52 protein-coding genes and 1 tRNA gene (1 of these 53 only partly in view) are annotated in these 57,321 nt (G+C 70.2%); 14 read left to right on the forward strand and 39 right to left on the reverse strand.

Annotated features, from left to right (window positions below):
• Positions 1–441 (reverse strand): DUF2510 domain-containing protein (locus G3I54_RS33215; RefSeq protein WP_164620243.1); only part of this gene is annotated, 441 nt, incomplete at its 3' end.
• 247 nt (positions 442–688) lie between these two features.
• On the opposite strand from G3I54_RS33215, the gene G3I54_RS33220 reads away from it, so the two are divergent.
• A complete protein-coding gene (locus tag G3I54_RS33220) occupies positions 689–1,171 on the forward strand; it encodes an SsgA family sporulation/cell division regulator (protein WP_164620245.1) in 483 nt (160 codons plus the stop codon).
• 22 nt (positions 1,172–1,193) lie between these two features.
• On the opposite strand, the gene G3I54_RS33225 is transcribed toward G3I54_RS33220, so the two are convergent.
• Positions 1,194–2,561, reverse strand: coding sequence for an FAD-linked oxidase C-terminal domain-containing protein (locus G3I54_RS33225; RefSeq protein ID WP_164620247.1), 1,368 nt, complete (start codon positions 2,559–2,561; stop codon positions 1,194–1,196).
• A 97-nt stretch (positions 2,562–2,658) separates the two neighbouring features.
• Between G3I54_RS33225 and G3I54_RS33230 the strand changes: the two genes are divergently transcribed.
• Positions 2,659–4,338 carry a tetratricopeptide repeat protein gene (locus G3I54_RS33230; protein ID WP_164620250.1) on the forward strand — a complete coding sequence of 560 codons (1,680 nt, stop codon included), beginning with the start codon at positions 2,659–2,661 and terminating at the stop codon, positions 4,336–4,338.
• 83 nt (positions 4,339–4,421) lie between these two features.
• On the opposite strand, the gene hppD is transcribed toward G3I54_RS33230, so the two are convergent.
• Positions 4,422–5,567, reverse strand: a complete 1,146-nt coding sequence (gene hppD, locus G3I54_RS33235; RefSeq protein ID WP_164620252.1) for a 4-hydroxyphenylpyruvate dioxygenase — start codon at positions 5,565–5,567, stop codon at positions 4,422–4,424.
• A gap of 122 nt (positions 5,568–5,689) precedes the next feature.
• Between hppD and G3I54_RS33240 the strand changes: the two genes are divergently transcribed.
• The 8 genes from G3I54_RS33240 to G3I54_RS33275 all read left to right on the forward strand — a co-directional run bounded on the left by G3I54_RS33240 (position 5,690) and on the right by G3I54_RS33275 (position 12,273).
• On the forward strand, positions 5,690–6,163 hold the full coding sequence (locus G3I54_RS33240) for an Lrp/AsnC family transcriptional regulator (RefSeq protein WP_164620254.1): 474 nt from the start codon (positions 5,690–5,692) through the stop codon (positions 6,161–6,163).
• Between the two features lie 40 nt (positions 6,164–6,203).
• Positions 6,204–6,851: an ABC transporter permease gene (locus G3I54_RS33245; protein ID WP_030087600.1), complete on the forward strand. Its 648-nt coding sequence runs from the start codon at positions 6,204–6,206 to the stop codon at positions 6,849–6,851.
• Positions 6,844–8,112, forward strand: coding sequence for a betaine/proline/choline family ABC transporter ATP-binding protein (locus G3I54_RS33250; protein WP_164620256.1), 1,269 nt, complete (start codon positions 6,844–6,846; stop codon positions 8,110–8,112). Before G3I54_RS33245 ends, G3I54_RS33250 begins: the two co-directional genes overlap by 8 nt.
• Positions 8,109–8,978 carry an ABC transporter permease gene (locus G3I54_RS33255; protein ID WP_164620258.1) on the forward strand — a complete coding sequence of 290 codons (870 nt, stop codon included), beginning with the start codon at positions 8,109–8,111 and terminating at the stop codon, positions 8,976–8,978. The genes G3I54_RS33250 and G3I54_RS33255 overlap by 4 nt, the downstream gene beginning before the upstream one ends.
• Complete coding sequence (locus G3I54_RS33260) at positions 8,975–9,955, forward strand: glycine betaine ABC transporter substrate-binding protein (RefSeq protein WP_164620260.1); 981 nt, start codon at positions 8,975–8,977, stop codon at positions 9,953–9,955. The genes G3I54_RS33255 and G3I54_RS33260 overlap by 4 nt, the downstream gene beginning before the upstream one ends.
• A gap of 76 nt (positions 9,956–10,031) precedes the next feature.
• Positions 10,032–10,667 (forward strand): winged helix-turn-helix domain-containing protein, encoded by a 636-nt coding sequence (locus G3I54_RS33265; RefSeq protein ID WP_164620262.1) that lies wholly within the window; start codon positions 10,032–10,034, stop codon positions 10,665–10,667.
• 64 nt (positions 10,668–10,731) lie between these two features.
• A complete protein-coding gene (locus tag G3I54_RS33270; protein WP_164620264.1) occupies positions 10,732–10,938 on the forward strand; it encodes a hypothetical protein in 207 nt (68 codons plus the stop codon).
• A 24-nt stretch (positions 10,939–10,962) separates the two neighbouring features.
• The gene (locus G3I54_RS33275) at positions 10,963–12,273 is read left to right on the forward strand and encodes an MFS transporter (RefSeq protein WP_164620266.1); all 1,311 of its coding nucleotides are present in this window, start codon (positions 10,963–10,965) and stop codon (positions 12,271–12,273) included.
• Here G3I54_RS33275 and G3I54_RS33280 read toward each other — a convergent pair.
• From G3I54_RS33280 to G3I54_RS33305, 6 genes are all read right to left on the reverse strand, one after another.
• On the reverse strand, positions 12,233–13,021 hold the full coding sequence (locus tag G3I54_RS33280) for a S16 family serine protease (RefSeq protein ID WP_164620268.1): 789 nt from the start codon (positions 13,019–13,021) through the stop codon (positions 12,233–12,235). The two genes, G3I54_RS33275 and G3I54_RS33280, sit on opposite strands and share 41 nt — an antisense overlap.
• A 155-nt stretch (positions 13,022–13,176) precedes the next feature.
• Positions 13,177–13,821 carry a helix-turn-helix domain-containing protein gene (locus G3I54_RS33285; RefSeq protein WP_164620270.1) on the reverse strand — a complete coding sequence of 215 codons (645 nt, stop codon included), beginning with the start codon at positions 13,819–13,821 and terminating at the stop codon, positions 13,177–13,179.
• Positions 13,822–14,320: 499 nt separating this feature from the next.
• Positions 14,321–16,105 (reverse strand): DEAD/DEAH box helicase, encoded by a 1,785-nt coding sequence (locus tag G3I54_RS33290; RefSeq protein ID WP_164620273.1) that lies wholly within the window; start codon positions 16,103–16,105, stop codon positions 14,321–14,323.
• Between the two features lie 156 nt (positions 16,106–16,261).
• Positions 16,262–16,651 carry a type II toxin-antitoxin system death-on-curing family toxin gene (locus tag G3I54_RS33295; RefSeq protein WP_164620275.1) on the reverse strand — a complete coding sequence of 130 codons (390 nt, stop codon included), beginning with the start codon at positions 16,649–16,651 and terminating at the stop codon, positions 16,262–16,264.
• Positions 16,648–16,848 carry a ribbon-helix-helix protein, CopG family gene (locus tag G3I54_RS33300; RefSeq protein ID WP_073738190.1) on the reverse strand — a complete coding sequence of 67 codons (201 nt, stop codon included), beginning with the start codon at positions 16,846–16,848 and terminating at the stop codon, positions 16,648–16,650. Before G3I54_RS33300 ends, G3I54_RS33295 begins: the two co-directional genes overlap by 4 nt.
• A gap of 39 nt (positions 16,849–16,887) precedes the next feature.
• Entirely contained in the window at positions 16,888–18,387 is a 1,500-nt protein-coding gene (locus tag G3I54_RS33305) for an MFS transporter (RefSeq protein ID WP_164620277.1), read from the reverse strand.
• A 201-nt stretch (positions 18,388–18,588) separates the two neighbouring features.
• On the opposite strand from G3I54_RS33305, the gene G3I54_RS33310 reads away from it, so the two are divergent.
• A tRNA-Cys gene (locus tag G3I54_RS33310) sits at positions 18,589–18,663 on the forward strand.
• An 84-nt stretch (positions 18,664–18,747) separates the two neighbouring features.
• On the opposite strand, the gene G3I54_RS33315 is transcribed toward G3I54_RS33310, so the two are convergent.
• The 18 genes from G3I54_RS33315 to G3I54_RS33400 all read right to left on the reverse strand — a co-directional run bounded on the left by G3I54_RS33315 (position 18,748) and on the right by G3I54_RS33400 (position 41,207).
• Entirely contained in the window at positions 18,748–19,488 is a 741-nt protein-coding gene (locus tag G3I54_RS33315) for a hypothetical protein (RefSeq protein WP_164620279.1), read from the reverse strand.
• 738 nt (positions 19,489–20,226) lie between these two features.
• Positions 20,227–20,736: a hypothetical protein gene (locus G3I54_RS33320; RefSeq protein ID WP_164620281.1), complete on the reverse strand. Its 510-nt coding sequence runs from the start codon at positions 20,734–20,736 to the stop codon at positions 20,227–20,229.
• A gap of 142 nt (positions 20,737–20,878) precedes the next feature.
• On the reverse strand, positions 20,879–21,562 hold the full coding sequence (locus tag G3I54_RS33325) for a hypothetical protein (protein ID WP_164620283.1): 684 nt from the start codon (positions 21,560–21,562) through the stop codon (positions 20,879–20,881).
• A gap of 32 nt (positions 21,563–21,594) precedes the next feature.
• Positions 21,595–23,973, reverse strand: a complete 2,379-nt coding sequence (locus tag G3I54_RS33330) for a DUF6571 family protein (RefSeq protein ID WP_164620285.1) — start codon at positions 23,971–23,973, stop codon at positions 21,595–21,597.
• Positions 23,974–23,990: 17 nt separating this feature from the next.
• On the reverse strand, positions 23,991–24,425 hold the full coding sequence (locus tag G3I54_RS33335; RefSeq protein ID WP_164620286.1) for a hypothetical protein: 435 nt from the start codon (positions 24,423–24,425) through the stop codon (positions 23,991–23,993).
• A gap of 227 nt (positions 24,426–24,652) precedes the next feature.
• Positions 24,653–25,861 carry a type VII secretion-associated serine protease mycosin gene (gene mycP, locus G3I54_RS33340; protein ID WP_239144697.1) on the reverse strand — a complete coding sequence of 403 codons (1,209 nt, stop codon included), beginning with the start codon at positions 25,859–25,861 and terminating at the stop codon, positions 24,653–24,655.
• Positions 25,862–26,194: 333 nt separating this feature from the next.
• Positions 26,195–27,577, reverse strand: coding sequence for a type VII secretion-associated serine protease mycosin (gene mycP, locus G3I54_RS33345; RefSeq protein ID WP_164620303.1), 1,383 nt, complete (start codon positions 27,575–27,577; stop codon positions 26,195–26,197).
• A 23-nt stretch (positions 27,578–27,600) separates the two neighbouring features.
• The gene (locus G3I54_RS33350) at positions 27,601–29,031 is read right to left on the reverse strand and encodes a hypothetical protein (RefSeq protein ID WP_164620306.1); all 1,431 of its coding nucleotides are present in this window, start codon (positions 29,029–29,031) and stop codon (positions 27,601–27,603) included.
• A gap of 60 nt (positions 29,032–29,091) precedes the next feature.
• On the reverse strand, positions 29,092–29,640 hold the full coding sequence (locus G3I54_RS33355) for a hypothetical protein (RefSeq protein ID WP_343240492.1): 549 nt from the start codon (positions 29,638–29,640) through the stop codon (positions 29,092–29,094).
• A gap of 127 nt (positions 29,641–29,767) precedes the next feature.
• Positions 29,768–32,128, reverse strand: coding sequence for a molybdopterin cofactor-binding domain-containing protein (locus G3I54_RS33360; RefSeq protein ID WP_164620308.1), 2,361 nt, complete (start codon positions 32,126–32,128; stop codon positions 29,768–29,770).
• Between the two features lie 67 nt (positions 32,129–32,195).
• Entirely contained in the window at positions 32,196–33,923 is a 1,728-nt protein-coding gene (locus G3I54_RS33365) for a (2Fe-2S)-binding protein (RefSeq protein WP_164620310.1), read from the reverse strand.
• Positions 33,920–34,816: an FAD binding domain-containing protein gene (locus tag G3I54_RS33370; RefSeq protein ID WP_030087564.1), complete on the reverse strand. Its 897-nt coding sequence runs from the start codon at positions 34,814–34,816 to the stop codon at positions 33,920–33,922. Before G3I54_RS33370 ends, G3I54_RS33365 begins: the two co-directional genes overlap by 4 nt.
• A gap of 339 nt (positions 34,817–35,155) precedes the next feature.
• A complete protein-coding gene (locus tag G3I54_RS33375) occupies positions 35,156–36,871 on the reverse strand; it encodes a beta-N-acetylhexosaminidase (RefSeq protein ID WP_164620312.1) in 1,716 nt (571 codons plus the stop codon).
• Between the two features lie 4 nt (positions 36,872–36,875).
• The gene (locus tag G3I54_RS33380; protein WP_343240493.1) at positions 36,876–37,778 is read right to left on the reverse strand and encodes a carbohydrate ABC transporter permease; all 903 of its coding nucleotides are present in this window, start codon (positions 37,776–37,778) and stop codon (positions 36,876–36,878) included.
• A complete protein-coding gene (locus tag G3I54_RS33385; RefSeq protein ID WP_164620314.1) occupies positions 37,775–38,761 on the reverse strand; it encodes a sugar ABC transporter permease in 987 nt (328 codons plus the stop codon). Before G3I54_RS33385 ends, G3I54_RS33380 begins: the two co-directional genes overlap by 4 nt.
• Positions 38,762–38,763: 2 nt before the next feature.
• Positions 38,764–40,068 (reverse strand): extracellular solute-binding protein, encoded by a 1,305-nt coding sequence (locus G3I54_RS33390; protein WP_164620316.1) that lies wholly within the window; start codon positions 40,066–40,068, stop codon positions 38,764–38,766.
• Positions 40,069–40,309: 241 nt separating this feature from the next.
• Entirely contained in the window at positions 40,310–40,606 is a 297-nt protein-coding gene (locus tag G3I54_RS33395; RefSeq protein WP_006124925.1) for a DUF3039 domain-containing protein, read from the reverse strand.
• Between the two features lie 40 nt (positions 40,607–40,646).
• The gene (locus G3I54_RS33400; RefSeq protein ID WP_030087559.1) at positions 40,647–41,207 is read right to left on the reverse strand and encodes a YqgE/AlgH family protein; all 561 of its coding nucleotides are present in this window, start codon (positions 41,205–41,207) and stop codon (positions 40,647–40,649) included.
• Positions 41,208–41,494: 287 nt separating this feature from the next.
• On the opposite strand from G3I54_RS33400, the gene murA reads away from it, so the two are divergent.
• On the forward strand, positions 41,495–42,835 hold the full coding sequence (gene murA / locus G3I54_RS33405) for a UDP-N-acetylglucosamine 1-carboxyvinyltransferase (protein ID WP_007450559.1): 1,341 nt from the start codon (positions 41,495–41,497) through the stop codon (positions 42,833–42,835).
• Between the two features lie 78 nt (positions 42,836–42,913).
• Here murA and G3I54_RS33410 read toward each other — a convergent pair whose 3' ends face one another.
• Complete coding sequence (locus G3I54_RS33410) at positions 42,914–43,735, reverse strand: AraC family transcriptional regulator (RefSeq protein ID WP_164620318.1); 822 nt, start codon at positions 43,733–43,735, stop codon at positions 42,914–42,916.
• Between the two features lie 49 nt (positions 43,736–43,784).
• On the opposite strand from G3I54_RS33410, the gene G3I54_RS33415 reads away from it, so the two are divergent.
• Complete coding sequence (locus G3I54_RS33415; protein ID WP_164620320.1) at positions 43,785–44,240, forward strand: DUF2000 domain-containing protein; 456 nt, start codon at positions 43,785–43,787, stop codon at positions 44,238–44,240.
• 114 nt (positions 44,241–44,354) lie between these two features.
• Here the strand turns inward: G3I54_RS33415 and G3I54_RS33420 are convergent, their stop codons facing one another.
• From G3I54_RS33420 to G3I54_RS33445, 6 genes are all read right to left on the reverse strand, one after another.
• Positions 44,355–44,636, reverse strand: a complete 282-nt coding sequence (locus tag G3I54_RS33420; protein WP_003968811.1) for an HU family DNA-binding protein — start codon at positions 44,634–44,636, stop codon at positions 44,355–44,357.
• A gap of 376 nt (positions 44,637–45,012) precedes the next feature.
• Positions 45,013–46,449: an NAD-dependent malic enzyme gene (locus G3I54_RS33425; protein WP_164620323.1), complete on the reverse strand. Its 1,437-nt coding sequence runs from the start codon at positions 46,447–46,449 to the stop codon at positions 45,013–45,015.
• A gap of 425 nt (positions 46,450–46,874) precedes the next feature.
• Positions 46,875–49,256: a UvrD-helicase domain-containing protein gene (locus tag G3I54_RS33430; RefSeq protein ID WP_164620325.1), complete on the reverse strand. Its 2,382-nt coding sequence runs from the start codon at positions 49,254–49,256 to the stop codon at positions 46,875–46,877.
• Between the two features lie 130 nt (positions 49,257–49,386).
• Positions 49,387–50,307 (reverse strand): zf-HC2 domain-containing protein, encoded by a 921-nt coding sequence (locus tag G3I54_RS33435; protein ID WP_164620327.1) that lies wholly within the window; start codon positions 50,305–50,307, stop codon positions 49,387–49,389.
• Positions 50,304–50,891, reverse strand: a complete 588-nt coding sequence (locus tag G3I54_RS33440) for a sigma-70 family RNA polymerase sigma factor (protein ID WP_164620329.1) — start codon at positions 50,889–50,891, stop codon at positions 50,304–50,306. The genes G3I54_RS33435 and G3I54_RS33440 overlap by 4 nt, the downstream gene beginning before the upstream one ends.
• A gap of 66 nt (positions 50,892–50,957) precedes the next feature.
• Positions 50,958–51,596 (reverse strand): CGNR zinc finger domain-containing protein, encoded by a 639-nt coding sequence (locus tag G3I54_RS33445; RefSeq protein ID WP_164620331.1) that lies wholly within the window; start codon positions 51,594–51,596, stop codon positions 50,958–50,960.
• 130 nt (positions 51,597–51,726) lie between these two features.
• On the opposite strand from G3I54_RS33445, the gene G3I54_RS33450 reads away from it, so the two are divergent.
• Positions 51,727–52,350 (forward strand): GNAT family N-acetyltransferase, encoded by a 624-nt coding sequence (locus G3I54_RS33450; protein WP_164620333.1) that lies wholly within the window; start codon positions 51,727–51,729, stop codon positions 52,348–52,350.
• On the opposite strand, the gene G3I54_RS33455 is transcribed toward G3I54_RS33450, so the two are convergent.
• From G3I54_RS33455 to G3I54_RS33475, 5 genes are all read right to left on the reverse strand, one after another.
• Complete coding sequence (locus tag G3I54_RS33455; protein ID WP_164620335.1) at positions 52,283–52,846, reverse strand: GNAT family protein; 564 nt, start codon at positions 52,844–52,846, stop codon at positions 52,283–52,285. The genes G3I54_RS33450 and G3I54_RS33455 overlap by 68 nt on opposite strands.
• A gap of 58 nt (positions 52,847–52,904) precedes the next feature.
• A complete protein-coding gene (locus G3I54_RS33460; RefSeq protein WP_164620337.1) occupies positions 52,905–54,047 on the reverse strand; it encodes a uroporphyrinogen-III synthase in 1,143 nt (380 codons plus the stop codon).
• A 143-nt stretch (positions 54,048–54,190) separates the two neighbouring features.
• On the reverse strand, positions 54,191–55,522 hold the full coding sequence (locus tag G3I54_RS33465) for a nitrate/nitrite transporter (protein ID WP_164620339.1): 1,332 nt from the start codon (positions 55,520–55,522) through the stop codon (positions 54,191–54,193).
• Positions 55,523–55,674: 152 nt separating this feature from the next.
• Positions 55,675–56,871 carry an acyltransferase gene (locus tag G3I54_RS33470; RefSeq protein WP_164620341.1) on the reverse strand — a complete coding sequence of 399 codons (1,197 nt, stop codon included), beginning with the start codon at positions 56,869–56,871 and terminating at the stop codon, positions 55,675–55,677.
• A protein-coding gene (locus G3I54_RS33475; protein WP_164620342.1) for a glycosyltransferase crosses the window boundary here: on the reverse strand, positions 56,868–57,321 show its 3' portion. 1,700 nt of this gene lie beyond the right edge of the window; the window shows 454 of its 2,154 coding nt (coding positions 1,701–2,154); its start codon lies beyond the right edge, outside the window; it ends in the stop codon at positions 56,868–56,870. Before G3I54_RS33475 ends, G3I54_RS33470 begins: the two co-directional genes overlap by 4 nt.

The following is a 57,321-nucleotide window of genomic DNA, read 5'->3' on the forward strand; positions in this document are numbered from 1 at the left end:
GTCGGCGGGCGCCGACGGGCCTCCGGGGCCGGGGCCCGCGGGCTCCTGCGCCGGTCCGCCCCACTCGACCCGGCGGTCCCGTTCGCCGCCGAAGCCGTTCTGGCGTGCGGTGTCCGCCTGCCAGACGGACGCGGCGTCGCCCTGGTCCGCACGGTCCGTGACGGGTTCGCCGGGGCCGGCCGGTGCGCCCTGGCCGGACCGGAGGCCGTCCTCCTCGTCGAAGAAGATCGGCCCGGTCTCCTCCACCGGCGCGGTCTGCGCACCGGCGGCGGGCGCCGGGCCCTGGGCGGCCGCCGGGCCCGACTGCCGGGGCGCGGGGCGGCTCGTACCGGGGACCCAGGACGCGCCGTTCCAGTACCGGACGTAGCCGGGGATGGAGGGGTCGGGGTAGTAGCCCTCGCGGGGGCTTTCGTCACCGGGTGCCGGAGTTGGCGCGCTCATCAGCGGGTCCCGTATCTCTTCGAGGCCTCAGGCCGTCCCCGCCGGGCGGGCGGACGGTCTCAATACAAGGGTCCACATCTATCAGACAGCCGCCCGCCCCCGGGCCGGTCCACCTGTTTGGGACCACTTTCGGGACGGCCCGAAGTTTTTTTGAGAAGTCGCGTAATAGGTGGCGGGGAGGGCGCTCTCTCCTTGTGCGGGACGGTCACGGGACCGGCCCATGAGCACCGGAAGGTTGTGCATTCTGATGATGAGCATCGTGGAACGTGAGCTGGAGCTGCGTCTCGTCCTGTCCCCCGAGCGGTCCATCCCGGTACCCGCCCGGCTGACGTATCGCACCGACGACCCGTACGCCGTGCACATCGCCTTCCACATCGGCTCCGAGTCGCCCGTGCACTGGACGTTCGCCCGGGAGCTGCTGGTGGAGGGTGTGTTCCGGCCGTGCGGGCACGGGGACGTACGGATCTGGCCGACGAAGGTCGCGGGCCGCAGCGTGATCTGCGTGGCCCTCACCTCCCCCGACGGCAACGCCCTGCTGGAGGTGCCCTCGGCCGCCGTGGCCGCCTGGGTGGAGCGGACCCTGCGGGTGGTGCCGCCGGGCACCGAGGGCGACCGGCTCGGCATCGACGAGGCTCTGGCGGAGCTGCTGGCCCCGCTGCCGGCCGACGACCTGTGGCTGAGCGACCCGTGGTCGGCGGACGAGTCGCCGTCCCAGGACGGTGAGGTGTGAGAGCCGCCGAACAGGAGGGCGGTCAGAAGAGCTTGCCGGGGTTGAGGAGACCGAGCGGATCGAAGGCGGCCTTGATGGAGCGTTGCAGTTCGACGCCGGTCTCGCCCAGTTCGCGGGCGAGCCACTCCTTCTTGAGGACTCCGACGCCGTGTTCGCCGGTGATGGTTCCGCCGAGCTCCAGACCGAGCGCCATGATGGCGTCGAAGGACGCGCGGGCCCGGCGGGACTCGTCGGGGTCGTGGTGGTCGAAGCAGACGACGGGGTGGGTGTTGCCGTCGCCCGCGTGGGCGCAGACGCCGATGGTGAGGTCGTACTCCTCGGCGATGGCGGCCGTGCCCGCGAGCATCGCGCCGAGCCGCGAGCGCGGTACGCAGACGTCGTCGATCATCGTGGCGGACTTGACGGTCTCCAGCGCGGTGAGCGACATCCGGCGGGCCTGGAGGAGCAGTTCGGACTCGGCCGGGTTATCGGCGGGGACCACTTCGGTGGCCCCGGCGGCGGTGCACAGCTCGCCGACGGCGGCGAGGTCGGCCGACGGGTCGGGGGTGTCGAAGGCGCAGAGGAGCAGGGCCTCGGTGGTCTCGGGCAGGCCCATGGAGGCCAGCGCGTTGACGGCACGCACGGTCGTACGGTCCATCAGTTCGAGGAGTGACGGGGTGTGACCGCGCTCCATGATCCGGCACACAGCGTCACAGGCGGCGGCCGCGGAGGGGAACTCGGCGGCGAGGACGAGCTGCCGGGGCGGCTGCGGTTTGAGCGCGAGGACGGCCTTGACGACGATTCCGAGGCTGCCCTCGGAGCCGACGAAGAGCCGGGTCAGGTCGTATCCGGCGACGCCCTTGGCGGTGCGGCGGCCGGTGGTCAGGAGCCGCCCGTCGGCGAGGACGACCTCCAGCCCCAGGACGTACTCGGCGGTGACCCCGTACTTCACGCAGCACAGGCCGCCGGACGCGGTGCCGATGTTGCCGCCGATGGTGCACGTCTCCCAGCTGGAAGGGTCCGGCGGGTAGTACAGACCGTGTTCGTTCACAGCGCGTGAGAGCACCGCGTTGACGACGCCCGGTTCGACGACGGCGATCCGGTCGACCGGGCTGATCTCCAGGATCCGGTCCATCCTCACCAGGGAGAGCACGATGCAGCCGTCCGAGGCGTTGGCCGCGCCGGACAGGCCGGTACGGGCGCCCTGCGGGACGACCGGGACGCGCAGCGCGGTGGCGGTGCGCATGACGTGCTGGACCTGCTCGACCGTGCGCGGGAGCACGACGACGGCCGGGGTGCCGGCCTCGCAGAAGCTCGCCATGTCGTGGGCGTAGGACGCGGTGACGTCCGGATCGGTGATCAGCGCCTCGGGAGGCAGTCCCGCGCGCAGCCGTTCGAGGAGATCGCTCATGATCCAAGCGTGACACCCGGGGCCAAAGGTGTGAACCCGTGGGCGGCAACGATCCCAAGGCGCGGTGTGCTCGTATGACTGACGCACAGTGATGGCCATGGATGTCATGCCCCAGCAGGATCCCGAGTCCCGCCGGCCGCCCGAGCCGTCCCCGCAGGACCCCTACGCGCTGCCCGCCGAAGGCGCCACCGCCGTACCCCCGCCGCCTCCGACCCTGCGGACGACGTTGCGCCGGGCCGCGGTCGGCGCGGTGGCGGCCGGGGTGCTGCTGGCCGGGGCGCTGGTAGCGGTGGACGACGGGGAGGGCGACGGGCCGAAGGAGCCGGGTCCGGTCGAGCGGGCCGAGGCGGCGACGACCGCGGGCTCCCCCGCCTCGCTCTCGGACCTCACCGCGCTGATCGGGGACCGGCAGAAGTGGGTGGAGTCCCACCCGAAGGACGCCCCGTCCCTGGCGACGCTCGGCACGGCGTACGTGGAGTGGGCGCGGCGTTCGGCGGACACGGCGTACTACGCCCGCGCGGAACAGGCCCTGAAGCGTTCGCTGGAGGCACAACCGGGCGAGCGCGGCAACGGGGAGGCGTGGGTGGGTCTGGCGGCCCTGGCCAACGCCCGGCACGACTTCCTCGCGGCGAAGCGGTGGGGCGAGACGGTGCGGAAGCAGCAGCCGACGACCTGGAGCGTGTATCCGGTCCTCATCGACGCGTACACCGGGCTCGGCGACCAGAAGGCGGCGACCGCGGCGACGGAGAAGTTCGGCGAGTTGCGCAAGGGCGTTCCGGCGCTGGCCCGCACCGCCGATCTGTACCGGGGCCAGGGCTGGCGCGAGGACGCGCTGGCCACCGCCCGGGAGGCGGCCGACCGGGCGACGCAGCCCGCCGAGAAGGCCGAGGCGCTGCACCGGCTCGGCGAGCTGGCCTGGGAGCGGGGCGAACCGGAGGAGGCGGTGGCGCAGTTCGACGCGGCGCTGCGCACGGACGCCGGTCACCACCCCGCGCTGGCGGGCCGGGCCCGGGCCCTGGTGGCGCTGGACCGCACCGACGAGGCGCTGGCCGCGTACCAGAGCGCGCTGGAACAGCTTCCGCGCCCGGAGTACGCCCTGGAGCTGGGCGAGCTGTACGAGTCGCTAGGGCTGGACGGGGACGCCCGCACCCAGTACACGAAGCTGCGGGAGATGGTGGCGGAGGCGAAGAAGGCCGGGGCCGACGAGTCCCTGGTGCTGGCCCGCTTCGAGGCCGACCACGGGGACCCGGACACGGCGGTGGAGCTGCTGCGCGGCCAGTGGGCGAAGCAGCACCGCAGTGCGGCGGTGGCGGACGCGCTGGGCTGGGCGCTGCACCGGGCGGGCAGGTCGCAGGAGGGCCTGGAGTACGCGGAGCGGGCCGTCGACACGGGCGTACGGAACGCCTCGTACGCGTACCACCTGGGCGTGATCCAGCGGGAGCTGGCGGACTACGGTCCGGCGCGCCGGAATCTGGAGCAGGCCGTACGCACCAACCCGGCCTTCTCGCCGCTCGCCGCGCCGCTGGCCCAGGAGGCACTGGACGCGCTGGGCGAGCCGCCGCCGGGCGGGCCGGGCGACCTGCAGCCGCCTCCACCCCCGCCGGCGCCCGAGCCGAAGCCGGAGCCGAAGCGGGAGACGAAGCCGGAGGCTCCGGCCCCCTCGAAGTCGGCCGCCGCCCCCGCGAAGTCCCCGGACACGGCTGCGTCCGCGCCTCCGTCCAAGGCCGCGGCGAGCAGCCCGGCCCCGGCGGAGGGCGACGCGTCGAAGAGTCCGTGACGCGGAAGCCGTGAACCATGAACGCCGCCGCGGTCCGGGGTACTGCCCCGGGCCGCGGCGGCGTTCCGCACCGACCGCGCGGATCAGAGGTTGCCGCGCTTCTCCTGCTCGCGCTCGATCGCCTCGAACAGGGCCTTGAAGTTGCCCTTGCCGAAGCCCATGGAGCCGTGGCGCTCGATCATCTCGAAGAAGACGGTCGGCCGGTCCTGGACCGGCTTGGTGAAGATCTGCAGCAGGTAGCCGTCCTCGTCGCGGTCGACGAGGATCTTCAGCTCGCGCAGGGTCTCGACCGGCACCCGGGTCTCGCCGGCCCACTCGCCGAGGGTGTCGTAGTACGAGTCGGGGGTGTCCAGGAACTGGACGCCGGCGGCGCGCATCGAGCGGACCGTGGAGACGATGTCGTTCGTGGCGAGCGCGATGTGCTGGACGCCGGCGCCGCCGTAGAACTCCAGGTACTCGTCGATCTGCGACTTCTTCTTCGCGATGGCCGGCTCGTTGATCGGGAACTTGACCTTGAGCGTGCCGTCGGCGACGACCTTCGACATCAGGGCGGAGTACTCGGTGGCGATGTCGTCGCCCACGAACTCCTTCATGTTGGTGAAGCCCATGACCTGGTTGTAGAAGCCGACCCACTCGTTCATCCGGCCGAGCTCGACGTTGCCGACGCAGTGGTCGATCGCCTGGAAGGTCCGCTTGGCGGGCGGCTCGACGATGGGCTTGGCCGCGGCGAAGCCGGGGAGGTAGGGGCCCTCGTAGCCGGAGCGCTCGACCAGCGTGTGGCGGGTCTTGCCGTACGTGGCGATGGCGGCGAGGACGACGGTGCCGTGCTCGTCCTTGACCTCGTGCGGCTCGGTGATGCCGCGCGCGCCGTGCTCGACGGCGTACGTGTACGCGGCCCGGGCGTCCGGGACCTCGATCGCGAGGTCGACGACGCCGTCGCCGTGCGCGGCGACATGGTCGGCCAGGAAGGTGCCCCACTCGGTGGACGCCTTGATCACGGAGGTGAAGACGAAGCGGGCCGCGCCGTTGGTGAGGACGTAACTCGCCGTCTCGCGGCTGCCGTTCTCCGGTCCGGAGTAGGCCACGAGTTTCATGCCGAAGGCGGTCGAGTAGTAGTGCGCGGCCTGCTTGGCGTTGCCCACGGCGAAGACGACCGCGTCCATTCCCTTGACCGGGAAGGGGTCGGCCTGCCGGGCGGTTTCGGGGCTGGTGTGCAGAGTCTCAGTCATGTTCGAAGGCTCTCCCCACATCGCAAGGTGCGCAATAGTTCGCGCATTCACTGGTCAATATGCCCAGTCGGTCGCCATGATGGCCGGACTATCTGTACAGGATGCCTACGGGAGGCACGCTCATGGCGATCGATCATCTGGACGGCCGACTCATCGTGCTGCTCGCGCGTGAGCCGCGCATCGGCGTCCTCGAAGCATCCCGGCGGCTCGGGGTGGCGCGCGGGACCGTGCAGGCGCGGCTGGACCGCCTTCAGTCGAATGGCGTCATCCGGGGGTTCGGCCCCGACGTGGACCCGGCGGCGCTCGGCTATCCGGTCACCGCGTTCGCCACGTTGGAGATCAAGCAGGGCCAAGGGGCCGACGTACGGGCCCATTTGGGCGGCGTACCGGAGGTGCTGGAGCTGCACACCACCACCGGGCACGGCGACATGTTCTGCCGGCTCGTCGCCCGTTCCAACGCCGATCTTCAGCGGGTGATCGACCGGGTTGTCGGATTTGATGGCATTGTCCGGGCCTCCACGGCGATCGTCATGGAGAACCCGGTTCCGCTGCGGATCATCCCGCTGGTGGAACAGGCGGCCGAGGACGCCGACTGAGCGAAGGGCCCGGGAGGCCGGCCGAGCCGAAGGAGTGCGTGTGAGCTTCTGGGAGTATCTGAACACCCGCCACCAGCAGCTCCTCACGGACGCGTTCCAGCATGTCAGCGCGGTCTTCCAGTGCATGGTCATCGCCACCGTGCTGGGCGTGGTCATCGGGGTGGTGAGCTATCGCAGCGGCTGGGGCGGCTCGCTGGCCATCACCTCCACGGCGACGATCCTCACCATTCCGTCCCTCGCCGCGATCGGTCTGCTGATCCCGCTGGTCGGCCTGGGCGTCGCGCCGACCGTGATCACCCTGACCCTGTACGGGCTGCTGCCGATCGTCCGGAACTCCATCGTCGGGCTGCGGGGCGTCGATCCGTCGCTGGTCGACGCGGCGACGGGCATCGGGATGTCGCGGCTGGCGCGGCTGTGCCGGGTGGAGCTTCCGCTGGCCTGGCCGCCGATCCTGACCGGGATCCGGGTCTCCACCCAGATGCTGATGGGCATCGCCGCGATCGCCGCGTACGCCTCCGGCCCCGGCCTCGGCAACGAGATCTTCCGGGGCATCGCCTCGCTGGGCAGCGCCAACGCGATCAACCAGGTCCTCGCGGGCACGCTCGGCATCGTCGTCCTCGCCCTGCTCTTCGACGCCGCGTACGTCCTGCTGGGACGGCTGACCATCCCGAGGGGGATCCGTGCCTGAGACCGAGACCGGCGCTGTCGCTGTGGAGGAGGGGTCCGCCGCCACCTCCGGGGCCACCATCCAGCTGGAGAACCTCACCAAGAAGTACCCGGGCAACCCGAACCCGGCCGTCGAGAACGTCTCCATGGAGATCAGGGCCGGCGAGACGGTGATCTTCGTCGGGCCATCCGGCTGCGGGAAGTCCACCACCCTGAAGATGATCAACCGGCTGATCGAGCCGACGTCGGGCCGGATCCGGATCGGCGACGAGGACGTCACCGACATCGACCCGGTGAAGCTGCGCCGCAAGATCGGTTACGCCATCCAGTCCTCCGGCCTCTTCCCGCACATGACGGTCGCGGACAACATCGCGCTGGTCCCGAAGATGGTCGGCTGGTCCAAGTCCCGGGTGAAGGACCGGGTGGAGGAGATGCTCGACCTGGTGGGCCTGGACCCGCGCGAGTTCCACGGCCGCTATCCGCGCCAGCTCTCCGGCGGGCAACAGCAGCGGGTGGGCGTGGCACGGGCGCTGGCCGCCGACCCTCCCGTACTCCTGATGGACGAGCCGTTCGGGGCGGTCGACCCGATCACCCGCGACCACCTCCAGGACGAGCTGATCCGGCTCCAGCACGAGCTGCACAAGACGATCGTGTTCGTCACCCACGACTTCGACGAGGCGATCAAGCTGGGCGACCGGATCGCGGTGCTGCGGGAACGCTCGCACATCGCGCAGTTCGACACTCCGGAGGCGATCCTCACCAACCCGACGGACGACTTCGTCTCCGGTTTCGTCGGCGCGGGCGCGGCCCTCAAGCGCCTCAACCTCACCCGCGTACGGGATGTGGGCATCGCGGACTTCCCGACGGTCACGGTCGAGGACCCGCTCCAGACGATCTTCAACAAGCTGCGCAACGGCCCGCACAACGAGCTGCTGATGCTGGACCGCCGCAACCGCCCGTACAAGTGGCTGCGGCGCGGCGACCTGATGCGGGCGCGCGGTTCGCTGGCGCGGGCCGGGCAGCTGGTGCACGACACGGTGACCCGGGACGCCACGCTGCACGACGCGCTGGAGGCGGTGCTGACCGACAGCGGGGGCCGGGTCGCGGTGACCGGGCGGCGCGGCGAGTTCATCGGGGTCGTCGACATGAAGACGCTGATGGACAACGTGCAGGAGCTGCTGGAGGCCGACCGGCTGACCGCGATGGAGCACCAGCACGAGCTGGAGGAGCAGCGCGTCCACCAGACGGAGCAGGAGCTGGAGGGGGGTGGCGGCGGAGCATGAGCCCCAGCCATCAGTCCGGCTCCGGCAAGGGACCGGCCACCCCCACCCGGCCGCCCGGCGAACACGACGTCAAGGGCCACGCGTTCCACGACGAGGAGAGCGACCCCTCCCCCGCTCCGGCCGCCCCGGCGCGCCGGATCACCTGGCGGAAGCTGGTGCTCCTGCCGGTGGTGCTGGCGGTCATCCTGGTCGTCACCTACGTATGGATCACCAACATCCACCTGGACTCGATCGCGGAGAACTCGCTGACCGGCGGCAATGTGCAGCTGCGCTGGTGGCAGCATGTGCGGCTGACGGCGATCTCCACGTTCTGGGTGCTGATCATCGCGATCCCGCTCGGCATCGCGCTGACCCGGCGGCGGCTGCGCAAGGCGGCCCCGGCGTTCACGGCGCTGGCCAACATCGGGCAGGCGACCCCGGCGATCGGTCTGCTGGCGCTGCTGGTGATCTGGCTGGGCATCGGACCGCGGACCGCGATCATCGGCATCGTGATCTACGCGGTGCTGCCGGTGCTCTCCAACACGGTGGCGGGTCTGCGGGCGATCGAGCCGAACATGATCGAGGCGGCGCGCGGGATGGGGATGTCGGGCCGGGGCGTCCTGATGAAGGTGGAGCTGCCGCTCGCGGTGCCGCTGATCCTGGCGGGGGTCCGTACGGCCCTGGTCCTGAACGTCGGCACGGCGACGCTGGCGACCTTCGGCGGGGGCGGCGGTCTCGGCGACCTGATCACCTCGGGGATCCAGACGCAGCGGATGCCGGTGCTGATCATCGGCTCGGTGCTGACGGTGGTGCTGGCGCTGCTGGTGGACTGGCTGGCCTCGCTGGCCGAACTGGCGCTGACGCCGCGCGGGCTGGAGGAGCGATGAGGAGGACGGCGTACGGTTTCCGGGTCCTGGCGGCCGCGTCCTCGGTGCTGCTGGTGGGCGGCTGCGGGCTCAAGAGCGGTTCGCCGATGGTGGACGACGTGTCGCCGGGTTCGGTCGGGCAGGGCGAGCCGCTCAAGGGCGCGACGCTGACGGTGACCTCGAAGAACTTCAGCGAGAACATCATCCTGGGCCAGATGACCGGCCTCGTCTTCAAGGCGGCCGGCGCGGAGGTCCTGGACCGGACGAACCTGCCGGGCTCGATCAGCGCCCGCGAGGCCATCATCAACGGCGACGCCGACGCGCAGTGGGACTACACCGGCACCGGCTGGATCACCTTCCTGGGCCACGCGGACCCGATCGTCGACCCGCGGAAGCAGTACGAGGCGGTACGGGACGAGGACCGGGGCAACGGGGTGGTCTGGCTGCCGCCGGCCCCGCTCGACAACACGTACGCGCTGGCCATCAGTAAGAAGAACAACGCCAAGTACAAGCTGAAGACCCTCTCGGACGTGGCGGCCCTCGCGAAGAAGGACCCGGGCGCGGTGACGATCTGCGTGGAGAACGAGTTCGCCTCGCGCGACGACGGACTGCCCGGGATGGAGAAGCGGTACGGGATGAAGATCCCGGCGGGCAACATTCAGAAGATGGACGCCGGGATCATCTACACCCAGGTCTCCGAGTCCAACTCCTGCCTGCTGGGCGAGGTGTTCACCACCGACGGCCGGATCAAGGCGATGAACCTGGACGTCCTGGAGGACGACAAGAACTTCTTCCCCAACTACAACGCCTCCCCCGTCGTCCACGAGGCCACCTTCGAGAAGTACCCGGTGATCGCGGAGCTGCTGGACCCGCTAGCGAAGAAGCTGACGACCGAGGTCGCGCAGACGCTGAACGCCAAGGTGGACGTGGACGGCGAGGACCCGCACGAGGTGGCGAAGGAGTGGCTGGTGGCGGAGGGGTTCATCGAGGAGGGGTGAGTTACAAAGAATCGTTGCAAAGGACTCGTTGCAAAAAAGTCTTGCAAAGGACTCTTTGCATCTCTACTGTCGAAGCATGACGGAGAACGAGAACGCCTCTCAGCGCGAGAACACCCCTGGCCCCTACCGCCAAGACGGAACCGACCGGCGGATCCACAACGTCGACGCCCGCACCCTGCGCGCGGTAGCGCACCCTCTACGGCTCCGACTACTGAACACACTGCGTGAGTTCGGCCCGGCCACCGCCTCCAAGCTCGGCGAGCGACTGGGCGAGTCGAGCGGCGCGACCAGCTACCACCTGCGCCAGCTGGCGGAGAGCGGCCTCGTCGAGGACGCCCCGGAGCTGGGCAAGGGCCGCGAGCGCTGGTGGCGGTCGGTGCACGACGGCTCGATGTTCGAGGCCGCGGACTTCCGGACGCACGCCGACCCGGAGGTGCGCGGAGCCATCGACTTCGTTCTGCACGAGACGGCCACCACCCACGCCCAGGAGCTGAACACCTGGCTGGGCACGCTGGGCGACTGGTCGGAGGAGTGGCAGCGGAGCTGGGACCTGAGCGACTTCAAGATCCGCCTCACCCCGGAACTCGCGCTGGAGCTGTCCACGAAGATCCACGAACTGGTGGAGAGCTACCGCGACACCGTCCCCGAGGACACCGAGGGATCGGCCGTCGTCCGGACCCATCTGCACACGTTCCCGCGCCCCTCCGAATGACCGGGCCGCACACCGTAACTCCCCACACTCCCCGAACTCCCCACCACCCGAAGGGAAGCCCGTTATGCACGCCGACGTCCACCACCTCCTGCACACCGTCACATCCGCCGAACTCCACTCCAGAGCAACGGAGTTCCGCCTCCCCCGCACCAGCCTGCGCACCCGGGTCGGCTGGACCCTGGTCGAGGTGGGTCTGCGCCTGACGACCCAGAGCCGGGAAGCGAGCACGACCGCGAACGCGTGCCGCACCGCCGCCTTCCATCCGGCGTAACCATCCACTCGGGGGGACAGAACCATGGGGCACCGCACCCCGCTCGCCGCCACGCTCGCGGCCAACTCCATCTCCACGGCGGGCACTTCACTGACCCTGATCGGCGTCCCCTGGTTCGTCCTGGAGACCACGGGCAGTGCGGGCCGCGCAGGCGTCGTCGCGTTCTGCGCGACCCTGCCGATCGTCGTCGCCGCACTGATCGGCGGACCGGTCATCGACCGGATCGGCCGCCGCCGGGTCGCCGTCGCCTCCGACGCCGTGTGCGCCCTGGCCATCGCCGCGATCCCGCTGCTGCACTTCGCCGGCGTCCTCGACTTCTGGATGCTGTGCGCGCTGATGGCGCTGAACGGCTTCGCCCACACCCCGGGCAACACCGCGCGCTACGTCCTGATCCCGGACCTGGCCGAGCACGCCGGCACCACCCTCGCCCGGGCCGCCAGCCTCTTCGACGCGGTCTCGCGCGGCGCCCGGATGGTCGGCGCGGCGCTCGCCGGGGTCCTCATCGCCTTCGCGGGCGCGGAGACGGTCCTGCTGCTGGACGCGGCGACGTTCGGGCTGTCCGCCCTGCTGGTCGCCGCAGGGGTACGGGGCATCCGCGCGGCCGAGCCGCGGAAGGCGGAGGCGCCGGTCTCCGTACGCGCCTACCGCACCGAACTCCGCGAGGGTTACGCCCACTTGCTGAGCAACCGGCTGCTGCTGTCGGTCGTGATCATGGTGATGTTCATGAACGGCACCGATCAGGGCTGGTACGCCGTACTGCTGCCCGTGCACGCCGAGGCGGAGCTGGGCGGCGCGACCGACATCGGGCTGCTCACCGCGCTGTTCGGGGCGGGCGGGCTGGCAGGGGCCCTGCTGTACGGGGCGGTGGGGCACCGCTTCCCGCGCCGGGCGGTGTTCACGGTGTGCGTGATCCTCTGCGGTGCGCCGCGCTTCCTGGTCGCCGCGGTGACCGGGACGACGCTGCCGCTCGCGGTGACGATGCTGCTCGGCGGGATCGCGGGCGGCGTGCTGAACCCGATCCTGACGACGGTGATCTACGAGCGCGTACCGGACCGGCTGCGCAGCCGGGTCTCGGGGGCGCTGACGGCGGGGTGCGAGTTCGCGATGCCGCTGGGCGGGCTCGCGGCCGGGCTGCTGGTGGAGGGCGCGGGAGCGACGGGGGCGCTGCTGGTGATGGGCGGGATCTACTTCCTGGCCACGCTGAGCCCGCTGGTGTTCCCGTCCTGGCAAACGCTGGACGACGCGCCGGGGGCGGAAGCCGGGGAGCCCGGGGATCCGTCCGTACCGCCGCAGGTCAGCAGCTCGGCACCTTCCCGCCCGTCTCCAGGGCCTTGAGCGAGCCGACCGCGTCCTTCAGCGTGGTGACGGGCACGATCCGCAGCCCGTCGGGCCGCTCGGCCTCCGCCTGACGGCACTCGGCCTTCGGTACGAGGAAGACGGTCGCCCCGTCGCGGTGGGCGGCCTGTGTCTTCATCGACACCCCGCCGACCGCGCCGACCTTGCCGTCCGCGCTGATCGTTCCCGTACCGGCGACGGTGCGGCCGCCGGTGAGGTCGCCGCCGGAGCCGTTGCCGTCGAGCTTGTCGATGATGCCGAGGGAGAGGAAGAGACCGGCGCTCGGGCCGCCGATGTCGCCGAGGTCGACCTCGACCCGCATCGAACCGGGCTCGCGGTCCAGGTAGTTCAGGGCGGCGTCGACGGCGACGTTCTGCGACTCCTTCATGTCGTCGAGGTTGTGCTTCTCGATCTCCTTCTCGGAGCCGCCGGTGGGGTAGACGGAGTCGCGCGGCATGACCGCCCGGTCGGCACGGAACCAGCCGTCGATCACCTCGCCGATGCGGACGTCCGTCTTGGGCCCGGTGGCGAGGATCGTCGTCATCCGCAGCTGCCCGTCGGTGGGCCGGGTCTCGGCGCCGGTGATGGTGATCACCGGCCGCCCGTCGTCCTTGCCGAGCACATCCGCGGTCACGCCGGGCCGCGCCAGGGTGAACGGCAGCGGCGCGAGAGCCACCATGCCGAACAGGGCGAGGACGGGCAGCGCGCAGAGGGCGAGGACGCGGGGGCGCGTAAGACGAGTGAGCACGCACCCAATCTAACCGGCGCGCCGAACGGGAACGCGCCAGGCGTACGCCGCCCTCACCGCCCCCTCCGCGAGGGCGGGCCCGGCTCGCTTCCGACCGCGACGCACCCACCGCAGCGCGTCGCCCACGCGGCTGCACGCCCACCACAGCACGTCCCCTACCGCAGCGCGTCGGCCACTTCCCGGGCGGCGTCGAGCACGCGGGGCCCGACCCGTTCCGGTACGGCGTCGGCGAGCATGACGACGCCGACGCTGCCCTCCACGCCCGAGACCCCGACCAGGGGCGCGGCCGCCCCGCTGGCGCCGGCTTCGAGTTCGCCGTGGGTGAGGGTGTAACCGGGGTGGCCGGACTCCGTCGTCTGGCGGGCGGACAGGATGGCCCGGCCCGCCGCACCCCGGTCCAGCGGATGACGGAAGCCGGCCCGGTAGGCGACGTGGTAGTCGGTCCAGGTGGGCTCGACGACGGCGACCGCGAGGGCGTCGCTGCCGTCGACGAGCGTGAGATGGGCGGTGGCCCCTATGTCCTCGGCCAGGGAGCGCAGCGCGGGCAGCGCGGCTTCCCGGACGAGCGGGTGCACCTGTCGGCCGAGCCGCAGCACACCCAGGCCGACCCGGGCGCGGCCGCCCAGGTCGCGGCGGACCAGGGCGTGCTGCTCCAGGGTGGCGAGCAGTCGGTAGACGACGGTCCGGTTGACACCGAGTTTGTTGGACAACTCGGTGACGGTCAGGCCGTGATCGGTGTCGGCGAGCAGTTTGAGGACCCGCAGTCCTCGGTCGAGCGTCTGGGAAGTCTCCGCTGTCACGACGCCCTCTCCTCTTCGGGGTGAGCGACGACGGTCCTGCTCCGGCGGTTGCGACGCCGGTCCCAGCGGCGACGCACGGAGAGGCCGCCGGCCTGGCAAGGCACCGGCTGCGCTCCGCGGCGGCGTTGCCACGGGGCGTTCATATGGCGGGGACAGTAGCGAGCCGGTCCGCTCAGCGGAAGTCCTCGTCCAGAATCCGGTCTCCGGACACGGAGCCCCGGTACGGCCCACGCATAAGGGCCGGTCAGCGGGACGGCGTCCGGTAAGCGAACATCTACGCGCGTTCACGTGTCACGACACGGCCGGGTCCACACGTCCACGGATGTGAACCATCGTTAACAGTGTGTGAACGGCCACCGGAGAAATTTCCCGCCGCCGCCCACCGGAAACGTCACCGCGCCACCCGGAAGTCCGCCCGGACGGCCGCCCGGAAATGCCGTCGGCCCGTACGGAGGAGGGAACCTCCGTACGGGCCGACGAAGCCGCAACACCACCGGGCTCACGTCATCCGGGTGGCCCACTCCTGGACCTTCACGATGCGCTGCTGGATCTGGTGGGCCGTCGCCTCGGCGCTCGGCGGGCCGCCGCAGACCCGGCGCAGTTCGGTGTGGATGACGCCGTGGGGCTTGCCGCTCTGGTGGGTGTAGGCGGAGACCATCGTGTTGAGCTGCTTGCGCAGGCTGAGCAACTGCTTGTGGGTGACGACGGGCCGCGCCTCGGCGGGCTTCTCCAGGAGGTCGGCCTCCTCGGCCGGCTTCTGGCGGCTGTGCGCGATCTGCCGGCTCTGCCGCTTCTGGAGGAGAAGCTGGACCTGGTCCGGCTCCAGGAGCCCCGGGATGCCGAGGTAGTCCTGCTCCTCCTCGGAACCGGGGTGGGCCTGCATGCCGAACTCGGCGCCGTCGTACAGCACCCGGTCGAAGACGGCGTCGGACTCCAGCGCCTCGAAGGGCAGCTGCTCCTCGGTCTCCTCGTCCTCCAGCTTCTCCGCGTCGGCGAGGAGCTTGTCCTCCTCCGAGAACGGGTTCTCCTCGTCGCTGCCCTTCTTCGGCTTGTCGAGCACGTGGTCGCGCTCGACCTCCATCTCGTTGGCGAAGTCGAGGAGCATCGGGATCGTCGGTACGAAGACGGACGCGGTCTCGCCGCGCCTGCGGGAGCGCACGAAGCGGCCGACGGCCTGGGCGAAGAAGAGAGGCGTGGAGATGGTGGTCGCGTACACGCCGACGGCGAGCCGCGGCACATCGACCCCCTCGGACACCATCCTGACCGCGACCATCCAGCGCGACTCGTCCGCGCTGAACTTGTCGATCTTCTTGGAGGCGGCCTTCTCGTCGGAGAGGACCACGGTCGGCGTCTCTCCGGTGACCTTCTTCAGGATCTTGGCGTACGCGCGGGCCGAGTCCTGGTCGGTCGCGATGACGAGCCCGCCCGCGTCGGGGATGCCCTTGCGGACCTCGGTGAGCCGCTTGTCGGCGGCGGAGAGCACGTTGGGGATCCACTCGCCGGTGGGCGCCAGCGCGGTGCGCCAGGCCTGCCCGATGGCGTCCTTGGTCATCGGCTCGCCGAGCCGGGCGGCGATCTCGTCGCCGGCCTTGGTGCGCCAGCGCATGTTGCCGCTGTAGCTGAGGAAGATGACCGGGCGGACGACGCCGTCGGCGAGCGCGTTGCCGTAGCCGTAGGTGTAGTCGGCGGAGGAGCGGCGGATGCCGTCGTTGCCCTCCTCGTACGCGACGAACGGGATCGGGTTGGTGTCCGACCGGAACGGCGTACCGGTCAGCGCGAGCCGCCGGGTCGCCGGGTCGAACGCCTCCTGGCAGGCCTCGCCCCAGGACTTCGAGTCACCGGCGTGGTGGATCTCGTCGAGGATCACGAGCGTCTTGCGCTGCTCGCAGCGGTTGCGGTGCAGCATCGGGCGGACGCCGACACCCGCGTAGGTGACGGCGACCCCGTGGTAGTCCTTGCTCAGCGGACCGGCGCTGTAGTCGGGGTCGAGCTTGATCCCTATCCGCGCGGCCGCCTCCGCCCACTGCTTCTTGAGGTGCTCGGTCGGGGCGACGACGGTGATCTGCTGCACGACATGATGGTGCAGCAGCCACGACGCGAGGGTCAGCGCGAACGTGGTCTTGCCTGCGCCGGGCGTCGCGACGGCGAGGAAGTCGCGCGGCTGCTCCTGGACGTACCTCTCCATGGCGCCCTGCTGCCAGGCTCGCAGCTTGCCGGCGGTGCCCCAGGGGGCGCGGCCGGGGAAGGCGGGTGAGAGGTGGTGGGAGGCGGTGGTAGTAGTCACGGTCTCCGGTTCGGGGCTCTCGGGTACGTGGGTCGCTGTCGGCACCGGACCGGGCCGGTACGTCCGGCCCGCGATACGACAACCGGGCCACCTTACCGGGGGCCCGGCCGCGAACCGTCCCGAACACCGCGACCACTTCGCCGATTGGGACGGTCCTCACACCTCGTGGACGACCAGGTTCCGCAGCCCTTGGGAGATCGCCTTGATCTCGTCCGTCTCCCCCGTGGCGACAGCGATGACCAGGCGTTCCGCCGCGTCGATGTCCGGGCGCAGGTCGACGCCGTTCATGGCCAGGAACGTGACGCAGGAGAGCCAAGCAGTCCTTTTGTTGCCGTCGAACAGCGGATGGTTGACGGCCAGAGACTGGAGGAGAGCCGCCGCCTTGTCGATCAGGTCGGGATAGGCCTCCTCGCCGAACATGGCGGCCGAGGGCCGGTGGGTCGCCGACTCCAGAAGGCCGGCATCCCGGACGACGACCTGCATGTCGTCGCAGGCATGCTCGGCGATCACAAGGATGTCCTCCGAGCTCAGATAGACACAGCTCACTTCAGCCGCTCCATCAGCTCGCCCCATTTGGCCGCCTGCTCCTTGGCCGTCTTGCGGACGATGGCCTGCTGCGCGGTCCGGGCGAGATAGTCGTCCACGGCCTGCAGCAGTATGGCGTGCATGCTGGTCCCCTCCTGCTCGGCGCGCTGCTTGAGGGCTTCGGTCTGGTCGTCACGGAGACGCAGGTTCATAGCCATACCAGAACGGTACCACCGGATGGGGCCACAATGGTACCGCTACCTCTCCCGCACCCGGGTCGCCACCCAGGCCCCCACCGCCGCCACCCCCGCCATCGGCAGGAACACGGCGGCGAACGCGCCCGGGTGCGAGCCGGAGGCGCCCGCCTCCACCGCCCCGTGCGCGGCCGCGCCCAGGGCCTTGCCGCCGAGGGCCGCGAAGGCGGCGCCACCCATGGCCAGCAGCAGCACGTTGGAGAGACCGTCGGAGATCTGGAGAGCGGCGGAGTTGGAGCCCGCCTCCTCCGGGGCCGAGAGCTTCAGCAGCAGCACGCTGGTGGAGGCGATCACCATGCCCATCCCGAAACAGCCGAAGGCCCAGGCGACGGCGACGATCCAGACCGGGACCCCTTCGATCAGCACGGAGGGCGCGACGACGATCGAGGCGGCGACGAGCACCATGCCGCTGACCATCAACCGCTCCCGGTGCGCTTCCATACGCGGCCGGGACTGTACGTACGAACCGAGCGCCCAGGTCGCCCCGCCCACGGCCAGCGAGAGCCCGGCCATCGTCGGGGACAGCCCGCGCTGTGTGACCAGCATCAGCGGTACGAAGGACTCGGCGGCGATGAACGACCCGGCGGCGACCCCGCGCAGCAGGACCACCGAGGGCAGCCCGCGCCCCGCCCGTACGGTCCCGGTGGGCAGCAGTCCGCGGACGGCGGGCACCAGCAGGGCGACGCCGAGGGCGGCCGGCAGAAGGGCGAACCAGTTCAGCTCCTGCCCCGCGTACTGGAGCAGCCCCGCCCCGGCCGAGATCCCGAGGGCCAGCCGGATCCGGCGGCGGTCGTACGGCTCGGTGGCTGCGGCCGGGTCCGCGGGCCCGGAGGCGGTCCGCCGGATCGCCGGGAGGGCCAGGGCGAGCGGGACCACGATCAGCACAGGAATGCCGACGAAGACCCAGCGCCAGCCGAGGTGCTCGGTCACCGTCCCGGAGGCGAGCGGCCCGACGACGGAGGGGATCACCCAGCTCGCGGCGAAGGCGGCCAGGATCGCGGGCCGGATGCGCTCGGGATAGGCCCGCCCGATGACGACGTACAGGGCGACGATCACCAGTCCGCCGCCGAGCCCCTGGACCGCCCGCCCGGCGATGAAGATCCACATGCTGGAGGCCGCCCCGGAGAGCAGCAGACCGGCGCCGAACGCGGTGATCCCGGTGGCGAGCGGCTGGAGCGGCCCGCGCCGGTCGGCCCACTGCCCGGAGAGGACCATGGCGAAGAGGCTGGTGGTGAAGTATGCGGAGAAGGCGAACGCGTAGAGCGGGATGCCGTTCAGCTCACGGGCGGCCACCGGCATGGCCGTACCGACCGCCGTGGCCTCGAACGCGATGAGGAACACCACGGAGACGATGCCGATGCTCAGCGCCCGGTAGGTGCGCCCGAGAACCCCTTCGACGGCCGCGAGGGGAATGTCGGACAACAGGTCCGGAGAGTGATCGTCGGTCGCGGGCGGCGTGAGGCGTGCGGCATCGGCGCCGTCACGCGGTTCGAGGGCGGTCATGGCCTCAGGGTAAGGGGCGTGGGCCGGTTTGAACCCTGTCGATATACGGTCCCGCGCTCGGCCCTTGGTCGTAGGTCCGGAGCCCCGGGTATGAACGGCGTATGGCAGTCGCGTTGCGGCCCCGCCGGATTGCTTGAGGCGAAGGTCGGGGGCCCGTAGCGTCATGGACAGCAAAGGAACAGCGCATCCAGCATGACTCCCGACCGTGTGCCCGAGAGGCTCAGGGGCTCGACTGCAACTCGAGTTACACCGGTTCGATTCCGGTCACGGTCTCCACAACGCGGAAGTGGCCGCCCCCTCTCAGTCGGGGGCGGCCACTTCCGCGTACACGCGCCCTGCACCGCACGGGCCGATCACGGCTCACGCCTTGAGCGCGTCCAGCACATCGTGCGCATCACTGATCAGGTCGCCTTGGTACGGGGTCAGTTCGGGAGCCTCGACCTCGCCCTCCGGAGGGTCCTCGCCGTCGTACGCCATCGAGACGGACATGCCGATCGTGATGACGGCACCGCCGTCCCGCACGGACACCTGCGAGGAACCGTCGTCCAGCGTCACCAGATAGGCGCTGTCCCCGAGACCGACGATCCCCTCCACCTTGGCGACTTCGTTCCCGAAGAGGTCCAACTTCGTGCTCAGCGCCTCGAATTCGGGACCCGGGTCGGCCTCCTTGTGCAGTTCGACCCTCATGGTCACAGACATCTGGGCGGACCCTCTGTCCGCCCGCTTCTTCCCGGAAACCTCGAAGGGAGCGAGCGAGACCGCGCAGTCGACCCGGTCGACGGCAGGATGCTCGACCCGCCCCGGCTGCTCGGTCGGCTCGTGCTCGACCTTCCCGACGGATCCGGAGAGCGCCTTGAGCTTCATCGCGGCACAGGGCTGCTCCCCCAGCCCGTACCCCCGCACATCCGGCTTCCCGTCCCCGAACCCGTACGCGAACACCGCCGCCGCCCACACCACGGAAGCCACCAGCGCGCCGCCCAGACCCCACAGCAGCCCCTGCCCCCGCCGCCGCCCGGCCGCGGGCTTCCGGTCGAACCCGCTCACCACTTCCGCGGGCGCGTCCGCTTCGTACTCCCCCACGATCTCCGGTTCGGAAATCACTCCGGCACCTCCCCCTGGTCAACGGCTACGGTACCGGCCCCTGCCCGCAGCCGCCGCACCGCGCGTCACACGGGGTCGAGTACCGGCCGAGGCTCGAGCCCACCGTCGTTCTCGCAACCCAGTTCCCTCGCCATGGCGAGGGCGAAGGAATGAGCCACGGTCGCGTAGGCGTCCTTCAACTTCTCCGGGTCCCCCTCAGGCTTCTCGGGCGACCAGCGCTCCACGTCGAGCCTGATGTGAGCCGGTGTGGAACCAGGCAATTTCTCGCTCCGGCAGGCGAACCGGACAACACCGGCGTCCGGAGCGGCCAGGGCTTGCTCCCCCATCGGAATCACCCTGAACTCCGGAGCGGGTTCACCCTCCGGCGGCCCCAGACCAGCTCCCAGGTCACCTCCAACCGATCGCTCGGAACGGAGTTCACCGCGAACACGTAGCAAATGTCCCCGTCGTTGGCGGCGGGGGAATCGTACGCCTCGCTCAATGACCTTGCGGCGTATGCGACGGTGGACTTCTCGTCCGAGTCCTCGAACCTTGACGACCCCGTGATCACCTTCAGCGCTTCTGCCGCCTCGGCGGAGACGGCGGTGCCGCCGCAGAGTTCCCTCGGACCTGCGGCCCGCTCATGCGCTGCGTCGGCGCTCCCACTGCCCGTGCAGCCGACCGCCCCTGCTGCTAGAGACAGCACGATGACCGCGCCGACGGGGCCGACGCGGCCGCGACTGAGTCCCCCGCGCCCACTCATGTGGCCGCTGGCAACGAGGAGGGGATGACAGGCGGCTTCGCACAATCCATCTCTGCCACAACCGGCTGAGCGAACGCACTGAGCAGTTCCCACCGGAGCTCCGATCTCAGGCTCTTCCCCGCCGCCTCGAACTGGAGCGGAAGACCGGACGGCTGGGAGGCGATGGCTCCGGGTACGGCGCAAACCGCGAGCAACTGCATGCGAGCCGGCCCGGGTTCAGGTGCCACGAACAGCGATTCGTTCACCTGGCGCCACGTCCGGCCGATCTCCGGGCTGTCCACCATCCTCAGTGAGAGGACGGACCACTTCACCGTTACCTCGACGGTTCCGCTGATCCGATCACCCTCGAATACATCTGTGCGGCAAGCGGTGTAAGGGGTGTGCAACAGGTCGGACTCCTGCCACCGCTTGGCCTCCCGCACGAGAAGATCCGCCGGCACATCGGCCTGAGGCGTCCCGCTCGCCTTGACATCACTGCTGCCTATTGTTTCGACGACCGACTCCACGTTCCCGGCACCGAGCAACGACTTGCACTGCCCCAGTTTTAGGGGTTCCGCCTGTTAACCGCCCCGGAACAGCCTGAGAGAAGACCGCCTATGGCCAGAACCGCGACGGCCGTCAACCGGTCCGACCTGTGCGACATCGTCATCAGGAGTCGATCTCTGCCGGGCGGCTGACCGGTGGAAGCTGCCGCAGCCCCCGGTCCAGCTTCTTGGGGAGACCGGCGTCGTCCTCGCACTCCAGCTTCTCGGCTACCGCCAAAGACGCGGAGTGGACAATTTCAAGGTTGTCCATCAAGTTCTCCAGAGCATCACCTCGGTCGCGGGCTTCGCTCAGTCCTCCGTAGATCCGCGCCGGGCGGTTCTTCGAGCCATCGAGTTGCGGGCTGACGCATTCAAAATAGATGCCGGCCGACCGGACGTTGGCTACCGCTTCCTTGCCCAACGCGAACCGCTTCGCCCCCTCAGGGTTCCCTGGGTAATTGACGTCCTGTGGAGCGTATATATGGAAAGCCAAGACCGTCTCTTCACCATTGCGGCTCCACTTCGTAGCCATCTCGCAAAGATCTTCTCTTGGCGACCAGCTACGGCCGGAGGCATACCCCTTCTCGATCTTTTCGATGAGCCGATTCATGCCACCACCCGCTCGCCGCTCGAAGGACGTCGCGCCCGTCACAGTCTCCACCGTCTTCTCCAGGCCACCCGCGAACACCCCCTCGCACACTTCCGCCGCATTGACGTACGGCGACTGAGGCTCTGGGTCCGATGAGCATGCGGTAGCACAGACGGCCAGGAGCAGGCCGACGATCAGATTATTTCTGATTCGATTCACACCCATACCTTTCATTGCAGACCGGGGCAGCCTCAGCCCGCCTCCGGATCCACACCCTGCTGATTCTCTCGTTCGTTACCGACCCCATAGCCCAGGAGCATCGATTCCTTCAGATCCTCTCGGAGCTTTGAATCTTCCTTGGCCGCGTGAAGGGCGAGGAAATCCTCCATCGGAGCCTCCGCCATCGACTCACCAGAGCGATAGATGCTGTTCCATTCCTCTCTGGTGAGTTGCTCCGCCTTCTCCTTGCTCTTGTCGACAGAGTTGTCCGAGATATCTCCGACGACCTGGCCGATGACCTGCTCCGCGGCACCACTGGCCGTGTCGGTCGCTAGAGGGATCAGCACGGCGGCCGCACCCACCGCAGCCGTCGCCGGCAGGAACGCGACGCCGGCGGCGATTCCCACCCCTGCGCCGAACTCCACCCAGCCCGCGCGTTCGGCCACCGCCTTCTCGTAGTCCTCGTGCTTCTTCATGTTGTCCGCCTGGACCTGGTCGGCCCTGGACTGGTCGAGCATGCCCTGCACCACTGCGCCGACCCGGACGGTCGAGCGTGCGGCATCAGAGTCAATGGTTCCATCGGGGCCCACGTGCGTTTCCAGCACGCTTCTTGTGTATGCCTGCTCCGCCGCGGAAAGGGTGGCGTAGGCGTCCGGGTGCTGGCCGAGAGCACTGAGGAATTGGCGAGCGTTCGAACGGGCCTTGTCCCCGTCATCACCGAAGGGGATATGCCCTTCGATATTCTTGGTGGGGGCGAAGACGCTATTCACGTCGCCCTTGTCCAAAGCCCAGTTGATGTCGTCGATATATCCCGCACCCATGACGCCCATGCTGTCTGCCAAGCCCTCCTGGTGCTTGAGCAAGCCGGCGTCCGCCCCGTACTTCTCCATGACCTTCTGCATGATCGCGGCATTGTCGGTATCCTGCTTCACGCTCGCGTCTGGTTCGCCCGCCGGGTAGCCCAGAGTTGCCGCTTCCAGTGCACGCCCCAGCGCGTCCGGCATGTACTGGAGGGTGGGTACCAATTTGTCCGGATCGTTGGAGTTGGAGTCCGGGAACGACTCCCACTTCTCGTTTCCGAAGAAATCGAGGTAGTTGTCGATGGCCACCTCACGCTTCTCGCCGAGGTCGTTGTCGGTGGCCTCGGCCTTCATCTTGCCGAGGTCTGCCGTGGCGCCGCGGTTGACGGTGCCGTCCTCGTTGTAGGCCGTCGGGTCATCGGTGAAGAACTTCTTCGCGGCGTCCGGGCTGTTCCCCAGCGCCTCCAGCATGGCTGTAGTGGGGTCGTATCCGGATCCGTTCTTACCTGAAGGGTTGTACGGATTGTCCAGGAAGCCGTTCACCTGCTTGTTGCCGGCAAACCGGTAGGGGTCCTTCTGATGCAGCTGCGCCACGTGCTCGGCGATAGGGTTGAGGAACTTCGCGTCGTAGTTCCCGTACCGCATGATTCCGCCGAGCAGCTGATAGCCGTATGGAGCGCTGCCGGTATCGTACTTGGACAGCGGAATCTGCTGGGTACCCATCTTGCGGAGCTCCGGCCCCCACTCCGCGGTGAATGCCTTGTCCTGCGAAGCGGTGGCCAGGTTGAGGCCCAGGTTCTTCTGGAGCGCCTGGACATCCTTGAGCCGCTCCTCATCAGTGTTCACACCCTCATGCGTATCCGTGGCGAGCTGCCCGAAGAACGCGAGTGCCTTCTCCGGGCCGAGCTTCTCGTAGAAGCTTTTGGCGAACTCCGGTGACTTGGCGTTGTCGCGCAGCAGTTCATTGAGCGCCTGGAGTTGGGCATGCGTGAGGTCGCGTCCCTTGCGTGCGAGGTCGGCGGCGCGGGCAGCTTCTTCCTGGTCCAGGTTCTTGTACTTCGGGCTGCTGAAATCCTTGCCCTCGGTGACGTTGGCCTCGAGCGCGTTCTTGAAGGCGACGTCGGTGTCGTTGCAGTTGTCGACGATCAGGTCGATCTTCTTCTGCCAGCTGTCGACGGCTTCCTTCTGCTTGCGCAGCGCTTCGGGATAGTCGGGATCGTGCCGCGCAGTCACGTCTTCCTCCAGCGGCCTCCGCGGCGTGACCTTGCCCTTGGCGTCCACATGGATGCCCGCTGCGCGCCCTTCGACGTCGCGGATGTTCACCAGGTCATCCTTGGCTCTCTTGAAGGCCGTGTGCGCATCCTCCAGAATGAGCTTGACACCTTTGGCCTCGGCGACCGCGTCCTTGAACTCCTTGGCGGTCTTGCCGATGAACCCTTTGGTGACGCCGGCGTTCACTCCATCCCACTCAGCCTTCTCCGCCTTGACCTTCATCCCGTCATTGGCCACCTCAGCCAGGCGTTGCAACTTGGTGACCATCTCCGACCAGTCGTCGGCAGCCTCCTTCAGCTTGCCGAGCGGTGCGTCGATGATGTCCTCGTACTTCAGCACGCCAACTCCCCCGTGACCTACTTCAGATAGTCGTTGAGCTTGGAGACGCTGAGCAGATCGCCGACGATCTGAACGTCGTCCTTGTGATGGGCGGCCTTGGAGTAGTCGAGGTGGTTCGAGATCTGTGCGCAGGCGTCGAGGAGCGTCTTGAGGTGCGTCTGCCAACGGTCGTGAACCTTCAGCAGCCCGGATCCACTCACGAAGTTGCTGTTGGTCAGCGCGATGGCCGCGTCGAAGGTCGTGGGCCGCGCGTGATCGCCGTCCTTCGACAGCCGCGTGCGCAGTTCGTACGCATCGTGCCCGATCGCACCCAGGTCGTCATCGTTGACGGCAAGGTCAGCCTGTGACGGACCCTTCGGAGTTCCTGGTTCGGCCGGTGTGCCATTGAGGCGCATATCAACCCTCTGGGTCGATTCCGTGCGAAGTTCCGACCATTCCGCATCAAACGTCATGGATTCCCCGTGATGGTCTACTCAAGCGGCCGAAGCCTTGGACAGATTCACTGGCTCAAGGCACCAACACTAGCCGCCGGAATTCACGGAATGGCATCAAAACAAGACATCCATGAACCCCTCACGACGGAACACCGAAAGGCAACGCGCGAACTCGGCTCACAAACTTTTTCGGGCACCGGGCAGCTTATTCAAGCCATGGGCCACCGCGACCTGAGACCAACGGTCTAGAGCGGGGTGTTCTCTGGCGCACCAGGGGGAGGAGACGTCGGCGGATACGGCGGCTGGAACTGCGGCTGCCCATACCCGTACTGGGGCTGATACGCCGGCGGAGCCTGTGCGGCAACAGCCTTTCGTCGACGGGAGCGGAGCACCGCTGCTGTCACGCCGCCACCCACCAGGGCTGCCGCGCCGATCCCCAGGCCGAGCCAGAGAGTGGTGTTGCTGCCCTCGTCCGCAGCCGCGGCAGCTGGCTCTTCGCCCTGATCAGAACCGCCCCCAGCCTTGGAGGGCTGCGGCGAAGGGGCCTCGGACGCCGCTGCGGCGAGATCCGGAAGCGGATACACATCGGCCGGCCCGGGGTCCCCGGGCGTCTTGAGCGCGATACGGGGTCGAACGATTCCGTAGCCGATCCCGTCGGACCGCTTCTTGCCACTGATTGGGCCGCCTGCAGTGTTCAGCATGACCCGCAGAACTTGGTTGTTCGTCCAGTCCGGATGCTTGGACCAGGTCAGGGCGGCGGAGGCTGAGGCTAGAGCTGTTGCGTCGCTGGTGCCGCTGCTCTCGCACAACTGGGTTCCTCCAGAACACGCGTGAATGGCATCCACGCCTGGTGCTGCGAGATCAACCTGCGGTCCGTACTGAGAGGACTTGGCCCTTCGAAAATCCTTTCCTACGGATCCCACGCCGACAACACCCGGCGTCCCGACAGGGTATTCGATCGCGTTATCCTTATCCCCACTGTTCCCTGCGGCTGCGAAGACCAGCGAACCTTCATCCAGGGCATACCTCACAGAATCCCTCAACCGTTGCGATCCAACGTTATTACCGAGCGAGATATTGATAACCTTGGCGCCCTGATCGACAGCAAAGCGAATTGCCACTGACACGTCATCGTTGAAATATCTATCCGCTGTCGCGCCCATGGATTTACTCTCGCTATCCGTGACGCGGATCGGGAGAATTTTGGATCCTGGAGCCAGGCCGAAGGCGCCGCCACTGCCGCCGCCGTTACCGGTTCCAGCAATGAGACCAGCGATCCCGGTTCCATGATTGTTGTAGTCAGTATGCTCGTCCCCCGGAGAATCCGTCGCCAGATCTTTCCCCTTGAGGACGCGCCCCTGAAGATCAGGAACTGAAGCGTCCACGCCTGAATCGATCACTGCGACGGTGACGTTCTCACCGGTGCTGGTCTTCCACATCTGCTCGGCACGCATGACATCCAGATGCCACTGGCGGGAACGAACGGAATCAGCGTGTGCAGGGGGAGCGCCCACCAAGAGCAGTGCCACTACAGAGGACAGGACGGCCCCACGCCGGGCAATGGCTGCACTGGTAGCACCCATTCCATTCCCCTTTTCTGGATTCTTGCTGCTCAGTCGATCACCAGCACGACGGGTCAGGCGCTCTGCTGCAGAATCTGTCCGTCCTCCTCTGGACGGAATCAGCCATCTCGCCTTTCGCCCTTGCGTGAGACACAAGCGCGTCGCGGAACCCATACCTTCTCGCCCGTAGCCTCCTCCCCATGCGCGAGGACTGGTGAGGCCCTTTCAACCGACGGGGCCCGGCCCTTGGCCGGGTGGAGGTCCGTAGGACGCATCGGAGTACGGGCTGTTCTGCGGTGAGCCGTACGGAGAATGCGGCGGTTGAGGGTGCTGCTGGTGTGGATACGGCTGTTGATAGGCCTGCGGCACGGCAGCGGCCGCGGCGCGCCGGCGCCGGGCGACCACCAGGGCACACACGACACCCGCCAAGGCCACCGCTCCGGCACCGAGGCTGATCCAAAGACCTGTGTCACCACCGTCGTCGTCACCCGAAGCGGCCGTGGCAGGTTCCAGGGACCTCGCCGGGCCGTCAGCAGCCTTGGACGGCTCCGCGGAGGGCTTCTCCTTCGCTGCGGCCTCCGCCTCCGCCAGGTCCGGGAGAGGGTACTCATCGGCCGGGCCTGGGTCGCCGGGCTTCGTCAACGCCGCCCCCGGACGCACTGCGCCGTAGCCGACGTAGTCGTTGCGCTTGGCACCGCTGGTCGGGCCACCAGCCGTGTCAAGCATGACCCGGAGGACCTGGTTGTTCGTCCAGTTCGGGTACTTGGACCAGATCAGGGCGGCGGAGGCTGAGGCGATGGCGGTGGAGGCACTGGTGCCGTACGACTCGCAGAAGCCAGTCTTGCTAGTACAGGCCTGAACCATGTCTTCGCCCGGAGCGGAAAGATCCACCTGAGGCCCGTAGTGAGAGAAATCGGCCTTCTTGAGGTCTCTGCCGATCGCGCCGACGCCCACTACTCCAGGAGTTGACGCCGGATACATGATCTTGTTTCCCTTATCTGCATCGTTTCCGACGGCAGCGAAGATCAAAGATCCCTTTCTCAAGGCGTATTTAACGGCCTCGTCGAGATTTCGCGAACCCGCCTCTGCACCCTGAGAGAGATTGATGATTTTCGCGCCGGAATCAGCAGCATACCGAATCCCCTCTGGCACAGATCTGTTGAAGTCCCTCAACCCTTCCGCCTGGGTATTCAACTTCTCTCCAGGGGTCATTCGAATCGGTAGGATCTTCGCGCCCGGGGCCAGCCCAAAAGCCCCACCTCCCCCATTCCCCTTACCTGTTCCAGCAATCAGTGCAGCCATTCGAGTACCGTGACCGTCCGGATCGGTGTGCTCGTCTCCCGAGGCGTTCAAGGCCAAGTCCTTGCCCTTGAGCACACGACCCTGCAGGTCAGGGACGGAGTCATCGACACCGGTATCGATCACCGCGACCGTGACACCCGTCCCGGTACTCATGGCCCACATCTCTTCGGCTTTCATGGCATCGAGGTGCCACTGCATCGACCTCATAGAATCCGCATAAGCCGGTGTGGCGCTACCTACCAGCAGTCCGATCACCGATACGAGAACGGCACGGATGCGCACTTTTCGCTGACTGCCGATGGGCATGCGTTTCCCTTACCAGGTGTTGGTTAGTCGATAACCGGTGGCACTACGCGCCGGGATCCCTGCTGCCACGTCTCTTCGTCCTCCGTCAGATAGTCAGGCCTCTCGCTGCCCTCGTCCCGACGTGAGTCACCAGCACGCTGCGAGCCCACGGCACCTCGCCCCATCGCACCCGCGCTGCGTGCGCCTTCGCCTGACGCCGCTCCTCGCACAAGGCCCGTGCCTCCAGGCGTGAATGGTCGTGCGCCGGTTTGGCCGGGCTGCTGCGGGCGGCCACCCACCATTCCGCCTGCTTCGCCGGCAAGTCGACGTCCGCCGATGATGCCGCTCTGCCCGCTTCCAACTGCACCGCCCGGCGCGTGCATCATCGGTGCACGACCACCGTGAACGCCTTCGCCGCCGACCACCAGTCCACGCGGCAGGCCGCCCACGGGCCGCCCCGCGGTCTGCGGAGCAGGTCGGCCGCCGACGATACCGTTGGCCGGAGAGGGGCGTCCGACCTGCCCATTACCAGGACCGTTTGGCCCTGGCATGGCCAGAGAAGGCCGCACGGCACTTACCGGCCGGCCTGAGCCGTTAGTCGACGGCAGCGGAACAACACCCTTGTTCAGGATCGGTGGAGCTCCACCGACGACAGGCGGAAGGCCGACGTCGGGCCTTCCCCCGCCAGGCTGCCCTTGAGCCGGAGTCGCTGACGGCAGTGCAGGCGTGTCGGGAAGCGTCGCAACACTGTCGATGCCCATATCCACCGGCGGAACCACCGGCGGCGTCGGCACAGGAGGCCTGACCGCAGCTACGTCTGGACCACCTCGGGACACACTCCCGTCGACACCAGATACCGGGCGCACCACCTCGCCACTCGATGAGGGGCTGCTACCGCCCGACGTGGCTGGACCAATGCCCCTTGTGCCGTCGAAGTTGGTCTCCTCCTTCGGCACGATCGCCACCGGCGGAGGCGGGAACGTGGGCTTCTCCAACCGGTCCATCTCCATCGTGGACTGGTTGTACGCCTCCGACAGAGCCTTCATGCGCTGCGCAGCCTCGTGGCGGGCGGAGTCGTTGGCCGCGATCTGGGCCTCCGCCTTCTTCGCAATGGCTGCGGCGTCCGGGTCGTTCCTCGCCTCCAGCGCCGCTTCGAGGTTCGCCTCCGCGCCCTTGTGGATGGTGCGGGGAATGGTGGTCTTGGCATGGGTGATCGCGTGGGATGCCTGTGTGAGCCACTTGGCCGCGCCCGCGCTGTATTCGCCGAGGCGCAAAGTCTCGTTCGCCAGGTTCGCCGTCCAGGTGCGGAACGCGTCGCTGCCGTCGCCCTTCCACTGCACGATCTGAGGACGGACCTTCAGCTCCTCGGCGATCTTGTGGATCTCCTCAGCCGCCGACTTCAGCCGGTCTGCGGCCCCACGCACCGCAACGCTGTTGGCCTGGTCCAGCCACTTCAGCATCTGTTCGTGGGTCATGCCTTCGAACCCGCTAGCCATCCCGCTCCCCCATCCGGTCCCGTGCCGTACGCGTGATCACTATTCCCATGAGAGTCCGTCTGTGCCCGAAGTGTCGCCACTGGACGACGGAACCTCTGCCGGCTGGTCGCCGCTCTGCTTGGTCACAGGCGCTTCCGCCTTGTCCGGCTTCGGATAGTGCTGCTCCACACCCGTCTTGATCGCAAGCATGCGGTCGCGGATGTCCTGGTCCATGTTGTCGTAGCCCTTGTGCGACGCCAGGACCGCGATGCTCATGCCCTCGATGGAGTCCGAGAGGAGCTTCGACAAGGTCTCCAGCTCGCCTACGACCTTCTCGTACGAGGCGAACATGCCCTTCGCCTCCGGCCAGGACACGTCGCCGAACTGGCTGTCCTTGATGGAGATCTCGCCCAGCTTCTTCGCGTCCGCCGGTGATGCCTTCAGGTCCACGAGGATCTCGTCGATGCGGTCGCGGAACTTGGTGAAGGACTCCAGCTCGGTGTAAAGCTCTGTGACCGCACTTTGCGCCGCAGCGACGGCGCCCCCAATGAATCCCCCGAAGAGCCCCCCGGAGGAGCCGGCCCCTTCGGAGCCCTCTCCCGTCGCCACAACACCCTCCCCGTTGTCCTGCTGGTACAGCTTCGAGGATCACTGTAGCCAGCATCGGTGACAGCTCGCACCCTTTGATTGCACGTGCAATGCGCATCACACTGCCCCGACGGCGGTAACGAGCCAGTCAGGGCTTGGGCGTTGCCACCGCTGCCTGGGGTCTGATGGGGAGTCGGTTCACCGGGCGGCCCGTTGCGGAACGGACTGCCGAGGCCACCGCGGCGGGGGCCGTGACGACCGGAACCGCCGAGGCCGGTTTCGCGCCGAAGGGGGCCACCACGTCGCGTTCCTCGACCAGTTTGACGATGCGGATGTCGGGGGCGTCCAGCGAGGTCGGGAGGGCGTAGCCGGTGAGGTCGGGGTGGCGGATCAGGCCTCTCGCGGTGCGGAGGTTCTCCGTGAGGGCCGCGCCGATGCCCTGGGTGATGCCCGCCTCGATGCGGATCGCCAGTTGAGCGGGGTTGAGGACCCGGCCCACGTCCTGGGCGACCGCCATCTCGACCACGCGGATCGAGCCGAGCTCGATGTCGACGTCCACCACCGCCCGTACCGCGCAGAACGCGAGGCCGACGAACGCGTCGCCCTGGCCCGACTCGTCCAGTGGTTCCGTGGGGTGCGGGCGGCACTGAGCGGTGGCCCAGAGTTCCTTGCCGTCCAGGGCCTCCGTGACGGTGGTGGAGAGCACGCCGTCGTACGAGGTGATCTTGCCGTCGGCGATCTGGAGCAGCTCCGTGGACATGCCGAACTTGTGGGCCAGCGGCTGGAGGAGCTGGGTGCGGACCATCTTCGCCGCGCGCTCCACCGCCCCGCCCGACACCCAGGTGTGGCGGCCGTGGGTCGCCGGGCCGGCGGGGGGCTGGTCGGTGTCTACCGCCGCTACGTGGACCTCGTCGACGCCCAGGACCTCCTGGACGATCTGGCGGGCGAGGGTCGTGAAGCCCTGGCCGGTTTCGACCGCCGCGCAGATGACGGTGGCCACGCCGTCGTGGACCCGGACCGTGGCCGTGGAGACCTCGTCCGTGCCCTCGGCGCCGAGCATGTGGACCATGCCCAGGCCGTAGCCCACGCCCCGGCGCACCGCCCCCGGCTCACCCGCGCCCTCGGGGCCGCCCGGCAGCAGCCAGTCGTCCTCCGGGGCGTCCTTCGGGAGGGCGGGGAGGGGATGGTCGCGGACCGAGCGGAGCAGTTCGGCCACGGGGGCCGGGCAGGTCACCGTCTGGCCGGTGGGGAGGATGTCGCCGGTGGAGAGGGTGTTGCGCAGGCGGAGCTCGGCGGGGTCGATGCCCAGCTTCGCGGCCAGCTTGTCCATCTGGCCCTCGTACGCCGCGCAGACCTGCATCGCGCCCTCGCCGCGCACATGGCCCGAGGGCGGGTTGTTCGTCCGGACCGCCCAGCCCTCGATGAAGGCGTGCGGAACGACGTACGGGCCGCAGGCGAAGGCCACGGCCGCCGCCAGGGACTCCGCGGAGGCGTCCGCGTACGCGCCGGCGTCCAGGAGGATCTGGGCCTCCACCTTGACCAGCCGGCCCTCCGCGTCCGCGTGGTGGCGGTAGCGCAGGAGGGTGGGGTGGCGGTGGGTGTGGCCGAGGAAGGACTCCTCGCGGCTCGCGGCCAGCTTCACCGGGCAGCCGGTGCGCAGCGCGAGCAGGCCCAGCGGGATCTGGAAGCCCGGGTCCTCGCGGTCGCCGGTCGCGCCCGGCACCCCGGTCACGACGACCTTGACCCGGTCCGGCTCCAGGCCGAAGCAGGCGGCGATCAGGTCGCGGTCGGTGTGCGGGTCGGTGGAGGCGGTGTAGATCTCGACGCCGCCGTCCGGGCGGGGCACGGCGAGACCGGCCTCCGCGCCGATCGGGGCCGGGTCCTGGCGGCCGATGCGGTACAGGCCCTCGACGACGACCTCGCCCGTCGCCTCCGCGTCGCCGTAGCGCAGCGGGATGTGCCGGATCAGGTTGCCGTCGGGGTGCAGGGGCTCGGCCGCGAACGCCTTCTCCGGGTCCGTGACCGGCTCCAGCACCTCGTACTGCACGGCGATGGCGGCGGCGGCCAGCCGTGCTGTGTCCGGGTGGTCCGCGGCGACCGCGGCGATCGGCTCGCCGTGGTGGCGGACCAGGTCGGAGGCGAACACCGGGCGGTCCACCACATGGCGGCCGTAGTTGCTGTCCCCCGGCACGTCCTCGTGCGTGACGACCGCCCGCACCCCGGGCATCTCCTCGGCCGCCGAGGTGTCGATGGACAGGATGCGCGCGTGCGGGTGCGGGGAGCGCAGCACGGCCGCCCACAGCAGTCCCTCGGCCCAGAGGTCGGCGGCGTACGGGAAAGTGCCCTCGGTCTTCGCCCGGGCGTCGGCGGCGGGGAGCGACGCCCCGAGGCCCATCTGGGGCAGCTCCTGGTCCTGGTCCGGGCCGCCTCCGGGTCCGCCGCTCAGCGCGTCGATCCTGGGCAGGCCGGTGCTGGTCGCGTTGGCCGCGGTGGCTGCGTCGCTGCTCACGCCGCCTCCTTGTCGTTCGCCGGGTGCTGCTGGTGCTGCTCGTGTACGGCGGGGCCGCGGGCGTGCCTCACAGCGCCTCTCCCTCGTGCGGGTGGGGCCCGTGCTGTACGCCGCCGGCGCCCGGCTCGGCCTGGTGCGGGATGCGTGCCTCGTCCTGGACCGCCGTGGCCGCCTCGGCGGTCGCCTCGCGGGCCGCGACGACGTCCGCTACCGCGTCGAGCACGCCCCGGTAGCCGGAACAGCGGCAGAGGTTGCCGCAGAGGGCCTGGCGGGTCTCCAGCTCGCTGGGGGCGTGGTTGCCCTCCAGCAGGTCGTGGACGGTCATCGCCATGCCGGGGATGCAGAAGCCGCACTGGACGGCTCCGCAGGCGGACAGGGCGCGCTGGACGTCGGAGGGTTCGCCGTCGACGGCCAGGCCCTCGACCGTACGCACCTCGCTGCCCGCCGCCGTGGCCGCGGGCACCAGGCAGGAGGCGACCAGCCGGCCGTCGACCTGGACGTTGCAGGCGCCGCACTCGCCCTGCGAGCAGCCGTCCTTGGCCCCGGCCAGGCCGAGGCGCTCGCGGAGCACGTAGAGCAGGGACTCGCCGATCCAGGCGTCGCTGACCGGGCGGTCCACGCCGTTCACATGGAGCAGGTAGGACGCGGAGGCGTGCTCGCTCGGTGTGTCGAGGTGAGCGGGCGCGGGGGTGGGCACGGGGGCGGGAACGAGGTCGGCGTTCTGGTCCGGGACTGCTTCCGGAATCGCGTCGGGCGCTGCCTCCGCCGTTGCCTCCGCCGTTGCTTCCGCTTCGGCCTCGGGAGAGAGCTCGGGCGCCGTGTCCTCCGTCGCGGCGGATGCCGGGTCGGGTCGCTCGGCGGTGGGGCCCTCGGTGCCGGTGTCGGCGGGGGTGCCGGTCTGTGCGTCCGCGGCCGCCTGATCCGCCTCTGCCGCGCGGGCTGCTGCCGGATCGTCCGCCGCCGCTTCCGGTTCCGGTTCCGGTTCCGCTTCCGCTTCCGGGGTGTCCTCCGCTACGGGGGCGGGGGCGGGCTCCGGTTCCGGCGTGGCCCAGGGGGCGGGGGCGCCGCCGGGCAGCGTGGCCGGGCGGGCGCTGTCCGCGTACCACTGCGGGGTGTGCGCCGAGGCCAGGAACTCGCCCGATTCGTCCGGGAGATCCCCGTCCGCCACCGGGATCGTCCACTGGCCCGTGTGGCCCGTGTGGCCGGAGAGGTCGGTGTGGCCGGCATGGCCCGTGTGGTCGGCGCCTCCGGCCGCACCAGGCACTTCCGGACCGGGTGCTTCCGGACCAGGTGCTGCCGGACCGGGCGCTTCCGGGGCGCCCTGCTGCGGAGCCGCCGGCGTCTCACCGAAGGCCTCGGTGAAGTTCCACTGGGCCGTGGCGTGCGACGTGTCCTGGTAGGGGCCCTGGTATCCGCCCTGCTGGTTCGGGTCCGGCCAGTGGACCGCGCCGGTCTCCCGGGCGGCGGCCTCGTGTGCGGCGGCGGCCTCCTGGGCGCGCTGCTCGGCCTGCGCCTGCTGGGTCTGCGTCTGGATCACCCAGCTGCCCGTCGCCGCCGGGTCCAGACCGGCGGCCGGGGTCAGCGGAACGATCATCGGCGGGACGTACCCGTGGCCGGGCGCGGCCAGCGGGATGTTCGCCAGGTCCTCCGGCGGCAGGTGGACGAACGCGGTGGCGTCGGCGTCGAAGCCGTCGCCCTGCGGGGTCGGCTCCCAGCCGCCGTAACGCGGGTCCGGGCCCTCGGAGTGCCCCTGTCCCTGCTGCCCGTGCTGGTCGGGGAATTCCTCATTGCTCACGACAGTGCCCTCCCCAGCGCGCGTCGGGCGAGCGCGGCGACGGTGCGCCGCAGGTGCAGTACGGCCGGGGACAGCGGCGGGGCCTCTGTGCCGTCGGCCGGTGGTGCGTGGTCCGGGATGCAGGCCGCGGCGACGTACTCGCCGAAGGCCGCCAGCGCGTCGGGGGCCAGGCCCCGCTCGCCGTCCCAGTCGATCAGCGAGGCGATCCAGCGCTCCGCCTCCAGCGGGCGCAGCGGCATCGGGGCGATCGCGCCGACCGCGCAGCGCACGCCGCGCCGGGCCGGGTCCAGGACGATGGCGACCGAGGCGGTGGCGCGGCCGGGTCCGGTGCGTCCGGTGGCCTTCAGGAACACCTGCGGGGCGTGCAGCAGCGGTACGCGGACGAAGCCGATCAGCTCCGCGGGCTCCAGCAGTTCACGGCCGGCCAGCAGGTGGGAGACGGGGATCTCGCGGCGGGCGCCGCCGGGGCCGGCGATGACGAGCTCGGCCTCCAGCGCGGCCAGCACCGGCAGGGCGTCCCCGGTGGGCGCGGAGGTGACGATGTTGCCGCCGAGGGTGCCGGCGTTACGGATCTGGGGCGGGCCCGCGGCGCGGGCGGAGGCGGCGAGGGCGGGGATGAGGGCGGCGAAGTCGGGGCGGCCCATGCGGGCGTGGGTGAGCCCGGCGCCGAGCAGCGCGTGGCCGTCCTGGTAGTGCCAGCCGCGCAGCTCGCTGATCCGGCCCAGGCCGACCAGCCCCGAGGGGCGCAGAAGCCCCTTGTTGACGGCTGCCATCAGGTCCGTGCCCCCGGCAACCGGAACGGCTGCGGGCATGGCGCCGAGTGCCGCCACGGCCTCGTCCAACGAGGCCGGCAGCGTCACCGACTGCGTCGCCTGCGGTGCGTGCGTGGTCAACCCAGCTGCCCCTTCCCGGTCTCCCGGCTGTCCCGCCTGTTCCGCCGTACGGTACGTGTTCACAGCCCGGACGTGGCAACTCTGGCACATCTTCCGATCGGACCGGCGCGAGGGTCCGCGAAGGGTGGATCCGTCCCTGACCTGCGGGATGTTCCGGTTTCGCACTTCTTCGGCGAGGAGGGTGAATTGCCACTCTTCAGCGAGGCTTGTACGACTTATGCCGTTCGCGCCCTCGCTCCGGCGCGCGTCGGCAGGGGTGTTGCCCCGGACGCGCGTCGGCCGCAGCGGTCCCGGAGGGCTCTCCGAGGACGGCTGCGGCCGACGGGCCGGGGCAGGCGGTCACACCACCGGGGGCACTCCGTCGATCGGGCGGCCGAGAATGCCGGGGCGCCGCTGTCGGGGGTACGGGCCGCCCGGCGGGCGGTAGTCGACGCCGAGGGCGTCGAGCCGGGCGTAGTGGGCGGTCATCCGGGCGTCGAAGGCGGCGAAGTCCCGGTCGGCGGGGGCGGGCAGGGCGGACCAGGCGACCTCGGCGAAGGCGGCGAGGCGCGGGAAGACCTGGTAGTCGACGCGGGCCCGGTTCTGCATGACCTCGGTCCACACGTTGGCCTGGGTGCCCAGGATGTGACGGGCCGCCTCCTCGCTCAAGCCCGGCGGGACGGGCTCGAAGCGGTAGACGTCCTGCAGGCTCCGGACGTACCCGATGGGCATCGGCTCGTCGGGGCCGCCGTCCTGACGGTGGTCCAGATACACCTGCTGCTCGGGGCACATGACCACGTCGTGCCCGGCCTCGGCGGCCGCGATGCCGCCGGCGTAACCGCGCCAGGAGGAGACCGCGGCCCCCTCGGCGAGGCCGCCTTCGAGGATCTCGTCCCAGCCGATGAGGCGGCGGCCGCGTGCGGTGAGCCAGGCGTCGAAGTGCCGGATGAACCAGGACTGGAGCCCGTCCTCGTCCTTCACGCCGAGTTCGGCGATCCGGGCCTGGGCGAGCGGGGATTCCTTCCACTGGTCCTTGGGGCACTCGTCGCCGCCCATGTGGACGAAGGGCGAGGTCTCGGCGGGGAAGAGTTCCAGCACCTCTTCCAGGACGCCCTCGAAGAAGCGCAGGGTGTTGTCAGTGGGGGCGAGTACGTTCGGATTGACGCCCCAGGTGTCCCAGACGGAGAGGGTGGTGGTGTCGATGACGTCGGTGTTGCCCAGCTCGGGGTATGCGCTGATCGCGGCCTGCGAGTGGCCCGGGATGTCGATCTCGGGGACGACCCGGATATGCCGCTCGGCGGCGTAGGCGACGATCTCGCGGATGTCGTCCTGGGTGTAGAAGCCGCCGTAGGGGGTCTCGTCCCAGAGTTCGGAGGCCCGGTGGCCGTATTTGGTGCGCGAGCGCCAGGAGCCGACCTCGGTGAGGCGCGGGTAGCGCTTGATCTCGATGCGCCAGCCCTGGTCGTCGGTGAGGTGGAAGTGGAAGACGTTCAGCTTGTGGGCGGCGATCAGGTCCAGATAGCGCAGGACGTCGTCCTTGGGCAGGAAGTGCCGCGAGACGTCGAGCATCAGACCGCGCCAGCCGAAGCGGGGTTCGTCCTCGACGACGACCGCCGGGACCTGCCAGGTGCGTCCGGGGGCGAGCGGTGCGCGGCGGAAGGCGTCCGGGCCGAGGAGCTGACGGAGGGTCTGCGCGCCCCGGAAGACGCCCGCCGCGCTGCCGCCCGTGAGGCGTACGGCGTCCGCCTCGACGGCCAGGCGGTAGGCCTCGGGGGCGAGCGCGGCGTCGAGGGCCAGCACGATGCCCCGGTCGCCCGCACCCGTGCCCGTGCCCGCACCCGTGTCCGTAACGGCACTCGTGCCGCCGGCCTCCGGCAGGGGCAGTCCGGTGGCCGCGCCGAGCGTGGTGCGCAGCCAGTGGGCGACGCCCTCCGTGCCCGGTGCGGCGCTCAGCGGGGTCTCGCGGTCCAGTGCGTACGGTCCGAAGGGGGCGGGGGTCAGGGTGCGCGGGGCCGGGATCAGACCGAGAGCCGCGGGGTCCGCGGAGTCCGTCGCCGTCCTGTCCTCGGGTGTCATGACATCAGTCCTTAACCGCTCCGCCCAGTCCGGAGACGAGGCGTCGCTGTACGAGTACGAAGAAGACCAGTACGGGGATGGTCATCACCGTCGAGGCTGCCATGATCCCTCCCCAGTCGTTCTCGTCCGGTTTGAAGAAGACCAGCAGCGCCATCGGCAGCGTCGACTGGGAGGTGTCGCTGATGATGAACGACTTCGCGAACAGGAAGTCGTTCCAGGTGGTGATGAAGGAGAAGACGCTGGTCGCCACGAGGCCAGGGAAGACCAGCGGGAAGAGGATCTGCCACAGGAAGCGGGTGCGGCTGGCCCCGTCGATGTAGGCGGCCTCCTCCAGGGCCTCGGGGACGGCCTTGACGAAGCCGCGCAGCATCCAGATGGCGAACGGCAGCGAGAAGGCGAGGTGCGGCAGGATCAGCGAGCCGAGGGTGTTCAGCTGGCCGAAGTCCCGCATCAGGAAGAACAGCGGGATGGTCAGCGCCTCCACCGGCACCATCTGCGCCACCAGGAACATGATCAGCAGCGTGGTGCGGAACTTGAAGCGGAAGCGGGTCACGGCGGTGGCGGCCAGGAAGGCGACCAGCGCGGAGAGGATGACGACCGTGCCCGCCACCAGCAGGCTGTTGAGGAAGTAGCGGCCGAAGTCCTGCTGTTCGAAGACCCGGCGGAACGAGTCGAGCGAGGGGGCGAGCGTCCAGGGGCGGGCGTCGGTGGACTGGATCTCCCCGGCCGGTTTGAACGCGGAGAGCACCATCCAGTAGAGCGGGAAGGCGACCGCGACGGCGATGAGCAGGGCGGCGGCCTCGGCGGCCAGCCTGCCGGGGCGTTTGACGCGCAGGAGCGTGCGTAGGCCGCCTGTCCCCTTGCGTACAGGGCTGTCGCGTACGGAGCTGTCGGTCGTCGCGCTCACAGTTCCTCCCCCTGGCGGCGTACGAGACGCAGATAGACGAGCGTGACGGCGAGCAGGATCACCAGCATCACGACGCCGATCGCCGATCCGAGGCTGTACTGCGAGGACGCGAACGCCTTCTGGTAGGCGTAGACGTTGAGCACCAGGTTCTGGCCGGCGATGCCGCCGCCGTTGGTCATGACGTAGATCTGGGTGAAGACCTTGAAGTCCCAGATGATCGACTGGATGGTGACGACGATCAGGATGGGCTTGAGCATCGGCGCCATGATGGTGCGCCAGATCCGCCACTGGGACGCGCCGTCCAGCGAGGCGGCCTCCAGCACTTCGGTGGGGATGGCCCGGATGCCCGCGTACACGGTGACCATCACGAACGGGAACGAGCACCACAGGACTTCGAGGAGCACGAGCGCGAAGGCGCTGTAGCGGCCGTACGTCCAGGAGAAGTCGCCGAGCCCGAGCACCTTGTTGACCGGTCCGAAGTCTGGGTCGAAGAGGAAGACCCAGACGGTGGAGCCGGTGATCGCGGGGGTGGCCCAGGCGCCGAGCGCGGCCATCATCAGCGCGAGCCGGGGCAGGGCGCGGATGCGGGTGAGCAGGACGGCGAGCGCGCAGCCGACGAACAGGGTGGAGACCACGCAGGCCGCGGCGAACAGCACGGTGGCGAGGAGGACCTGCCAGAACTGGCTGTCGTTGAAGAGGGTGGCGTAGTTGCCGAAGCCCTGGAAGGTGGTGGGTTCGCCGCCGCTGACCTGGGCCTGGGTGTACTCCAGGAACGAGATCAGGCCGAGCTGGTAGATCGGGTAGACCAGCAGTCCGGCGAGCAGGACGAGGGCGGGCAGGAGGTAGAGCCAGGGGGTCCAGCCGGAGTGGCCCCTGGGGGACACGGACCGGCCGCGCCGGGACGGGCGGGCGGCCGGGGCGCCGCCGCCCGTCCCGGCCGCGCCCGCGGGCGGCGCCTTGAGCGGAGAGGTGTGCGTGGTCATCGTCAGCCGGCTTCGGTGAAGGCCGCGTCCATCTTCTTCGCCGCGTCGTCCGAGGCCTCGGCCACGTCCTTACGGCCGGAGACGATCTCCTGGAACATCGTCGGCAGGATCAGCGAGGCGTCGATCTGGCCCCAGGCGGGCGAGGCGGGCACGAACTTGGCGCCCGCGCCGAGGGTCTGGACGAACGGGGCGACGAAGGGCTGCTTCTTCGCGGCGTTGTCCAGGACGTCGGTGTAGGTGGGCAGGAAGCCCATCGCGTCGAACATCTCGGCCTGGGTCTTCTTGCCGGTCAGCGACTTCATCAGGTCGACGGCGAGGGTGCGGTGCGAACTGCTCTTGAGAACGCCGAGGTTGTTGCCGCCGGCGAAGGCGGGGGCGATGGAGTTCGGGGCGACGCCGGGCAGCGGGACGACGGCGTACTTGCCCTTGACCGCGCCCGCCTCGACGGCGGCGTGGCTGAAGTCGCCGCCGATGGCCATGGCGGCCTTGCCGGAGGCGAAGGCGGTCACGGTGGCGTTGCCGCCCATGGAGGCGCACTTGGCGGCCGGACAGTTGTCGTCGCCGAAGAGCGAGGTGTAGGCCTCGATGCCCTTGCGGGACTTCTCGCTGTTGATGCCGGACTTGTACGTGCCGCCGCTCTCGCCCGCGAGTTCGCCGCCGTTGGCCCAGATGAAGGGCATCGCGCCGTAGGTGTACGCGCCGCCGACCGCGAGGCCGTAGAGGTCGGGCTTCGCCTTGTGGATCTTCTTGGCGGTGGAGATCAGTTCGGCCTGGGACTTGGGGGGATCGATGCCGAGGTCCTTGAAGACGTCGGTGCGGTAGTAGAGGGCCCGGACGCCGACGAAGAAGGGCGCGCCGTAGACCTTGTCGCCGACGGTGACGGACTGCTTGGCGATCGGGTCGGTGTCCTTGGCCTCGTCCCAGGCGCCGAACTCCTCGGTCACGTCCGCGAGTCCGCCGTCCTTGACGTATCCGGCGGTGTCGGAGTTGCCGTACTCGATGAGGTCCGGGGCGCTCTTGGGGTCGTTGAACGCGGCCTTGATGCGCTGCGCGCGGGTGTCGACGGGTATGTACTCGACCTCGACCTTCGCGCCCTTGTGGGCCTTCTCGAAGTCGGCGACGGCCGCGTCGACGACCTTCTCCTTGGGCTTGTTGCCGACCTCCTGGAAGAGCCAGACACGGAGCGTGCCGCTCTTCTCGTCACCCTTCGCACTGGTGTCGGAGGTCTGCGGCGCGCAGGCGGTGGCGGTGAGGCCGGCCAGCACAAGCGCCGCAGCCGGGGCGGCAATTCGGGCAGAAAGCTTCATCCGGAACCCCTACCGGTCATGCGTTGCACCATGTGCAACGTGCGTTTCGTTCTGCACAACTGGCAGGAGAGTAGATCCGTGTCCCGACGCCGACAAGTGGTCTCCACCACTCTGTGACCAGCGGATGCAGCCCGTGCAACGCGACCGTCCGGTCACCTTCCGTGAGCGGACATGGGGAAGGCCCCCGGGGCGCGCGGTGACGCGCGCCCCGGGGGCCTGGCAGCGAAGTGAGGGAGCGGACCTACTTCTTGTCCTTGCCGCCGCCCTTGCCCTTGTCCTTGTCGCCGCCGGCGCCCATGGACTCGTAGATCTCCTTGCACATGGGACAGACCGGATACTTCTTGGGGTCGCGCCCCGGTACCCAGACCTTGCCGCACAGCGCGACCACGGGAGTGCCCTCCAGGGCGCTCGCCATGATCTTGTCCTTCTGGACGTAATGGGCGTAGCGCTCGTGGTCGCCGTCGCCCCTCGACACCTGCGGCGTCGGTTCGACGAGGGTCCCCGTACCTGCCCCGCGATCGGGCTCAAGAGTGCTCATAACCGCCAAGGGTACTGAAAGCCGCGGCCTTCAGCGGCCCTCAGTTGAGCGAAGGGTCGTCCGGATACGTGGCGATCATCGCGAGCTCGCTGCGCTGGCGGCGGAGCACCGCACGCCAGAGCCGCTCGGGGCGCGGCGACGAGACGTCGCCGGGTTCCGATTCGACCACGTACCACGCGCCCTCGTTCAGCTCGCCCTCCAGTTGACCGGGGCCCCAGCCCGCGTATCCGGCGAAGATCCGCAGCGACCCGAGGGCGGGGCCGAGCAGCTCCGGCGGAGTCTCCAGGTCGACCAGGCCGATCGCCCCGTGCACCCGGCGCCAGCCGAGCGGGCCCTCGTCGCCGGGGATCACCGCCACGCCGAGCGCGGAGTCGAGCGAGACCGGGCCGCCCTGGAAGACGACGTCCGGCTCACCGGTCAGGCCGGCCCAGGACGCGAGGATGTCACCGACGCCGACCGGGGTCGGGCGGTTGAGGACCACGCCGAGGGAGCCCTCCTCGTCGTGGTCGAGGAGCAGCACCACCGCGCGGTCGAAATTCGGGTCCGTGAGGGCGGGTGCGGCCACGAGCAGTCGCCCTGTGAGCGAGGACACCTCGGTCATGGCAGGAATGATCCCGCATCTTCGCCCTCCGCGGGGGCCGAGTGACCGTGATGCCGCCCTCAGGAGACCGAGCGCAGCTCAGGGCGCACGGAGGCACGGGGAGCGCACTGTTCGGCGGGGGCGCGGTGGGCCATCCGGACGGTAACCCTCCGCAAGATCGGGTGTGCGGAGGGTGTTGTGGCGGATTCATGACGTTCGTACACCCCCCTTCGCCTTACGGAAGGGGGGTAGGAGGCCATTACCCTTTTCGTTGGCCCCCTGCCCGACCACTCCGGAACGCGAGATACATGACCGGCACAGACGATGTCCTGCTTGTCCACGGCGGCACCCCGCTGGAGGGCGAGATCCGCGTCCGAGGCGCCAAGAACCTGGTGCCGAAGGCAATGGTCGCCGCGCTGCTCGGCAGCGGGCCCAGCCGCCTCCGCAACGTTCCCGACATCCGTGACGTACGGGTCGTCCGGGGACTGCTGCAGCTGCACGGCGTCACCGTCCGCCCCGGCGACGAGCCGGGCGAACTGATCCTCGACCCCTCGCACGTCGAGTCCGCGAACGTCGCCGACATCGATGCCCACGCGGGTTCGTCGCGCATCCCGATCCTGTTCTGCGGCCCGCTGCTGCACCGCCTCGGCCACGCCTTCATCCCGGGCCTGGGCGGCTGCGACATCGGCGGCCGGCCGATCGACTTCCACTTCGAGGTGCTGCGCCAGTTCGGCGCGACCATCGAGAAGCGGGCCGACGGCCAGTATCTGGAGGCCCCGCAGCGGCTGCGCGGCACCAAGATCCGGCTGCCGTACCCGTCGGTGGGCTCCACCGAGCAGGTGCTGCTCACCGCGGTGCTCGCCGAAGGCGTCACCGAGCTGTCCAACGCGGCCGTCGAGCCGGAGATCGAGGACCTCATCTGCGTACTGCAGAAGATGGGCGCGATCATCTCCATGGACACCGACCGGACCATCCGGATCACCGGTGTCGACAAGCTCGACGGTTACACCCACCGGGCGATCCCGGACCGCCTGGAGGCGGCCTCCTGGGCGTCGGCGGCGCTGGCGACCGAGGGCAACATCTATGTGCGCGGCGCCCAGCAGCGTTCGATGATGACCTTCCTGAACACCTTCCGCCGGGTCGGCGGGGCCTTCGAGATCGACGACGAGGGCATCCGCTTCTGGCACCCGGGCGGCGCGCTCAACGCCATCGCGCTGGAGACGGACGTGCACCCCGGCTTCCAGACCGACTGGCAGCAGCCGCTGGTCGTGGCGCTGACGCAGGCCGCCGGCCTGTCGATCGTCCACGAGACGGTGTACGAGTCGCGGCTCGGCTTCACCTCCGCGCTCAACCAGATGGGTGCGCACATCCAGCTGTACCGCGAGTGCCTGGGCGGCTCGGACTGCCGCTTCGGCCAGCGCAACTTCCTGCACTCGGCGGTCGTCTCCGGACCGACCAAGCTGCAGGGCGCGGACCTGGTCATCCCGGACCTCCGGGGCGGCTTCTCGTATCTGATCGCGGCGCTGGCGGCGCAGGGCACCTCCCGGGTGCACGGCATCGACCTGATCAACCGCGGTTACGAGAACTTCATGGAGAAGCTGGAGAAGCTCGGCGCGAAGGTGGAGCTGCCGGGCGGTTCGCTCGTCTGACCCGCCCGCCCGCGTGCCGTGGACGGCCCGCACAGTGCTGCCGCACACAGCGCTGCGCACCCCGGCGCCCCGGTCCTCTCACCGAGGGCCGGGGCGCCGTGCTGTTCCGGCGAAGCGGCCCGGGGTGGTGCCGGCGATCCGCTTGAAGTGCCGGGTGAGGTGGGACTGGTCGTGGAAGCCGACCGCGGTGGCCGCCTCCCCCGGGGAGACGCCGTCCAGCAGCAGGCGGCGGGCGAGGTCGACCCGGCGGGCCGTCACGTACTGGTGGGGCGCGATCGCGTAGGCCGCGCTGAAGGCCCGTACGAGATGGGTCGGGTGCGCGTGGACCAGCCGGGCGGCCTCGGCGAGCGTGACGCCCTTCCGCAGCCGCTCGTCCAGCAGCTCGCGCAGGTCCCGGGCGACGCCCGGCCCCGGCCGGGGCCGCTCCGGGCCCTCCAGGGGCCGCAGATGGCCGCGCAGCCGCTCTGCGACGAACGCCAGGCGGCTCTCCGCCTCCAGCGCGTCGCCCGGGTCGGCGAGGGCGGTGTGCAGCCGGCCGACGCGGGTGCGCAGCAGCGGGTCGGCCAGGTCCGGGGTGTCCACGGCGGACCCGATGAGGCTCGCGTCGAGCTGCGTCATGTCCAGATAGAGCACCCGTTTGCGGAAGCCGTCCGGGGTGGCGGGCGAACCGTTGTGCGGAACGTGCGGCGGAAGCAGGCTGACGGTGCCGTCCGGGGTGCCGTGCCGATGACGGTCCAGGTCGTAGCGGACGGCCCCGTCGTCGACGATCAGGAGCGTCCATGCCTCGTGGACGTGCATGGGGTAGGCGTGCTCGGTGAAGCGGGCGTGGAAGACCTCCACGACACCGGCGACGGACGGTCGCCAGGCCGAGATCTCCTGCGGGCGGCTCACGCGGGTCACGCCAAGAACGTACAAGACGCTCCGGCGGGGCGGCGGTCAGTCTCGGAGCATGGGAAACACGCACGAGAACGCAAGCGGCGGCGAGGCCGCTCCCGTCCGCTTCGACACGAAGATCGCGGTACTGCTCCGCGACGACCTGGAGACCTGGCAGCGGCTGAACGTGACCGCCTTCCTGGTGAGCGGCCTGGGAACCGCGGCGCCCGAGGTGATCGGCGAGCCCTACGAGGACGCCGACGCGACCGCGTACCTGCCCATGCTGCGGCAGCCGGTGCTGGTCTTCGAGGGGGCGAAGGAGACGCTGACCGCCGCGCACACGAAGGCGCTCGCCCGGTCCCTGACGGTGGCCGTGTTCACCTCGGACCTGTTCGGTACGGGGAACGACCGGGACAACCGGGCGGCCGTACGGGCGGTGGGGCGCGACGCGCTCGATCTGGTGGGGCTCGCGGTGTACGGGCCGCGCAACGCCGTGGACAAGGTCCTCAAGGGCGCGCGCATGCATCCGTGAGGTCCGGGCCCCGGACCCGCCGACGGGCGCTGTGCGGGGCGCATGTGCCCCTGGCATGCGCGAGGGCGGCCACTCCTGGTCGGGAGTGGCCGCCCTCTGTTGCGCCTTTGAGGGTTACTTGCCCTTGGCGGCTTCCTTGAGCTTCGAGCCCGCGGAGACCTTCACGCTGTAGCCGGCCGGGATGTTGATCGGGTCGCCGGTCTGCGGGTTGCGAGCGGTGCGAGCGGCACGGTGGGTGCGCTCGAAGGTCAGGAAGCCGGGGATGGTGACCTTCTCGTCGCCCTTGGCGACAATCTCACCGACGGTCTCGGCGAGCGCGGCCAGCACGGCGTCGGCGTCCTTGCGAGTCACCTCGGCGCGGTCGGCCAGGGCGGCCACCAGCTCACTGCGGTTCATGTTGTTACTCCCGTGTTCTTCTTGCCTGTGAGGCGTGAGATCGAAGCCGATGCTGCCAGGGCCCTCTGACAGTCCCCGGACCCGGGTCTGATGTCAGACCCTCTCGCCCGATTACGCATCCTGCCCCCACCAGCGGCGGGAAAGCCAATCCGGAACCCTTCGGGGTCAATGAAAAGCGCCACGGTTTGCTCGTGGTGACGCTCCGTCGACTTGGCCGAGCGGTCCGCAGCGGATGCCGGGCCCCGCAGGGCCCACTGCCCGCCCACCCTAAAGGGGCGTTTGGGGCGCCGCGACCCGCGACGCGCCGTACGGCACGGGCGGGTGCGGCCCGGGGTGTCCCGCGGGTACCCCTTGCGGGGCCCCCGAAACGGTGGGGTCAGACGGAGGTGGAGGTGGCCGCTCCGGGGCCCGCGGCGGCCTTCGCGGCGGCCCGGACGGCTCCGGCGACCGCGCCCGCCACCTTGTCGTTGAAGACCGAGGGGATGATGTAGTTCGCGTTGACCTCGTCCTCGGCGACCACATCGGCCAGCGCGCCGGCCGCGGCGAGCATCATCTCCGTGTTGACGGTGCGGGACTGAGCGTCCAGCAGACCGCGGAAGACACCCGGGAAGACCAGCACGTTGTTGATCTGGTTGGGGAAGTCGGAGCGGCCGGTGGCGACGACCGCGGCCGTCTGACGGGCGATCGCGGGGTCGACCTCGGGGTCCGGGTTCGCGAGCGCGAACACGATCGCGCCGTCCGCCATCGCGGCGACGTCGTCGCCGTTCAGGACGTTCGGGGCGGAGACGCCGATGAAGACGTCGGCGCCGACGACGGCCTGCTTGAGGGTGCCGGTGACGCCTTCGGGGTTGGTGTTGTCGGCGATCCAGCGCAGCGGCGAGTCCGGGTCGGCGGCGACCAGGTCCTCGCGCCCGGCGTGCACCACACCGTGGATGTCGGCGACGACGGCGTGCTTGACGCCCGCGGCGATGAGCAGCTTCAGGATGGCCGTACCGGCCGCTCCGGCACCGGACATGACGACCCGTACGTCCCCGATGCCCTTGCCCACCACGCGCAGTGCGTTGGTGAGGGCGGCCAGCACGACGATCGCGGTGCCGTGCTGGTCGTCGTGGAAGACGGGGATGTCGAGGGCCTCGCGCAGCCGGGCCTCGATCTCGAAGCAGCGCGGCGCGGAGATGTCCTCCAGGTTGATGCCCGCGAAGCCGGGGGCGATGGCCTTGACGATCTCGACGATGGCGTCGGTGTCCTGGGTGTCCAGGCAGATCGGCCAGGCGTCGATGCCGGCGAAGCGCTTGAAGAGGGCCGCCTTGCCCTCCATGACGGGCAGCGCGGCCATCGGGCCGATGTTGCCGAGGCCGAGCACCGCGGAGCCGTCCGTCACAACTGCGACGGAGTTGCGCTTGATGGTGAGGCGGCGCGCGTCCTCGGGGTTCTCGGCGATGGCCATGCAGACGCGGGCGACGCCGGGGGTGTAGATCATCGACAGGTCGTCACGGTTGCGGATGGGGTGCTTGGACGCCATCTCGATCTTGCCGCCGAGGTGCATGAGGAACGTACGGTCGGAGACCTTGCCCAGCACGACGCCCTCGATGTCGCGCAGACCTTCGACGATCTCGTCCGCGTGCGAGGTGGAAGTGGCGGCGATGGTGACGTCGATCCGCAGCTTCTCGTGGCCGGAAGCGGTCACGTCGAGGCCGGTGACCGAGCCGCCGGAGGACTCCACGGCCGTGGTGAGCTGGGAGACCGCGGTGCCGCTCGCGGGCACCTCCAGCCTGACCGTCATCGAGTACGAGACGCTGGGCGCCGTTGCCATGGCCGAGTCCTTCGCTTTCCTTAGCTTCATTGCCGCGCATCCGGAACACTCGTTCCGGACACGCTTCCCGATCGTCGCACCTACCGACTGGTAGCCGGTAATGACTGCATCTTTCGGAAAGTAGTTTCCACCATACGAGAAACCACCCGTTCGGCGGAACCCCCCAACGGACCGGAAAGCGGCGGGCGGGACCCCTGCAACGAGAACAGACCCGCGCCACCAGAAGGTGACGCGGGTCTGTCTTTTACGTCTAGGTGGCACCGGCCCGCCATGCTCGCCTCGCGGCAAGTGGTCGCTCGAAGCGACGAAGGTTGGGCCCGGGGGCTTGGATCGAGCCGGTGCCAGTACCAAGGTAACAAACACCCCGGAAAAGTGATTCCCGTGCGCCGGGTTGACTCGCGAAACCCTCCCCGACCGGCCCCGTGTCAGTCCCTCAGCAGGTCCGGCACCCCGTCCTCGTCCGGCAGGTCCCGCTCCCCCGAGACCACCGTGAGCTGCTGCGTCGCACGGGTCAGCGCCACGTACAGCACCCGCAGACCGGCCGGGGACTCGTCCGCGATCTCCGCGGGCGAGACGACCACCGTGGCGTCGTACTCCAGCCCCTTGGCCTCCAGGCTGCCGAGCGCCACCACCCGCTCCCCCAGCTCCGCGAGCCACTCGCGGGCCTGGGCGCGGCGGTTCATCGCGACGACCACGCCCACCGTGCCGTCCACCTCCGCGAGCAGCCGGGCGGCCTCCTCGCGGACCGTGACGGCCAGGTCTCCGTCGCGTACCGGCTCGAAGCGGGGCACCACCCCGGTCGAGCGGACCGCCGCCGGGGACTCCATGCCGGGCATCGCCAGCGCCAGCACCTTCGCGGCCAGCTCCGCGATCTCCGCCGGGTTGCGGTAGTTGACGGTGAGGGTGAAGCGGCGGCGCGGCCGGGAGCCGAGCGCCTCGTCCCGGGCGGCGGCCGCCTCGTCCGGGTCGGACCAGGAGGACTGGGCCGGGTCGCCGACGACCGTCCAGGTGGCGTGCCGGCCCCGGCGGCCGACCATGCGCCACTGCATCGGGGTGAGGTCCTGCGCCTCGTCGACGATGACGTGGGCGTACTCGGTGCGCTCCGCCGCGAGCCGCTCGGCCCGCTCCCACTGGGTCTCCTCGCGCTGCGGCATCAGCTCCTCCAGCCCCGTGAGCTGGTCCAGCGGGTCCGCCTCGCGCTTGCGCCGGGGCTTGTTCGGGGTGCCCAGCAGCGCCTGGAGCTCGTCCAGGAGCGCCACGTCGTGGACGGAGAGCGGACCGCTGCCGTCCGCGTCCAGCCGCTTCAGCGACCGGGCCAGGCGGCGCACCTCGCCCTGGTTGAGGATGCGCCGGGACCAGCGGGCGAGACGCCGTTCGTCGGCCATCGCGGCCAGCACCCGGCGCGGCGTCAGCTCGGGCCACCAGGCGTCGAGGAACTCCAGGAACGGGGTCTCGGTGGAGACGTCCTCGTCGAACGAGGAGCGCAGCTCCGCGACCAGTTGCGGGTCGGTGTACCGGCCGCGTCCGGAGGACTTGCTCCACAGGGCGTCCAGCAGCAGCTTGCGGGCGCGCGGGCGCAGCAGGTTGACCGGGGCGGTGCCGCCCAGGGCGTTGTGCCGGATGCGCTGGAGCTCGTCGGCCTCCAGCTCGACCCGGGCCCCGAAGGCGACGACGCGCAGCCGGCTGGGAGGCGTCGTCGCACCCCGCTGTTCGGGCTCCTCGTCGAAGGCGAGCTGGCCCGCGTCCTCGCGCGGCGCGGCGGGCCTGCCCTGCTCCAGCGCGCCCCGGGCGGCCTTGCGCAGCACGTGGAGCATCCGGGAGGAGCCCTTGATCCGGGCCACGGCCGGTTCGTCGTAGGCGGTGGCGCCTTCGAGGCCCGCCGCGTCGTCGGAGAGCGAGCCGATCGCGCGGATGGCGACCTGGCCCTCCTCGCCGAGGGAGGGCAGCACCCCTTCGGTGTACACGACCAGGAGCGGGGTGGGCGAGACGATCAGGATGCCGCCCGCGTACCGCCGCCGGTCCTGGTAGAGCAGATACGCCGCCCGGTGCAGGGCGACGGCTGTCTTGCCGGTGCCGGGGCCGCCGGTGACCTCGGTGACGGAGGCGGCGGGGGCCCGGATGACCAGGTCCTGTTCGGCCTGGATGGAGGAGACGATGTCCCGCATGGTGTGGCTGCGGGCCTGGCCGAGCGCCGCCATCAGCGCGCCGTCCCCGATCACCGGCAGCTTCTCGCCGTCCAGGTACGCCGTCAGCTCCGGGCGCATCAGGTCGTCCTCGACCCCGAGGACCTTGCGGCCCTTGGAGCGGATGACCCGGCGGCGTACGACGCGACCGGGCTCCTTCGGGGTGGAGCGGTAGAACGGGGCGGCGGCCGGAGCCCGCCAGTCGATCACCAGCGGTGCGTAGTCGGAGTCCAGGACCCCGATGCGGCCGATGTGGAGCGTTTCCGCGATGTCGGCGGTGGCGTCCTCCCGGACGGTGTCGTCGGCGGGTTCGACGGAGGTGTACGCGCCGTCCGGGCCGCGTTCCCCGTCCTTGCCGAGCAGCAGATCGATCCTGCCGAACAGGAAGTCCTCGAACTCGCTGTTCAGCCGGTTGAGGTGGATCCCCGCCCGGAACACCTGGGCGTCCCGCTCCGCGAGCGCGCCGGGCGTACCGACCTGGCCGCGCTTCACGGCGTCGTTCATAAGGAATTCCGCCTCGTGGATCTTCTCTTCGAGGCGGTGATAAACACGGTCGAGATGCTCCTGCTCGACACCGATTTCCCGGTCCCGCAGCGATTCGACAGCGGCATCCTGCGCGGCCACCGAGGCCCCCTTCTTAACAGCACTGGGCAGCCGTCAACCCTATGCGAAGGGGGGCCTGAGCGCACCTGTCGCCCGCATCCCGATCGCGCGTCGTACCGGGCGGGGCGCGAGGAGGCGCGGTGCGCGCGGTTCAGGCCCCGATCTCCACCAGCCGTTCCCCGTCGAAGGTCCGCACCTCGAAGCGGTCGATGTCCTTCCGGTCCATCGCCGCCCCGCCGTGCACATACAGCGGGGCCTTCGCCGTCGGGTTCGTGGCGCCCTCGATGCCGTAGCCCCACTGCGGGACGGACCAGGAGGTGACGACCTCCTCCTCGCCGTTCTTGGAGATGGCGATCAGATTGCACTTCTGCGGTCCCTTGACGTTCTTCAGCTCCAGGACCGTGTGGGTGCCCCAGGCCTTCTCCTCCATGCCGACGGTCGCGCCGACCTGTGTGGTGGGGTCGGTCGCGGAGACCTTCTCCGTCATGTGCTGGAAGAAGGCGTCCTCGGCCGGGCTGGTGGGGTGCGGATCGCTCGCGGCCACCGAACCGCCGCCGCGGTCGTCGCCCGCCGTGACCGCGAAGGCGGCGACCGGTCCGCCGATGATCAGGGCGGCGGCCGCGGCGACCAGATAGCGGCTGCGCCGGGTACGGCGGTGCCGCTTGCGCGCGACCTCGTCCATCAGCCCGCCGAGCACCCGGGGCGCGGGCCGCTCGGGAACATGCGGTACGGGGCGGGCCCCGGGCACGGCGGCGGGCGCCTCGGAGAGCATCGCGAGCATGGGCTCCATCGCGGCGAACTCGTCGAGATGCGCGGCGCACCGGGCACAGCCCGCGAGATGCGCCTCGAAGGCGCTCGCCTGCGCGTCGTCGAGGATGCCGAGGACGTACGCGGCGGCCGCGTCGTGCTCGGTCCCCTCGGGTTCCACGCCGAACGGCCCGCCGGGGCCGGAGAGGTGCGCGGGCCCTGAGGGGTGTGCAGGACCCGCGGTATACGGGGGACTTGAGGGACCGGACGGCGTGCGGTGGCCGGGAGGCCGGGGCCCGAACGGCTGCCACTGCTGGTCGCTCATGCCGTGATCCCCCTCTCTTCGAGTGCGAGCTTCATCGAACGCAGTGCGTAGAACACCCGGGACCGCACGGTCCCGCTGGGAACGCCGAGCACTTCGGCGGCCTCGTTGACCGTACGTCCCTTGAAGTAGGTCTCGACCAATGCTTCCCGGTGCGCGGGGGTCAAATCTTCGAGCGCGTCCGAGAGCGTCATCAGCCACAGCGCCTTGTCGATCTCGTCCTCCGCGGGAATGACCTCCAGCGGCGACGGATCGACCTCGCGCGGCCGGGCCTGCCGGCTGCGGTGGTTGTCGATGACGATGCGCCGGGCGACCGTCACCAGCCAGGGTCGGACGGAGCCGGTGGCCCGGTTGAGCCGGCCGGCGTTCTTCCAGGCACGGATGAGCGTCTCCTGCACCACGTCCTCGGCCCGCTGGCGGTCGCCCGCCACGAGTCGGAGCACGTACGCGAGCAGCGGCCCGGCGTGTTCGCGGTACAGCGCCCGCATCAGTTCCTCGTCCGGTATCCCGGAGGGGGACGTGGGCGGCTCACTGCGATGTCGTGCCCTGTGCGGACGGTCATCGGCCACGGCCGCATCCTTGCGCACCCGAACCTCCCGGTCGAGACCTCTGAAACGAGCTCTTCGACCATCGATACGGGGGCGGGGGCCGGTTCATTCAACGCCGGGCGGAATTTCTTTCTCCGGACCGCGCTCCTCGGGCGTCGCCAGGGTTCTGCGCCGGTGCCGGGCGACCCGTTCGCGGTTGCCGCAGACCTCTCCGGAGCACCAACGCCGCCGCCCGCCGCGCGAGGTGTCCAGGTAGAGCCGGTGGCAGGCCTCGCCCTGGCAGCGGCGCAGGGCCGCCCGCGCGACCGGGTCGGTGAGCAGGTCCACCGCGTCCCGGGCGACGACGGCGAGGAGCCCCGCGCAGTCGGGCGCGGAGCTCAGGGCCCGCACCAGGTCGCCGTCCGCGCCGCGCACCGCGCACGGCCCCGGAGGCGCCCCGGACGCAAAGGAGTTGAGCTGGTCCAGTGCGCCGTCGGCCTCGGGCCCGCCGAGCTGAGCCACCATCAGACGGCTGACGGTTGAGCGCAGTTCGTGGAAGCGGGTCACCCAGGTGTCGTCCAGGGCCGTCAGCACGGTGCCGGGCGGGACGAGCCGGGCGTCGGTCAGCCACCGGGCCAGGTGCGCGGGTCCGTCGAGCTGTTCGCAGGTTCCGGGCACCCCGCCCGCACGCTCCGTGGCCACCAGATCGAGGCAGATCCGGCCCGCGTCGAACCGCCATGTCCGCGTACCTCTGCCCGCTGCCATGATCACGCTCACCGCCCTGGGTCACCCGGTGGAACGACCGTCCCCAGAGTGCTCCTGTCGAGGCCCGGCCGGAACCCCCGCCGCCGCCCCCGTACCGTGGACGGCCATGGGTTACGAGGGGGAGGTACGTATGGACCCGTACGACGGGAGCACCGTGATCGGCTCCGCGGGGTTGCGGCTGCGCCGGTGGCGCGAGGAGGATCTGCCCGCGCTGCTGCGGGCGTACGAGGATCCGGCGATGCGGCGATGGCTGGACACCCAGGTCACCGGGCCGGACGGGGCGACCGACTGGCTGGAGGCGCAGCGTGCGGGGTGGGCGTCGGGCACCCGCTTCGCCTTCGCCGTGACGGAGGGCGGGCGGGCCGGTGAGCCGCTCGGCAACATCGTGCTGAAGCGGCCGGATCCGGTGAGCGGCCTTGCGGAGGTGGGCTATTGGACGACGGCCTCGGCGCGCGGCCGGGGCGTGGCGTCACGGGCGCTGACGGCGCTCACCGACTGGGCGTTCACGCACTTCGGCGAACAGGGCCCGACCCGGCTGGAGTTGCTGCACCAGGTGGACAACGAGGCCTCGTGCCGGGTCGCGGAGAAATGCGGATACCCGTTGGCACGCGTGATCCCGGCGCTGCCGCCCGACTATCCGCTGGACGGCCATGTGCATACGCGTGAGGCCCCGGCGGCGGCGACGCTCAGCCGGCCGGCGGATCGTCGTGCAGAAGCCGCTGGAACAGATGGTGGTCGCGCCACCCTCCGTTGATGTGCAGATAGCCGGGCGCCGTGCCGATCCGCTCGAACCCGGCCTTGGCGAGCACCCGTTGGGACGCGGCGTTCTCGGTGACGGTCGCCGCCTCGACGCGGTGCAGGCCCAGCCGGTCGCGGGCCTCGTCGCAGACCGCGCGGACGGCGGCGGTGGCCAGCCCGCGGCCGGTGTGGCCCTCGTCGACCCAGTAGCCGAGGCGGCCGTTGCGGAAGGGGCCCTTCTCGACGCCGGAAAGCGTGAAGGCGCCGATCACCAGGTCGTCCGCGTCCGCCAGCACCCAGGGCCGGCACCGCCCGGCGTCCCGGTCGGCCAGCAGCGCGGTGAGCCGGGCGGCCTGCCCCTCGACGGTGTAGAAGGTCTCGGGGCGTACCGGCTCCCAGCGGCGCATGTACGCGCGGTTGCGGGTGAGGGCGGCGGCGAAGGAGGGCGCGTCGGCGAGTGCGGCGGGCCGGAAGGTCACGTCGGGGGCGAGCGGGTGAAGGTGATCGTTCATCCGGCCACGCTAACCGGGGCCGGGCGGGACGTCCGTACGCCCCTTCCCGTACGCCCCCTCAGCGCCCGTACTTCGTATCCGCCGACGGGTCCAGCGCCAGCCGGTAGCCGCGTTTGACGACCGTCTGGATCAGCCGGGGCACGCCCAGCGCCGTGCGCAGCCGGGCCATCGCGGTCTCCACCGCGTGCTCGTCGCTGCCGCTGCCGGGCAGCGCCCGCAGCAGGTCGGCGCGGGCCACCACCCAGCCGGGGCGGCGGGCCAGCGCGTGCAGGAGGGCCATGCCGGCGGGCGGCACCGCGCGCAGCTCGTCGTCGACGAGGACGGCGTGGCCCCGGATCTCGACGCGGTGGCCGGCGACGGGCAGGATGCGGGCGGCCGCCGGGAGGTGGGCGCACATCAGCTGGACGAGGGGGCCGAGCCGGAAGCGTTCCGGCTGGAGGGTGGTGACGCCCCGGGCCTGGAGCGGAAGGGCGGTGACCGGTCCGACGCAGGCGACCAGTACGTCGTCGCGCAGCGCGCCGAGGACCTCGGGAAGCAGTCCGCGGGTCTCGGCGCGGCCGAGGAACGAGGCGGCGGCGGGGGCGCTGGTGAAGGTGATCGCGTCCAGGCCCCGGGCGGCCGTGACGTCGAGCATCCGGTCGAGCGGGGCGAGGTCCTGCGGCGGCATCCAGCGGTAGACGGGTACGACGACGACATCGGCGCCCGCGGCCGTCAGCGACTCGACGAAGCCGGGCAGCGGTTCGCCGTGCAGCTGGAGGGCGACCCGGCGGCCGGCGACGCCTTCGGCGAGCAGCCGGTCGAGGACCTCGGCCATCGATTCGGACCCGGGCGACCAGGTCTCGGTCAGCCCGGCGGCCCGGATGGCGCCCTTGACCTTGGGGCCCCGGGCGAGGAGTTCGACCCGGCCCAGCGTCTTCAGCAGGGCGTCGCCGATGCCCCAGCCGTCGGCCGCCTCGATCCAGCCGCGGAAGCCGATCGCGGTGGTGGCGACCGCGATGTCGGGGGCGTGGCCGATGAGTTCCTTCGTGGCGGCGAGGAGTTCGCTGTCGTCGGCGAGCTGCACGATCCGCAGGGCGGGGGCGTGCAGGACGGCGGCCCCGCGGCGTTTGAGGAGGGTGCCGAGCTCCTCGGCGCGACGGGCGGCGGTCACCCCGACGGTGAAGCCCGCGAGGGGGCCGTGCGTTGTGTCGTCGTCCTGCATGGCGTGTCCCCGGCTCCCGTGTTCCCGCTGGTACGCGATGTGCGGAGGCCCGAGACTGCCAACGGTGCGTGACAGGCTCGGTTCCCCCGTATTTCCCGGCCGTTACGTCGCACGACGCCGGAGGGTCGTTCCACGGGGTCTCCTCACACCTCCGCGTAACCGAGCTGGGCCCGTGCGGTCACGGGTGCGGGGCGGCGAAGGTATACCGCCCAGGTGAGGGTGAAACACACGCCGTAGAAGGCGAGGAAGGACCAGAAGGCCGCGGTTCCGGTGCCGGAGGTCTGGAAGGACTGGCGGAAGGCGAGGTTGATGGCCAGCCCGCCGAGCGCGCCGACGGCCCCGATCAGGCCCATGGCCGCGCCGGAGAGCCGCCGTCCGTGGGCGGCGGCCGCCTCGCCGTCGAGGCCCCGGGCCAGCGCCTTGGCGTGGAAGATGCCGGGGATCATCTTGTACGTCGATCCGTTGCCGAGGCCCGTCAGGACGAACAGGGCGGTGAAACCGGTGAGGAAGACCGGCAGCGAGGCGTTGCCCGAGGCCTGGATGACGACGCCGGTGGCGGCGGCCATCGCGGCGAAGGTGGCCAGGGTGATCCGCGCGCCGCCGTACCGGTCGGCGAGTCGACCCCCGACGGGCCGGACCAGCGAGCCGAGCAGCGGGCCGATGAAGGTGAGCGAGGCGGCCTGGAGCGGGGTCCGGCCGAACTGGGTCTGGAGCACCAGGCCGAAGGCGAAGCTGTAGCCGATGAACGAGCCGAAGGTGCCGATGTAGAGGACCGACATGATCCAGGTGTGCGGGTCGCGGACGGCCTCCAGCGCGGCCCCGGTGTCGTTCTTCACGGGCCGCAGGTTGTCCATGTACAGGGCGGCGCAGACGCCGGCCAGGACGATCAGCGGGAGGTACACGCCGAGGACGATCCGGGGGTGCGAGGCGCCCAGGGCGCCGATGACGAGCAGGCCGACGAGCTGGACGACGGGGACGCCGATGTTGCCGCCGCCCGCGTTGAGGCCGAGCGCCCAGCCCTTCCTGCGCAGCGGGAAGAAGGCGTTGATGTTGGTCATCGAGGAGGCGAAGTTGCCGCCGCCGATCCCGGTGAGCGCCGCGACCGCGACGAAGGTGGCGTATGGCGTGCCCGGTTCCATCACCCAGAACGCGGCCAGCGTCGGGACGAGCAGGCTCACCGCACTGAAGATCGTCCAGTTGCGGCCGCCGAACCGGGCGACGGCGAAGGTGTACGGCACCCGCACCAGCGCGCCGACGAGGGTGGCGGTCGAGATGAGGAAGAACTTCCCGGCCGGGTCGATGCCGTACTCCGGTCCCATGAACAGGACCATCACCGACCACAGGGTCCAGACGGAGAATCCGATGTGCTCGGAGAGCACGGAGAACCACAGGTTGCGGCGGGCGACGCGTTCGCCCTTCTCCCGCCAGAACGTCTCGTCCTCCGGCTCCCAGGTCTCGATCCAGCGGCCTGCCATCACGCGCCTCCACAGGGGGTCGGGGTGGTGTCCCCGTCGCTTCGGGGTGTTGCCCCGACGCTAGGGAGCCCGCGTTTCGGCGTGGTGCCGCGAGGTGACCGGTGCGCAACCTTGCTCTCACCGGGCCGTTCCCGGCCCGGTGAGATGAACCGCTACGGCTGCCCGTCCGGCCAGAGCTTCGGCCGGCGGCGGGCGGCGACGTCCTCGGCCCAGCCGAAGGCGAGGACGCAGAGCGCGATGAGGGCCCAGGTGATCAGCAGGACGGGCACCCAGCTCTCCAGCAGCCAGGGCACGTTCTCGCTGAGCGCGTCGACCGACCAGAGCCGGTCGTAGAGGGTGGCGGCGGTCAGGATGCAGACGTTGTGCCAGAGGTAGACGGTCACGGCCCGCGAGTTGAGCAGGGTGATGGGCCGGTCGAAGGCCCGCAGCCGCCCGGGCCACTCGGTCCAGGACGGGCTGTAGTGCAGCAGGAGCAGCACACAGCCGAAGGACCACAGGGCCTGGGCCAGCGGGATGGAGTCCAGGTCGAAGCCGCTGCGGAACCCTTCGTGGCTCGCCCACCACAGCCCCGCGCCCGCGAAGAGCGGGGCGATCGACGGTACGAGGTAGGAGGGCAGCCGTTTCAGTACGCCCTCCTGGTGGGCCATGCCGAGGACCCAGCAGGCGCCGAAGGTGGAGAAGTCGGTGATCGCGGAGTCGAGCCGGTCGGTGGTGGAGAACAGCTCCAGGCGCATCACGACGGCGAGCGCGAGCGGCGCCAGCAGCGTGGGCCAGGGCAGCTTGCGCAGGCCGCGCAGGATCAGCGGCGAGAACAGCACGAACCAGAGGTAGGCCCGGATGTACCAGAGCGGTCCGGCCAGCTCCTCGGGCCAGCTCTCGCCGAGGAAGCCGTCGATGCCCGCCACGTCGTAGGCGTACGGCGGATCGCTGAGCGGCAGCACCCAGTACAGGAGGTGCTGCCACCACCAGCCGGGGTGGCCCTCGGCGTCCGGGCCCCAGCCCTGGGCGAGCATGCCGGTGACGCCGATCGCGCCGAGCAGCCACAGCGGGGGCAGCAGGCGGCGGACGCGGCCGCGGATGACCTGGACGGCGGGCCGCTTCAACGAGCGGGCCATCAGCGTCCCGGCCAGCGCGAACATCACGCCCATGGAGGGGAAGACGATGGGCAGCCAGGCCCAGCCGGTCAGGTGGTAGAGGACGACCCGGAAGAGGGCGAGGGCCCGCAGCAGGTCGAAGTACCGGTCGCGGCCGGGCTTGACGGACTTCACGGGTTCGGCGGTCTGCACGGGGGCGGCCGGCGGCACCGTGGGGTCCGGGGCGGCGGACCGGGGAAAGGGCGGGGCGGTCATACGTAGGGCCTCCGGTCCGTGCTGTCGCCGCTGACGGGCCCGGCGTCCGGGGCGGGCCCGGGGCGCTGGGCGGACGAGCCGCCGGGCGCCTCCACCGCGCCGGTGCGGCGGAGCTTCTGCCAGCGCAGCCGGCCGCCGGTGAGCGCGGTGATCCAGGACTGGAGCAGCACGACGTACATGAGCTGGCGGTAGAGGATCTGCTGGAGCGGCAGCGAGATCAGGTGTGTCATCCGCTCCTTGTCCAGCCGGAACGCGTACGCGGCGCAGACCGCCTGGACCACCAGGACGCCGAACCAGGCGGCGACGGTCCTGCCGGTCGGGCCGAAGACCAGCCCGTACAGCAGGAACACGTCGATCAGCGGCGCGAGCAGCGGGGCGACGACCATGAAGAGGGAGACGAACGGCAGCCCGACCCGCCCGAACCGGCCCGAGGGCCCGCGTTCGATCACC

It is taken from the genome of Streptomyces sp. SID14515 (genome assembly GCF_010548505.1).
Taxonomy (GTDB): Bacteria; Actinomycetota; Actinomycetes; order Streptomycetales; family Streptomycetaceae; genus Streptomyces; species Streptomyces caviscabies.

Excerpts from the sequence above, each read along its gene's own strand:
- G3I54_RS33270 (WP_164620264.1), top strand. The coding sequence starts at position 10,732 with ATGCACGCCGACGTCCACCACCTCCTGCACACCGTCACATCCGCCGAA.
- G3I54_RS33225 (WP_164620247.1), bottom strand. The coding sequence starts at position 2,561 with ATGAGCGATCTCCTCGAACGGCTGCGCGCGGGACTGCCTCCCGAGGCG.
- G3I54_RS33425 (WP_164620323.1), bottom strand. The coding sequence starts at position 46,449 with ATGGCAACGGCGCCCAGCGTCTCGTACTCGATGACGGTCAGGCTGGAG.
- G3I54_RS33470 (WP_164620341.1), bottom strand. The coding sequence starts at position 56,871 with ATGACCGCCCCGCCCTTTCCCCGGTCCGCCGCCCCGGACCCCACGGTG.
- mycP (WP_164620303.1), bottom strand. The coding sequence starts at position 27,577 with ATGCCCATCGGCAGTCAGCGAAAAGTGCGCATCCGTGCCGTTCTCGTA.
- mycP (WP_239144697.1), bottom strand. The coding sequence starts at position 25,861 with ATGCGTGCCGAGCAGATGTGGAAGACCAGCACCGGTGAGAACGTCACC.
- G3I54_RS33375 (WP_164620312.1), bottom strand. The coding sequence starts at position 36,871 with ATGACACCCGAGGACAGGACGGCGACGGACTCCGCGGACCCCGCGGCT.
- G3I54_RS33450 (WP_164620333.1), top strand. The coding sequence starts at position 51,727 with ATGGACCCGTACGACGGGAGCACCGTGATCGGCTCCGCGGGGTTGCGG.
- murA (WP_007450559.1), top strand. The coding sequence starts at position 41,495 with ATGACCGGCACAGACGATGTCCTGCTTGTCCACGGCGGCACCCCGCTG.
- G3I54_RS33240 (WP_164620254.1), top strand. The coding sequence starts at position 5,690 with ATGGCGATCGATCATCTGGACGGCCGACTCATCGTGCTGCTCGCGCGT.
- G3I54_RS33400 (WP_030087559.1), bottom strand. The coding sequence starts at position 41,207 with ATGACCGAGGTGTCCTCGCTCACAGGGCGACTGCTCGTGGCCGCACCC.
- G3I54_RS33260 (WP_164620260.1), top strand. The coding sequence starts at position 8,975 with ATGAGGAGGACGGCGTACGGTTTCCGGGTCCTGGCGGCCGCGTCCTCG.
- G3I54_RS33335 (WP_164620286.1), bottom strand. The coding sequence starts at position 24,425 with ATGACGTTTGATGCGGAATGGTCGGAACTTCGCACGGAATCGACCCAG.
- G3I54_RS33230 (WP_164620250.1), top strand. The coding sequence starts at position 2,659 with ATGGATGTCATGCCCCAGCAGGATCCCGAGTCCCGCCGGCCGCCCGAG.
- G3I54_RS33275 (WP_164620266.1), top strand. The coding sequence starts at position 10,963 with ATGGGGCACCGCACCCCGCTCGCCGCCACGCTCGCGGCCAACTCCATC.
- G3I54_RS33455 (WP_164620335.1), bottom strand. The coding sequence starts at position 52,846 with ATGAACGATCACCTTCACCCGCTCGCCCCCGACGTGACCTTCCGGCCC.
- hppD (WP_164620252.1), bottom strand. The coding sequence starts at position 5,567 with ATGACTGAGACTCTGCACACCAGCCCCGAAACCGCCCGGCAGGCCGAC.
- G3I54_RS33390 (WP_164620316.1), bottom strand. The coding sequence starts at position 40,068 with ATGAAGCTTTCTGCCCGAATTGCCGCCCCGGCTGCGGCGCTTGTGCTG.
- G3I54_RS33265 (WP_164620262.1), top strand. The coding sequence starts at position 10,032 with ATGACGGAGAACGAGAACGCCTCTCAGCGCGAGAACACCCCTGGCCCC.
- G3I54_RS33420 (WP_003968811.1), bottom strand. The coding sequence starts at position 44,636 with ATGAACCGCAGTGAGCTGGTGGCCGCCCTGGCCGACCGCGCCGAGGTG.
- G3I54_RS33395 (WP_006124925.1), bottom strand. The coding sequence starts at position 40,606 with ATGAGCACTCTTGAGCCCGATCGCGGGGCAGGTACGGGGACCCTCGTC.
- G3I54_RS33385 (WP_164620314.1), bottom strand. The coding sequence starts at position 38,761 with ATGACCACGCACACCTCTCCGCTCAAGGCGCCGCCCGCGGGCGCGGCC.
- G3I54_RS33465 (WP_164620339.1), bottom strand. The coding sequence starts at position 55,522 with ATGGCAGGCCGCTGGATCGAGACCTGGGAGCCGGAGGACGAGACGTTC.
- G3I54_RS33435 (WP_164620327.1), bottom strand. The coding sequence starts at position 50,307 with ATGAGCGACCAGCAGTGGCAGCCGTTCGGGCCCCGGCCTCCCGGCCAC.
- G3I54_RS33460 (WP_164620337.1), bottom strand. The coding sequence starts at position 54,047 with ATGCAGGACGACGACACAACGCACGGCCCCCTCGCGGGCTTCACCGTC.
- G3I54_RS33220 (WP_164620245.1), top strand. The coding sequence starts at position 689 with ATGATGAGCATCGTGGAACGTGAGCTGGAGCTGCGTCTCGTCCTGTCC.
- G3I54_RS33415 (WP_164620320.1), top strand. The coding sequence starts at position 43,785 with ATGGGAAACACGCACGAGAACGCAAGCGGCGGCGAGGCCGCTCCCGTC.
- G3I54_RS33350 (WP_164620306.1), bottom strand. The coding sequence starts at position 29,031 with ATGACCCACGAACAGATGCTGAAGTGGCTGGACCAGGCCAACAGCGTT.
- G3I54_RS33300 (WP_073738190.1), bottom strand. The coding sequence starts at position 16,848 with ATGGCTATGAACCTGCGTCTCCGTGACGACCAGACCGAAGCCCTCAAG.
- G3I54_RS33255 (WP_164620258.1), top strand. The coding sequence starts at position 8,109 with ATGAGCCCCAGCCATCAGTCCGGCTCCGGCAAGGGACCGGCCACCCCC.
- G3I54_RS33305 (WP_164620277.1), bottom strand. The coding sequence starts at position 18,387 with ATGACCGCCCTCGAACCGCGTGACGGCGCCGATGCCGCACGCCTCACG.
- G3I54_RS33445 (WP_164620331.1), bottom strand. The coding sequence starts at position 51,596 with ATGGCAGCGGGCAGAGGTACGCGGACATGGCGGTTCGACGCGGGCCGG.